Source organism: Duganella sp. GW821-FHT07G03 (genome assembly GCF_059418605.1).
This window is the reverse complement of sequence record NZ_JBWKQE010000022.1, coordinates 54816-109619: the sequence shown is the minus strand read 5'-3', so window position 1 is coordinate 109619 and position 54804 is coordinate 54816. Positions and strand designations below refer to the sequence as shown.

Annotated in this window: 56 protein-coding genes and 1 riboswitch (2 of these 57 running past the window's edge); of the genes, 18 read left to right on the top strand and 38 right to left on the bottom strand. The window is 65.4% G+C overall.

Going from position 1 to position 54804, the window contains the following annotated elements; all coding sequences use genetic code 11:
* Both AC07OK_RS24065 and AC07OK_RS24060 read left to right on the top strand, forming a co-directional pair.
* Positions 1-249, top strand: partial view of a winged helix-turn-helix transcriptional regulator gene (locus tag AC07OK_RS24065; RefSeq protein ID WP_494692655.1) — the 3' portion only. 96 nt of this gene lie to the left of the window's left edge; 249 of the gene's 345 nt are visible here — the last part of the coding sequence; its start codon lies beyond the left edge, outside the window; it ends in the stop codon at positions 247-249.
* Between the two features lie 41 nt (positions 250-290).
* The gene (locus AC07OK_RS24060; RefSeq protein ID WP_020704961.1) at positions 291-845 is read left to right on the top strand and encodes a cob(I)yrinic acid a,c-diamide adenosyltransferase; all 555 of its coding nucleotides are present in this window, start codon (positions 291-293) and stop codon (positions 843-845) included.
* Positions 846-850: 5 nt separating this feature from the next.
* Here the strand turns inward: AC07OK_RS24060 and AC07OK_RS24055 are convergent, their stop codons facing one another.
* Positions 851-1603: a M48 family metalloprotease gene (locus AC07OK_RS24055; RefSeq protein WP_494692654.1), complete on the bottom strand. Its 753-nt coding sequence runs from the start codon at positions 1601-1603 to the stop codon at positions 851-853.
* Positions 1604-1825: 222 nt separating this feature from the next.
* On the opposite strand from AC07OK_RS24055, the gene AC07OK_RS24050 reads away from it, so the two are divergent.
* Positions 1826-2833, top strand: coding sequence for a hypothetical protein (locus AC07OK_RS24050; protein WP_494692653.1), 1008 nt, complete (start codon positions 1826-1828; stop codon positions 2831-2833).
* A gap of 85 nt (positions 2834-2918) precedes the next feature.
* On the opposite strand, the gene dxs is transcribed toward AC07OK_RS24050, so the two are convergent.
* From dxs to AC07OK_RS24035, 3 genes are read right to left on the bottom strand one after another with little or no spacing between them, the layout of a single operon-like run.
* On the bottom strand, positions 2919-4790 hold the full coding sequence (gene dxs, locus AC07OK_RS24045; RefSeq protein ID WP_494692652.1) for a 1-deoxy-D-xylulose-5-phosphate synthase: 1872 nt from the start codon (positions 4788-4790) through the stop codon (positions 2919-2921).
* Complete coding sequence (locus AC07OK_RS24040) at positions 4791-5681, bottom strand: polyprenyl synthetase family protein (protein ID WP_494692651.1); 891 nt, start codon at positions 5679-5681, stop codon at positions 4791-4793.
* Positions 5678-5935: an exodeoxyribonuclease VII small subunit gene (locus tag AC07OK_RS24035; RefSeq protein ID WP_494692650.1), complete on the bottom strand. Its 258-nt coding sequence runs from the start codon at positions 5933-5935 to the stop codon at positions 5678-5680. Before AC07OK_RS24035 ends, AC07OK_RS24040 begins: the two co-directional genes overlap by 4 nt.
* Before the next feature lie 318 nt (positions 5936-6253).
* Between AC07OK_RS24035 and AC07OK_RS24030 the strand changes: the two genes are divergently transcribed.
* The 3 genes from AC07OK_RS24030 to AC07OK_RS24020 are packed head-to-tail and all read left to right on the top strand — an operon-like array spanning position 6254 to position 9150.
* Positions 6254-7354, top strand: a complete 1101-nt coding sequence (locus tag AC07OK_RS24030) for an aromatic ring-hydroxylating oxygenase subunit alpha (protein WP_494692649.1) — start codon at positions 6254-6256, stop codon at positions 7352-7354.
* A 7-nt stretch (positions 7355-7361) separates the two neighbouring features.
* The gene (locus tag AC07OK_RS24025) at positions 7362-8285 is read left to right on the top strand and encodes a DMT family transporter (protein ID WP_494692648.1); all 924 of its coding nucleotides are present in this window, start codon (positions 7362-7364) and stop codon (positions 8283-8285) included.
* 13 nt (positions 8286-8298) lie between these two features.
* A complete protein-coding gene (locus tag AC07OK_RS24020; protein WP_494692647.1) occupies positions 8299-9150 on the top strand; it encodes a sulfurtransferase in 852 nt (283 codons plus the stop codon).
* 149 nt (positions 9151-9299) lie between these two features.
* Here the strand turns inward: AC07OK_RS24020 and AC07OK_RS24015 are convergent, their stop codons facing one another.
* The 5 genes from AC07OK_RS24015 to polA all read right to left on the bottom strand — a co-directional run bounded on the left by AC07OK_RS24015 (position 9300) and on the right by polA (position 14461).
* Positions 9300-9482 carry a hypothetical protein gene (locus AC07OK_RS24015; RefSeq protein WP_494692646.1) on the bottom strand — a complete coding sequence of 61 codons (183 nt, stop codon included), beginning with the start codon at positions 9480-9482 and terminating at the stop codon, positions 9300-9302.
* Positions 9483-9538: 56 nt separating this feature from the next.
* A complete protein-coding gene (locus AC07OK_RS24010; RefSeq protein WP_494692645.1) occupies positions 9539-9820 on the bottom strand; it encodes a hypothetical protein in 282 nt (93 codons plus the stop codon).
* A 61-nt stretch (positions 9821-9881) separates the two neighbouring features.
* Complete coding sequence (locus AC07OK_RS24005) at positions 9882-10631, bottom strand: ZIP family metal transporter (RefSeq protein WP_494692671.1); 750 nt, start codon at positions 10629-10631, stop codon at positions 9882-9884.
* Between the two features lie 137 nt (positions 10632-10768).
* Positions 10769-11653 (bottom strand): dienelactone hydrolase family protein, encoded by an 885-nt coding sequence (locus AC07OK_RS24000; protein WP_494692644.1) that lies wholly within the window; start codon positions 11651-11653, stop codon positions 10769-10771.
* A 36-nt stretch (positions 11654-11689) separates the two neighbouring features.
* The gene (polA, locus tag AC07OK_RS23995) at positions 11690-14461 is read right to left on the bottom strand and encodes a DNA polymerase I (protein WP_494692643.1); all 2772 of its coding nucleotides are present in this window, start codon (positions 14459-14461) and stop codon (positions 11690-11692) included.
* A gap of 247 nt (positions 14462-14708) precedes the next feature.
* On the opposite strand from polA, the gene AC07OK_RS23990 reads away from it, so the two are divergent.
* The 3 genes from AC07OK_RS23990 (at position 14709) to AC07OK_RS23980 (ending at position 16925) form a co-directional block, all read left to right on the top strand.
* On the top strand, positions 14709-15113 hold the full coding sequence (locus tag AC07OK_RS23990; RefSeq protein WP_494692642.1) for a hypothetical protein: 405 nt from the start codon (positions 14709-14711) through the stop codon (positions 15111-15113).
* Between the two features lie 82 nt (positions 15114-15195).
* On the top strand, positions 15196-16155 hold the full coding sequence (locus tag AC07OK_RS23985; RefSeq protein WP_494692641.1) for a homoserine kinase: 960 nt from the start codon (positions 15196-15198) through the stop codon (positions 16153-16155).
* Positions 16152-16925 carry a BPSS1780 family membrane protein gene (locus AC07OK_RS23980; protein ID WP_494692640.1) on the top strand — a complete coding sequence of 258 codons (774 nt, stop codon included), beginning with the start codon at positions 16152-16154 and terminating at the stop codon, positions 16923-16925. The genes AC07OK_RS23985 and AC07OK_RS23980 overlap by 4 nt, the downstream gene beginning before the upstream one ends.
* Positions 16926-16974: 49 nt before the next feature.
* On the opposite strand, the gene AC07OK_RS23975 is transcribed toward AC07OK_RS23980, so the two are convergent.
* The 16 genes from AC07OK_RS23975 to AC07OK_RS23900 form a co-directional block, all read right to left on the bottom strand.
* Positions 16975-19278, bottom strand: a complete 2304-nt coding sequence (locus AC07OK_RS23975) for a UvrD-helicase domain-containing protein (RefSeq protein WP_494692639.1) — start codon at positions 19276-19278, stop codon at positions 16975-16977.
* A gap of 103 nt (positions 19279-19381) precedes the next feature.
* On the bottom strand, positions 19382-21544 hold the full coding sequence (locus AC07OK_RS23970; RefSeq protein ID WP_494692638.1) for a M56 family metallopeptidase: 2163 nt from the start codon (positions 21542-21544) through the stop codon (positions 19382-19384).
* 133 nt (positions 21545-21677) lie between these two features.
* Positions 21678-21860 carry a hypothetical protein gene (locus tag AC07OK_RS23965; protein ID WP_494692637.1) on the bottom strand — a complete coding sequence of 61 codons (183 nt, stop codon included), beginning with the start codon at positions 21858-21860 and terminating at the stop codon, positions 21678-21680.
* Positions 21861-21988: 128 nt separating this feature from the next.
* On the bottom strand, positions 21989-23095 hold the full coding sequence (locus AC07OK_RS23960) for an S-(hydroxymethyl)glutathione dehydrogenase/class III alcohol dehydrogenase (protein ID WP_494692636.1): 1107 nt from the start codon (positions 23093-23095) through the stop codon (positions 21989-21991).
* Positions 23096-23194: 99 nt separating this feature from the next.
* Positions 23195-23650, bottom strand: a complete 456-nt coding sequence (locus AC07OK_RS23955; protein ID WP_494692635.1) for a response regulator — start codon at positions 23648-23650, stop codon at positions 23195-23197.
* A 254-nt stretch (positions 23651-23904) separates the two neighbouring features.
* On the bottom strand, positions 23905-24534 hold the full coding sequence (locus tag AC07OK_RS23950) for an ANTAR domain-containing response regulator (protein WP_217945042.1): 630 nt from the start codon (positions 24532-24534) through the stop codon (positions 23905-23907).
* A gap of 70 nt (positions 24535-24604) precedes the next feature.
* A complete protein-coding gene (thiE, locus tag AC07OK_RS23945) occupies positions 24605-25249 on the bottom strand; it encodes a thiamine phosphate synthase (protein ID WP_494692634.1) in 645 nt (214 codons plus the stop codon).
* 9 nt (positions 25250-25258) lie between these two features.
* Positions 25259-26131: a bifunctional hydroxymethylpyrimidine kinase/phosphomethylpyrimidine kinase gene (thiD, locus tag AC07OK_RS23940; RefSeq protein WP_494692633.1), complete on the bottom strand. Its 873-nt coding sequence runs from the start codon at positions 26129-26131 to the stop codon at positions 25259-25261.
* Positions 26128-26913, bottom strand: coding sequence for a thiazole synthase (locus AC07OK_RS23935; protein WP_494692632.1), 786 nt, complete (start codon positions 26911-26913; stop codon positions 26128-26130). The genes thiD and AC07OK_RS23935 overlap by 4 nt, the downstream gene beginning before the upstream one ends.
* A gap of 23 nt (positions 26914-26936) precedes the next feature.
* Complete coding sequence (thiS, locus tag AC07OK_RS23930; protein WP_494692631.1) at positions 26937-27140, bottom strand: sulfur carrier protein ThiS; 204 nt, start codon at positions 27138-27140, stop codon at positions 26937-26939.
* A gap of 7 nt (positions 27141-27147) precedes the next feature.
* Positions 27148-29064 carry a phosphomethylpyrimidine synthase ThiC gene (gene thiC / locus AC07OK_RS23925; protein ID WP_494692630.1) on the bottom strand — a complete coding sequence of 639 codons (1917 nt, stop codon included), beginning with the start codon at positions 29062-29064 and terminating at the stop codon, positions 27148-27150.
* Positions 29065-29130: 66 nt separating this feature from the next.
* Positions 29131-29234, bottom strand: a riboswitch (TPP riboswitch).
* Positions 29235-29329: 95 nt separating this feature from the next.
* The gene (locus AC07OK_RS23920) at positions 29330-29872 is read right to left on the bottom strand and encodes a hypothetical protein (RefSeq protein ID WP_494692629.1); all 543 of its coding nucleotides are present in this window, start codon (positions 29870-29872) and stop codon (positions 29330-29332) included.
* Between the two features lie 16 nt (positions 29873-29888).
* On the bottom strand, positions 29889-30482 hold the full coding sequence (locus AC07OK_RS23915) for a PAN domain-containing protein (protein ID WP_494692628.1): 594 nt from the start codon (positions 30480-30482) through the stop codon (positions 29889-29891).
* Between the two features lie 26 nt (positions 30483-30508).
* Positions 30509-30850, bottom strand: a complete 342-nt coding sequence (locus tag AC07OK_RS23910; protein ID WP_494692627.1) for a hypothetical protein — start codon at positions 30848-30850, stop codon at positions 30509-30511.
* Positions 30851-30969: 119 nt separating this feature from the next.
* The gene (locus tag AC07OK_RS23905) at positions 30970-32118 is read right to left on the bottom strand and encodes a WG repeat-containing protein (RefSeq protein WP_494692626.1); all 1149 of its coding nucleotides are present in this window, start codon (positions 32116-32118) and stop codon (positions 30970-30972) included.
* Between the two features lie 16 nt (positions 32119-32134).
* A complete protein-coding gene (locus AC07OK_RS23900; protein ID WP_494692625.1) occupies positions 32135-32545 on the bottom strand; it encodes a hypothetical protein in 411 nt (136 codons plus the stop codon).
* A 356-nt stretch (positions 32546-32901) separates the two neighbouring features.
* Between AC07OK_RS23900 and AC07OK_RS23895 the strand changes: the two genes are divergently transcribed.
* The gene (locus tag AC07OK_RS23895; protein ID WP_494692624.1) at positions 32902-34125 is read left to right on the top strand and encodes a DUF4382 domain-containing protein; all 1224 of its coding nucleotides are present in this window, start codon (positions 32902-32904) and stop codon (positions 34123-34125) included.
* 23 nt (positions 34126-34148) lie between these two features.
* Here the strand turns inward: AC07OK_RS23895 and AC07OK_RS23890 are convergent, their stop codons facing one another.
* Positions 34149-35021 carry a sterol desaturase family protein gene (locus tag AC07OK_RS23890; RefSeq protein ID WP_494692623.1) on the bottom strand — a complete coding sequence of 291 codons (873 nt, stop codon included), beginning with the start codon at positions 35019-35021 and terminating at the stop codon, positions 34149-34151.
* Between the two features lie 120 nt (positions 35022-35141).
* Between AC07OK_RS23890 and AC07OK_RS23885 the strand changes: the two genes are divergently transcribed.
* The 3 genes from AC07OK_RS23885 to AC07OK_RS23875 are packed head-to-tail and all read left to right on the top strand — an operon-like array spanning position 35142 to position 36269.
* A complete protein-coding gene (locus tag AC07OK_RS23885) occupies positions 35142-35756 on the top strand; it encodes a TetR/AcrR family transcriptional regulator (RefSeq protein WP_494692622.1) in 615 nt (204 codons plus the stop codon).
* 55 nt (positions 35757-35811) lie between these two features.
* Complete coding sequence (locus tag AC07OK_RS23880; RefSeq protein ID WP_494692621.1) at positions 35812-36042, top strand: type II toxin-antitoxin system HicA family toxin; 231 nt, start codon at positions 35812-35814, stop codon at positions 36040-36042.
* On the top strand, positions 36039-36269 hold the full coding sequence (locus tag AC07OK_RS23875) for a type II toxin-antitoxin system HicB family antitoxin (protein ID WP_020704929.1): 231 nt from the start codon (positions 36039-36041) through the stop codon (positions 36267-36269). Before AC07OK_RS23880 ends, AC07OK_RS23875 begins: the two co-directional genes overlap by 4 nt.
* 11 nt (positions 36270-36280) lie before the next feature.
* On the opposite strand, the gene AC07OK_RS23870 is transcribed toward AC07OK_RS23875, so the two are convergent.
* Together AC07OK_RS23870 and AC07OK_RS23865 are read right to left on the bottom strand one after the other, a co-directional pair.
* Positions 36281-37096 (bottom strand): crotonase/enoyl-CoA hydratase family protein, encoded by an 816-nt coding sequence (locus tag AC07OK_RS23870; RefSeq protein ID WP_494692620.1) that lies wholly within the window; start codon positions 37094-37096, stop codon positions 36281-36283.
* A gap of 76 nt (positions 37097-37172) precedes the next feature.
* Positions 37173-38732, bottom strand: a complete 1560-nt coding sequence (locus tag AC07OK_RS23865) for a M28 family metallopeptidase (protein ID WP_494692619.1) — start codon at positions 38730-38732, stop codon at positions 37173-37175.
* A 201-nt stretch (positions 38733-38933) separates the two neighbouring features.
* Between AC07OK_RS23865 and AC07OK_RS23860 the strand changes: the two genes are divergently transcribed.
* Entirely contained in the window at positions 38934-41729 is a 2796-nt protein-coding gene (locus AC07OK_RS23860) for a valine--tRNA ligase (protein ID WP_494692618.1), read from the top strand.
* Between the two features lie 172 nt (positions 41730-41901).
* On the opposite strand, the gene AC07OK_RS23855 is transcribed toward AC07OK_RS23860, so the two are convergent.
* Positions 41902-42327, bottom strand: a complete 426-nt coding sequence (locus AC07OK_RS23855; protein ID WP_217945060.1) for an Lrp/AsnC family transcriptional regulator — start codon at positions 42325-42327, stop codon at positions 41902-41904.
* A gap of 123 nt (positions 42328-42450) precedes the next feature.
* On the opposite strand from AC07OK_RS23855, the gene AC07OK_RS23850 reads away from it, so the two are divergent.
* Positions 42451-44055, top strand: a complete 1605-nt coding sequence (locus tag AC07OK_RS23850) for a phytoene desaturase family protein (protein WP_494692617.1) — start codon at positions 42451-42453, stop codon at positions 44053-44055.
* On the opposite strand, the gene AC07OK_RS23845 is transcribed toward AC07OK_RS23850, so the two are convergent.
* The 3 genes from AC07OK_RS23845 to AC07OK_RS23835 are packed head-to-tail and all read right to left on the bottom strand — an operon-like array spanning position 44056 to position 46641.
* Positions 44056-45024 carry a threo-3-hydroxy-L-aspartate ammonia-lyase gene (locus tag AC07OK_RS23845; protein ID WP_494692616.1) on the bottom strand — a complete coding sequence of 323 codons (969 nt, stop codon included), beginning with the start codon at positions 45022-45024 and terminating at the stop codon, positions 44056-44058. It lies immediately after the preceding gene.
* A gap of 14 nt (positions 45025-45038) precedes the next feature.
* A complete protein-coding gene (locus AC07OK_RS23840) occupies positions 45039-46025 on the bottom strand; it encodes an ornithine cyclodeaminase family protein (RefSeq protein WP_494692615.1) in 987 nt (328 codons plus the stop codon).
* On the bottom strand, positions 46006-46641 hold the full coding sequence (locus AC07OK_RS23835) for a helix-turn-helix transcriptional regulator (protein WP_494692614.1): 636 nt from the start codon (positions 46639-46641) through the stop codon (positions 46006-46008). The genes AC07OK_RS23840 and AC07OK_RS23835 overlap by 20 nt, the downstream gene beginning before the upstream one ends.
* Before the next feature lie 108 nt (positions 46642-46749).
* Here AC07OK_RS23835 and AC07OK_RS23830 point away from each other — a divergent pair, with 108 nt between their 5' ends.
* Entirely contained in the window at positions 46750-47199 is a 450-nt protein-coding gene (locus AC07OK_RS23830; protein ID WP_494692613.1) for a DUF2147 domain-containing protein, read from the top strand.
* 31 nt (positions 47200-47230) lie between these two features.
* Here AC07OK_RS23830 and AC07OK_RS23825 read toward each other — a convergent pair whose 3' ends face one another.
* Complete coding sequence (locus tag AC07OK_RS23825) at positions 47231-48061, bottom strand: spondin domain-containing protein (RefSeq protein ID WP_494692612.1); 831 nt, start codon at positions 48059-48061, stop codon at positions 47231-47233.
* Positions 48062-48316: 255 nt separating this feature from the next.
* Here AC07OK_RS23825 and AC07OK_RS23820 point away from each other — a divergent pair, with 255 nt between their 5' ends.
* Together AC07OK_RS23820 and AC07OK_RS23815 are read left to right on the top strand one after the other, a co-directional pair.
* A complete protein-coding gene (locus tag AC07OK_RS23820) occupies positions 48317-50095 on the top strand; it encodes an Ig-like domain-containing protein (RefSeq protein ID WP_494692611.1) in 1779 nt (592 codons plus the stop codon).
* A 25-nt stretch (positions 50096-50120) separates the two neighbouring features.
* Entirely contained in the window at positions 50121-51263 is a 1143-nt protein-coding gene (locus AC07OK_RS23815) for an OmpA family protein (RefSeq protein ID WP_494692610.1), read from the top strand.
* A 24-nt stretch (positions 51264-51287) separates the two neighbouring features.
* Here the strand turns inward: AC07OK_RS23815 and AC07OK_RS23810 are convergent, their stop codons facing one another.
* From AC07OK_RS23810 to ruvC, 5 genes are all read right to left on the bottom strand, one after another.
* The gene (locus AC07OK_RS23810) at positions 51288-51755 is read right to left on the bottom strand and encodes a YaiI/YqxD family protein (RefSeq protein WP_494692609.1); all 468 of its coding nucleotides are present in this window, start codon (positions 51753-51755) and stop codon (positions 51288-51290) included.
* Positions 51755-52810, bottom strand: a complete 1056-nt coding sequence (ruvB, locus tag AC07OK_RS23805; RefSeq protein ID WP_494692608.1) for a Holliday junction branch migration DNA helicase RuvB — start codon at positions 52808-52810, stop codon at positions 51755-51757. Before ruvB ends, AC07OK_RS23810 begins: the two co-directional genes overlap by 1 nt.
* A gap of 182 nt (positions 52811-52992) precedes the next feature.
* A complete protein-coding gene (locus AC07OK_RS23800; RefSeq protein WP_494692607.1) occupies positions 52993-53706 on the bottom strand; it encodes a phosphoribosyltransferase in 714 nt (237 codons plus the stop codon).
* A gap of 67 nt (positions 53707-53773) precedes the next feature.
* Positions 53774-54352 carry a Holliday junction branch migration protein RuvA gene (ruvA, locus tag AC07OK_RS23795; RefSeq protein ID WP_070271126.1) on the bottom strand — a complete coding sequence of 193 codons (579 nt, stop codon included), beginning with the start codon at positions 54350-54352 and terminating at the stop codon, positions 53774-53776.
* Positions 54353-54379: 27 nt separating this feature from the next.
* Positions 54380-54804, bottom strand: partial view of a crossover junction endodeoxyribonuclease RuvC gene (gene ruvC, locus AC07OK_RS23790; RefSeq protein WP_494692606.1) — the 3' portion only. It continues 136 nt past the right edge of the window; 425 of the gene's 561 nt are visible here — the last part of the coding sequence; its start codon lies off the right edge, out of view; the stop codon is at positions 54380-54382.

Genomic DNA, 54804 nt, shown 5'->3' with positions numbered 1-54804 from the left:
CACATGCTGGGTACAAGCGCCATGCGTTTTGGCGAACTTCAGCGCAGCATTCCGCCGGTCAGCCAGAAAATGCTGACCCAGCAGCTGCGCGAACTGGAGGCGGATGGCATCGTCCACCGCGAAGTGGTTGCGGAAAAGCCGCTACACATCGAATATTCGCTGACCGGGCTGGGCGCCAGCCTGTGGCCCGTGCTGCAAACGCTGTACGACTGGGGCCAGCAACTGGTGGAGCACAAGGCCGCTGCGTAGTCTACAATCGCATCCTCAACTTTCACGTATCAGGGAGCAGCATGGGCAATCGACTTTCCAAAATCGCCACCCGCACCGGCGACGGCGGCACCACCGGCCTTGGCGACGGCAGCCGCACCGACAAGGACAGCGTGCGCATCCACTCGATCGGCGAAGTCGACGAGCTCAATTCGCACATCGGCCTGCTGCTGTGCGAAGACATGCCAGCCGACCTGCGCGAAGAGCTGGTCACCATCCAGCACGACCTGTTCGACCTGGGCGGCGAATTGTGCATCCCCGGCTACCAGATGATCACCGAGGCGCACGTCGAGCGCCTCGATACGCTGCTGGCCAAGTACAACGCCACGCTGCCGGCGCTGACGGAGTTCATCCTGCCGGCCGGCTCGCGCGCGGCCTCGCAGGCGCACGTGTGCCGCACCGTGTGCCGCCGCGCCGAACGTGCCATCGTCACGCTGGGCAAGACCGAGACCATCCACGAGCATCCGCGCCAGTATGTGAACCGCTTGTCGGACTTGATGTTTGTGCTGTCGCGGGTGTTGAACCGCTTCGGCGGCGGCAGCGACGTGCTGTGGCAGCACGAGCGCAAGCGCGGCTAAGCGGCTTAACGGTCGGACTGGAACAGCAGCGCCATGCCCTTGGCCATGCTCAGGCGCGAGGCGCTGGCCGGATAGGCGCTGGACACCAGCGCCGCCTGGTCGCCGGTCGACAGCTTGCGGTAGAAGCTGACCATGTCGGTCGCCGGCCAGCCGGCGCGGTGGGCCAGCACCATGCCCAGCTGGTCCGCCTCCGATTCCTGCATGCTCGATAGTTTGGACAGGCGGATCTGCACTGACAGGTCGCTCTCCAGCCGTTCCATCACCACCTCCAGAGGCACCGCCGGATAGCGGTTCAGGAATAGCGCTTCCGACAAGGTTTCGCGGTGATGTTCGGCCACCGCGTGGGCGACTTCGTGCCCCAGCAGGGTGGCCAGTTCGCCATCGTTCAACGCCAACTGGCGTACAAACGCGCTACCCACCAGGATTTTCCCGCCTGCCATGCAGATGGCGTCGACTTCGGTGTCGCTGGTGGTATGGAACTCCCACTCCCACCCGGCCACTTCCGGCTTCAGCGCCACGGCGGCGCGTATCAGGCCCGCACCGATGGCTTGCAGCCGCGCCAGCAAGACGCGGTCGTCGTCCAGACGGCCGGCAGCCGCCAGTTCGACCACGCGGTCGATATAGCGGTCTTCCACCGTGCTGGCCACTTCCTCGGCGCTGAAACGCAATTCCTGCGCCCTGCCCGATTCCGGCACCTGCGCTCCCGCCGTTCCGCAAGCGAACAACAAACCGGCAAACAGGGAAGCGGCGGCATTCATGGCGATACAAACAGAATAAACTATTTATACCAATATAGGATGCGCTTTGGGGATAGGCAAGAAAAAACCCGGGGGTCAAGTTGAGGCAGCCAAGAGGCGGTTTCGCGGCTGCGCGAACAGAGGCAGAACGCCACTGGGCTTGCCGTAGAACTTGGCACTCGTCGCAGCCGGCACTACGCATTTAAGAAAGCGCCGGGGAACTTACGAAGCCGGGAAGAGCTGATGTTGCGCGCCACCATCGTTAAGATCCATGCGGATCACATGGCTGTCGCAGCGCGAACTTCGTCTGACACAGGCTGTCAAATTAGTTTGCGTTCTATATCCGCATCCGCCGCCGGCCAACCCATCAGGGGGAATAAGATGAATTTCAGCGTTGAAAGCAGAGCCATTTCAAGCCTCGACAAGCGGCATGACATCTTCATCACCGTTGTTCACCTTCCATGCCGCATCAAGGAAGAAATCCCCGACTTCCTCGCAAGGTGTCTGGATATTCCGAGCAATTTTGCGACGACATATCAACAGTATGTAGCGCTTGCAGACCGAGGTCCAAAGCCACACGGACACAACGGGAGGTATCGACCAAATCACGAAAGGGTACCGCTTTGGCTTGCAACACCTAATGCGTTCATCCATCAGTCCCTCAAAGTGCAACTAGCCATGAAAAGGCCATCTATACTTGTTGACATTGAGCGACAACAAATAACAGTTCAGAATCTTGATCGCCGCAATATTGCTGCCCATTCGTTGGATTATTGGTTGGATGAGGTCAACGGCAGCCAATTTCTGGCAGAAACCAAGATATCAAGATTGAGTGGTGAGTTCTTAGCGGCTTACTCGATGATGCTCGATGAGCTTATCCTTGATGGAGAAGACATTGCGGCGTCAGAGCAATACTTTCAAGACTCACTTCGGCATTACGAGATTGCGTATTCTCACAGCCCTAAAATTGGCAATATCACTTTGCAAGAGATACTTAGAGGTGGAATCGGGGCTGCCTGTTTGCTTCCTCTAAAAACAGGCATATGGGCTGGCCATACGAATCTATTGAGCGGAGACATATTGACTGGCTTCGAAATGGTCGTTGCGGGCGCCGGAATGACAATTTGTGCACTTAGCACGTTGTGGGTCGCAGACCGAATCATGCATGGCATAAAGAATTTTGGCAGTTTGGCAGAGACCAAACAAAGCGCTCAAACCAACTTACCAGACTCCGGTAGTCCGCCGGCTTAGCACAGCGTTAATGTATCTGCCCGGGAAATCCGGAGTTTCTCAAGTCTGACATTCGGACACGAGCTGTCAGACTTGCCCCTAAGGGTTAGCTGTTGTTGACGACCAGGCGCGGCTCGGCGGCGGCGTGGCGTTGCTTGATCGAGGCGGTGATGCCGGCGGCGTCCAGGCCCACGCTGGCCAGCAGCTTGGCCGGGTCGCCGTGGTCGATGAACTTGTCCGGCAGGCCCAGCATCTGCAGTGGCTTGACGATGCCTTCGGCGGCCATCGCTTCGGCCACGGCGGAACCGGCGCCGCCCATGATGGAACCCTCTTCCACCGTCACCAGGTAATCATGTTCGGCGGCCAGCTGCTTCACCAGTTCCACATCCAGCGGTTTGACGAAGCGCATGTTGGCGACCGTGGCGTCCAGCGTCTCGCCGGCGGCCATCGCCGGCGCCACCATCGAACCGAAGGCCAAAATGGCAATCTTCTGGCCCTTGCGCTTGATTTCGCCCTTGCCGATTTCAATCGTGGTCAGCTCCGGCTTGATCGCCGCGCCGGCGCCGGCGCCGCGCGGATAGCGGATCGCCGCCGGTCCCTTGTATTGGTAGCCGGTGGTCAGCATCTGGCGGCATTCGTTTTCGTCCGATGCGGCCATGACCACCATGTTCGGAATGCAGCGCAGGTACGCCATGTCGTAGTTGCCGGCGTGGGTGGCGCCGTCGGCGCCCACCAGGCCCGCGCGGTCCAGCGCGAACGTCACGTCCAGGTTTTGCAGCGCGACGTCGTGGATCAGTTGGTCGTAGCCGCGTTGCAGGAAGGTGGAGTAGATCGCCACCACCGGCTTCAGGCCTTCGCAGGCCAGACCGGCGCCGAAGGTCACGGCGTGCTGCTCGGCGATGCCGACGTCGAAATAGCGGTCCGGGAACTTCTGCTCGAAACCGACCATGCCCGAGCCTTCGCGCATGGCGGGCGTGATGCCGACCAGGCGCTTGTCGGCGGCGGCCATGTCGCACAGCCAGTTGCCGAAGACTTCCGTGTAAGTGACCTTGCCCGACGCCACGGCCGGCTTGAAGCCTTCGGCCGGGTTGAACTTGCCCGGGCCGTGGTACAGCACAGGGTCTGCCTCGGCCAGCTTGTAGCCCTGGCCCTTCTTGGTCACCACGTGCAGGAACTGCGGGCCCTTGAGCTGCTTGATGTTCTGCAGCGTCGGGATCAGCGATTCGAGGTCGTGGCCGTCGATCGGGCCGATGTAGTTGAAGCCGAACTCCTCGAACATGGTGGCCGGAACCACCATGCCCTTGGCGTGTTCTTCCAGCCGCTTGGCCAGCTCCAGCACCGGGCCGGGCAGCACGGACTTGCCGACATTCTTGGCGGCGGCGTAGAACTGTCCCGACATCAAACGCGCCAGGTAGCGGTTCAGCGCACCCACCGGCGGCGAGATCGACATGTCGTTGTCGTTCAGGATCACCAGCAGATTGACGTCTTCCTGCACGCCGGCGTTGTTCAGCGCTTCGAAGGCCATGCCGGCCGTCATCGAGCCGTCGCCGATCACCGCGATCGCGTGGCGGTGCTCGCCCTTGATCTTGGCCGCCTGCGCCATGCCCAGCGCCGCCGAGATCGAGGTCGACGAGTGCGCGGTGCCGAAGGTGTCGTACTCGCTTTCATCGCGCTTCGGGAAGCCGGAGATGCCGTTCAGCTGGCGCAGCGTGTGCATGCGCTCGCGGCGGCCGGTGAGGATCTTGTGCGAATAGGTCTGGTGGCCGACGTCCCACACGATGCGGTCGTGCGGCGTGTTGAACACGTAGTGCAGCGCCACGGTCAGCTCGACCGTGCCCAGGTTGGACGACAGGTGGCCACCGGTCTTGGACACCGAATCGAGCAGGTAGCCGCGCAGTTCATGCGCGAGCGGCGTCAGCTGATGGCGCGCCAGTTTGCGCACATCGGCCGGTGAGTCTATGTTTTCGAGCAATTTCATTTATGCCTTCCGCTGCACGATCAAATCCGCGAGTTCGCGTAACCGCAGAGCTTTTTCTCCAAACGGCGCGAGCGCTGCGTGCGCGTCGAGCCGTAATTGTTGCGCCAACGCGCGCGACGGTTCCAGACCCAGGATCGAGACATAGGTCGGCTTGTTGTCGGCGGCGTCCTTGCCGGCGGTCTTGCCCAGCGTGGCCGAATCGGCCGTGGCGTCGAGCACGTCGTCCACCACCTGGAAGGCCAGGCCGATGGCGCGCGCATAGTCGTTCAGCGCGCTCAGCTCGGCCGGATCGAGATCCTTGCCGGCCAGCGCGCCCAGTACCACGGCGGCGCGCAGCAGCGCGCCGGTTTTGAGCTGGTGCATCTGCTCCAGCTGTTCCAGCGTCAGGCTCAGGCCTACGCTGTCGAGATCGATCGCCTGGCCGCCGCACATGCCGGCCGAGCCGGAGGCGTGCGCCAGCAGACGCAGCATCGCCAGCTGGCGCGCCGGCGGGATCGTATCCGCCTCGGACAGCACCAGGAAGGCCTGCGATTGCAGCGCGTCGCCGACCAGCAGCGCGGTCGCTTCGTCATAGGCCACGTGCACCGTCGGCTTGCCGCGGCGCAGTTCATCGTCGTCCATGCACGGCATGTCGTCGTGCACCAGCGAGTAAGCGTGAATCATTTCCACCGCCGCTGCGGCGCGGCTCAGGATGGCCGCGTCGGCGCCGAACAGCGCGCCGGCGGCGTACACCAGCAGCGGACGCACGCGCTTGCCGCCGCCCAGCAGCGCATAGCGCATCGCCGCGTGCAGCTTGGTCGGCACCACCGTGGCGGCGGGCAGGAAACCGGATAAATCGTTTTCCGACGCCGCCTGCACGGTCTTCATCCAATCGTCGAAGGCGCCGTTCATTGTTCGGCCTCGCCGGCTTCAACGAAAGGCTTGAGCATGTCGCCTTCCAGCACCTTGACCTGGGATTCCACTTTTTCCAGCTGGGCGGCGCAGAACTTCACCAGCTCCGAGCCGCGCGCATAGGCGGCCACCGAGGCTTCCAGCGGCAGTTGGCCTGCCTCCATTTGTGCAACCAGCTGCGCCAGTTCCGCCATCGCTTCTTCAAACGAGACGGGGGCGGCGGCGGTCGCGTCGGCAGTTAATTTCTTAGACATAGTCACTCAGGTTTCAAGGCAAAAACACGTGCCAGCGCAGTGTAGCCCGTTATTTTAGAACAAACCACCTTATCCGGTGGAACTATAGCGGACTAGCCGAGGGCGTAAACTATGGATTTTATCGCAATCGTCCCCATATCCTGCACAAGCATGCGTTTATTGCAATGATATCCACTAAAACGAGCACGACAGTCCGCTGGAACGGGGAGAAACGCGGTATAATCTCCGGTTCTGTCCGAAATACCATTTTCAACAACTTTGAATTCAGGTCTTTACGGATTCTGTCTCTCTTTGGTGCACATATTAAGGGGGGTTGGGATGTCCGATCTGGGTACCCACGCCAAGCTGGCGCGTCCACACGCGCAACTTCCGGTTGACGTCTATTTTGACGAAGCGCTACTGCAGCGGGAAATGCAGCAACTATTTCAGGCCGGCCCGCGCTACATCGGGCATGAGCTGATGGTGCCGAATGCCGGCGACTTCGCGACCCTCGTTTCCGAAAACGAAGGGCGTATGCTGGTGCGCAACGCAAACGGCTTGGAGCTGCTGTCCAACGTCTGCCGCCACCGCCAGGCGCTGATGTTCAACGGCCGCGGCAACGCCAACAACATCGTCTGCCCGCTGCATCGCTGGACCTACGACCTCAAGGGGGAGCTGATCGGCGCGCCGCACTTCCCGGAGACGCCGTGCCTGAACCTGCCGAAGACCAAGCTGCAAAACTGGAACGGCCTGCTGTTCGAGCAGAATGGCTATAACGTCATGGAAAAACTGTCCGAACTCTCGGTCACCAAGGACCTTGATTTCTCCGGCTATATGTTCGACCACGTCGAAGTCCAGACCTGCAACTACAACTGGAAGACTTTCATTGAAGTCTACCTGGAAGACTATCACGTCGAGCCCTTCCATCCCGGCCTGGGCGGCTTCGTCAGCTGCGAAGACCTGCGCTGGGAATTCGGCCGCGACTACAGCGTGCAGACGGTCGGCGTCAACAGGGGCTTGCAAAAGTCCGGCTCCGAGATCTACAAGCGCTGGCAGGAGCAGGTGCTCAAGTTCCGTGGCGGCGAACCGCCGCCGTATGGCGCGATCTGGCTGACGCTGTATCCGAACATCATGGTCGAATGGTATCCGCATGTGCTGATCGTCTCGACGCTGTGGCCGGACGGCCCGCAGCGCACCAAGAACGTGGTCGAGTTCTACTACCCCGAGGAAATCGTGCTGTTCGAGCGCGAGTTCATCGAGGCGGAACGCGCGGCCTACTTTGAAACCTGCGCCGAGGACGACGAGATCGCCTTGCGCATGGATGCCGGCCGCAAGGCGCTGATGCAGCGCGGCACCAGCGATGCCGGTCCCTACCAGTCGCCGATGGAAGACGGCATGCAGCACTTCCACGAATGGTATCGAGCCAATATCGATTTATAGGAAACCGATGCAGTCACTTTGGATGTTGTTCGCCAGTTTCATGTTCGCCGCGATGGGGGTGTGCGTGAAGCTGGCCTCGGAGCAGTTCTCCACATCCGAAATCGTGATGTACCGTGGCGTGGTCGGCGTGACCGTGCTGTTCACCATCATCAAACTTCAAGGCGGTAAATTCACCACCACCATGCCGGGCGCCCACTTGTGGCGCGGGCTGGTCGGCGTGGTGTCGCTGTGGCTGTGGTTCTACGCCATCGCCAAGCTGCCGCTGGCCACCGCCATGACGCTCAACTACATGGCGCCGATCTGGATCGCCGTGTGGCTGTTCGCGCTGGGCTGGTGGCATGCCAAGAACCAGGTCAAGTGGCCGCTGCTGGCGGCGGTCGGCATGAGCTTTGTCGGCGTCACGCTGCTGCTGCAGCCGGCCTTCCATTCGAATCAACTGACGCCGGCGCTGATCGCGCTCAGCTCCAGCGTGCTGTCGGCCATGGCTTACATGCAGGTGCGCAAGCTGGGGCTGGCGGGCGAGCCGGAGAACCGCGTGGTGTTCTATTTCTCGATCATGAACCTGCTGGCCGGCATCGCCGGCAATTTCGCGTTTGCCGGCGACCAGGGCGCGGTGTGGCATCCGATCACCAGCGTGCACGGCGGCTTGCTGTTGCTGGGCATCGGCATCTGCGCCACCAGCGCGCAGATCGCCATGACGCGCGCCTATCGGCTGGGGCAGACGCTGGTGGTGGCCAATCTGCAATACACCGGCATCGTGTTTTCCAGCGTCTGGGGCGTGCTGGTGTTCGGCGACGTGTTCAGCTGGCATAGCTGGGCCGGCATAGCCGTGATACTGGCGTCCGGCGTGGCCACAACGTTTTACAATACGCGTAACACCGAGCGCGGTAAGGCGATAGCCATTACCGATCCAATAGCCAGCGAAGTCTAAGGAACCCCGGAATATGCACACCACCCTGATCAGCGCCACCGAACTGTCCCAGCACCTGACCGACGACAATTGGGTGATACTCGATTGCCGCCATGATCTGATGAATCCCAACGCGGGCCGCGACGGCTTTGCCATCGGCCATATCCAGAACGCGCAGTTTGCCAACATCGATACCGATCTGTCGGGCGCCAAGCGGGGTGTGGACGGCAAGTTCCGTGGCCGCCATCCGCTGCCGGAGCGCGCCGCGCTGATCGAGACCTTGCGCGGCTGGGGCATCGACGACGACACGCAGGTGGTGGCCTATGACGCGCACGGCGGCATGTTCGCGGCGCGCTTGTGGTGGTTGCTGCGCTGGGTAGGCCATCCGGCGGTGGCGGTGCTGGACGGCGGCCTGGCCGCGTGGCAGTCGCAGGGCTTGCCGATGGTGACGCCGGAAGCGCCACGCGCGCGCGGCACGATCCATGAGCAGCCATCGCTGGCGCCGACGGTGTCGCTGGAGGACGTGCTGGCCAACCTGGCCACGCAGGCACGCACCGTGGTCGACGCCCGCGCGGCCGATCGTTATCGCGGCGAGAACGAGACCATCGATCCGGTCGGCGGCCATATTCCCGGCGCCAGGAACCGCTTCTTCAAGGACAACCTGAACGCCGACGGCCGCTTCAAGGACGCCGCGCAATTGAAGGAGGAATTCGCGCCGCTGTTCGCCAGCGCGCCGCAGGCGATCATGCAGTGCGGTTCGGGCGTGACGGCCTGCCACAATCTGCTGGCACTGGAAGTGGCCGGCCTGAGCGGCGCCGCGCTCTACCCCGGCTCCTGGAGCGAATGGTGCGCCGACCCGGCGCGGCCGATGGCGACTGGCGCTTAACGCTTGCGTGTTTGACGTGGCCAGCGCGTCACTCTGAGCTCGTTGTTGGCGACATAGTACTCAATGCGGCGCGGCGATCCTGCGCCGCGATATAAACGATCGACCCGGAGTAAGCTTTTCGCGCACTGGGTAGCCAGCGCACCCGAAGACTACCCGATCCGGCGTTTCCGCTTGCCATGGATGGCGATCAGCTGACGTGCTTCCGCCATGACTTCGGCGTTATCGATACCGGCGTTGTGCTTGAAATACTCGTCGGCTTCCAGGTCCGCCAGAATTCCTTCCTCAACATCATCAAACCCGACTTCCGGCTCCCACATCCTGCGTATAGACATGCGCCATGGTCTGATCGAGCGACGCCTGCGCTTGAGCAGACCAGCTTACAACGAGGCTAGCCGGCTTTCCGTTTGCGCTGGACATTCGATTCCAGTATTCGGCGCGCCTGCTCCATGACTTCTTCGTTCGGAATGGTTCGGCCCGCCTCTATATCGGCTTGGGCTGCGAGATCGGCTTGAATGCTTTCTTCCGTATCGTCGAAACCATACAGCCAGACATCGGGCCAAAGATGCTCCGCGCTAACCTGAGCCAGCGCAGCCAAGCGTTCCAGGCGCGCGCGGTCGGCGGCGGACAATGCCGCCAACGCTTCAGCCTGCTTTTTTTGTCTGGAGTTCATCCCGTCATCATACTCCCGGCGCCGCCTGCTGCAAGCGCGCCGGGTTGAGCGGTCACAAGCGTCAGTGGCCGCGGGTCAGCACCAGCACGATGGCGACGCCGAGCGCGATCAGCAGCACTTGCGGGATGGTTTCGCGCAGCGTGGCGCGGCGCTGCATCTGCGGCATCAGGTCGCTGACGGCGATGTAGATGAAGCCCGACGAGGCGAACACCAGCACATACGGGATCATGCTGCTGGCGCGGTCCAGCGTGTAATAACCCAGCAAGCCGCCGGCGATCGCCAGCAGGCTGCACAGCAAGTTGTAGACATAGGCCCGCGTGCGCGAGAAGCCGGCGTTGAGCAGCACGATGAAATCGCCGATCTCCTGCGGAATCTCGTGGGCGATGATGGCCAGTCCCGTCACCAGCCCCAGCTCGGGATTGGCCAGGAAGGCCGCCGCGATCAGGATGCCGTCGGTGAAGTTGTGCATGCCGTCGCCAACCAGGATCATCCAGCCGGCCTTGCCCGCCTCGCGCTTGTCGTGGCCGTGATGGTGGTGGTGGCCGTCGCCCTCGTGGTGGTGGGAATGGCGCAGGATCGCCAGCTTCTCCAGCAGGAAGAAGGCCAACAGGCCGCCCAGCAGGGTCGCGAACAGGCTGCGCGCGCTGGCCTGCGATTCGAACGCTTCCGGCAAGGCGTGCAGCAGGGAGGTCGACAGCATGATGCCCACCGACAGGCTGACCATGCGCTCCACCACCTTAGACAGCAGCGTAAACGAGAACACCGCGGCAGCGGTGATGCTGACGACGCCGGCAACCGTGGTGGCCAGCAGGATGGAGATGAGTACGGGATCGATGTTATAGCCTCTTGTAGCAGGGACCGCGCCGCTGCGCGCGGGCCGGGGGCGTCATTTTACCGCCCGGCCCGGTTTTATGCTGATCTTTGGCTAAAAACCCGGCAAAACAGCTCTTAGATCACGCCGTTTTGCTTGAACCACGTTTGCAAACGGGCCCAGCCGTCCTTGGCGTCGGCCTCGACGTAGCTGGCGCGGTAGTCGGCGTGGAAGGCGTGGCCGGAGTTCGGATAGACGACAAAGTCCGCCTTATTCGGCCCCTTGGCCAGCGCCGCCTTCATCGCCGCGATCGAGTCCTGGGTGATGCCGGTGTCCTTCAGGCCGTACAGGCCCAGCACCGGCACCGTCAGAGATCCAGCGATATCAATTGGGTGCCTGGGAGTCACCGGAGTGCTGTCGCCCATCAGGCGGCCGTACCAGGCCACGCCGGCCTTGATGCTCGGGTTGTGCGCGGCGTACATCCAGGTGATGCGGCCGCCCCAGCAGAAGCCGGTGATGCCGATCTTGTCGCCGTTGCCGCCGTTGGCCTTGGCCCAGGCCACGGTGGCGTCGAGGTCGGCCATCACTTGCGCGTCCGGGGTCTTGGAGATGATGTCGCGTTGCAGTTCGGCGATCGAGGCGGCCTTTTGCGGATCGCCCTGGCGCACGAACAGGTCCGGCGCCAGCGCCAGGTAGCCCAGCTTGGCGAAACGGCGGGCGACGTCGGCGATGTGCTCGTGCACGCCGAAGATTTCCGACACCACCAGTATCACCGGCAGCTTGGTCTTGCCCTCCGGCTGGGCGCGGTAGACCGGCACTTGCACGCCGTCCACCGAGAGGTTGATGGTGCCGGCGACCAGGCCGGCGGTGTCGGTCTTGATGACGTTCTGCGCCACCACCGGCAGCGCGGCGGCGGCGAAGCCGGTGCCCAGCGCCACCTTCAGGAAGTCGCGGCGGTCGACGCCGTCCGACAAACTGGTTTTGGTCAACAAGCTCTCTGCATCCTGCCTCAAATCATCCATGCGATTCCTCCGATAGTAGTTAGCGGAAGCACATACTCAATGTGCTTCCTCCCAGTTCTTACCCACGCCGACTTCGGCGGTCAGCGGCACCTTCAGCTCCGCCACGCCGGCCATCAGCTTCGGCAGCATTTCCTTGACCAGCGCCAGTTCGGCGTCCGGCACTTCCAGCACCAGTTCATCATGCACTTGCATGATCATCTTGGTCTGCAGCTTATCCTTTTCCAGCCAATCTTGCACAGCCACCATGGCCAGCTTGATCAGGTCGGCCGCCGTGCCCTGCATCGGCGCGTTGATCGCGGCGCGTTCGGCGCCCTGGCGGCGCGGGCCGTTCGGCGAATTGATCTCCGGCAGCCACAGGCGGCGGCCGAACACGGTCTCGACATAGCCGCGCGCCTTGGCCTGCAGGCGGGTGTCGTCCATGTACTGCTTGACGCCCGAGAAGCGCGCGAAGTAGCGGTCGATATAGCTTTGCGCCGCGCCGCGCTCGATGCCCAGGTTGCCGGCCAGGCCGAAGGCGCTCATGCCGTAGATCAGGCCGAAGTTGATGACCTTGGCGTAGCGGCGCTGCTCGCTGCTGACGTCTTCCGGCGACACGCCGAAGATCTCGGCGGCGGTGGCGCGGTGAATGTCGACGCCCTCGGCAAACGCGCGCAGCATGTTCTCGTCTTCCGAGATGTGGGCCATGATGCGCAGCTCGATCTGCGAATAGTCGGCCGAGACGATGTGGCTGCCCGGCGGCGCGATGAAGGCTTCGCGGATGCGGCGGCCTTCCTTGGTGCGGATCGGGATGTTCTGCAGGTTGGGATCGTTGGAGGCCAGACGGCCCGTGACCGCCACCGCCTGCGCGTAGTTGGTGTGCACGCGGCCGGTGTCCTGGTTGATACCCTTTGGCAGCTTGTCGGTGTAGGTCGACTTCAGCTTCGACAGGCTGCGGTATTCCAGCAGCACTTTCGGCAGCGGATAATCCTCGGCCAGCTTTTGCAGCACTTCCTCGTCGGTCGACGGCGCGCCGCTCGGGGTCTTCTTCACCACCGGCAGTTTCAGCTTCTCGAAGAAGATCTCGCCGATCTGCTTCGGCGAGCCGAGGTTGAACGGCTGCTCGGCCAGTTCATGCGCCTTCGCTTCGAGCTCGACGATGCGCGCGCCCAGCTCGGCCGACTGGATGTTGAGCAGCTCGGCGTCGATGTGCACGCCGTTGCGTTCGATCTTTTGCAGCGCCACGGCGGTCGGCAGTTCGATGTTGCGGTAGATGAAGTTCAGTTTGGCGTCGTTCTCGACTTGGCCGATCATGGCCCGGTGCAGGCGCAGCGTGATGTCGGCGTCTTCCGCCGCGTACTCGGTGGCGCGGGCGATCTCCACCTTGTCGAAGGTGATCATGTTGACGCCCTTGCCGCACACGTCCACGAACGGGATGGTGGTGTGGTTCAGGTGGCGCAGCGCCAGGCTGTCCATGTCGTGCGTGCGGTGCGATTCGAACACATACGATTCGAGCAGCGTGTCGTGCTCGATGCCTTGCAGCTTGACGCCGTGGTTGGCGAAGATGTGGCTGTCGTACTTGAGGTTCTGGCCGACCTTCAGTTTGCTGGCGTCCTCCAGCCACGGCTTCAGCCTGGCCAGCACGTGCTCGCGCGACAGCTGCTGCGGCACGCCGGGATATGCGTGCGCGACCGGGATGTAGCAGGCCACGCCCGGCTCCACCGACAGCGAAATGCCGACCATCTGCGCCGTCATCGGCTCGAGCGACGTGGTTTCGGTGTCGACCGCGGTCAGCTTGGCGGCGTCGATCAGGGCGATCCACTGGTCCAGCTGTTCGTCGGTCAGCACGGTTTCGTAGTTGGTGTCGAGCTTGGGCGCTTCGCCGAACATGTCCAGGTTGGCGGAGACGGCGCCGCCGGCCGCCGGCGCGGCGGCCACGGCGGCGGCCTTGCCCACCGGCGCCTGCGGCGTGGTCCCGCCCAGCTCGCGCAGCAAGGTCTTGAAGCCGTACTTGCTGAAGAAGGCCAGCAGCGTTTCCTGGTCTTCGCCGCGCGCCACCAGCGATTCGGCGATGGTGGCCATGTGGGCCGACAGGTCGCAGTCCAGCTTGACGGTGATCAGTTCGCGGCCCTTGGGCAGCCATTCCAGCGCGTTGCGCAGGTTCTCGCCGACCGCGCCGCCGATCTGGGCGGCGTTGGCGATCACGCCATCGAGCGAGTCGTAGGCGCTCAGCCACTTGAGCGCGGTCTTCGGGCCGCACTTGGACACGCCCGGCACGTTGTCGACGGTGTCGCCGATCAGGGTCAGGTAGTCGATGATGCGGTTCGGCGGCACGCCGAACTTGGCCAGCACGCCGGCCTCGTCCATTTTCTCGTTGGTCATGGTGTTGATCAGCATGACCTGTGGATTGACCAGCTGCGCCAGGTCCTTGTCGCCGGTGGACACCACCACGTTCATGCCGGCCTGCGCCGCCTGCAGCGACAGCGTGCCGATCACGTCGTCCGCCTCCACGCCTTCGACCATCAGGATGGGCCAGCCCATGGCCTTGACCGCCTCGTGGATGGGCTCGATCTGCAGGCGCAGGTCGTCCGGCATCGAGGCGCGCGTGGCTTTGTACTCGGGGTACATGTCATCGCGGAAAGTCTTGCCCTTGGCGTCGAACACGCAGGCGATGTAGGCGGCCGGGTAGTCGGCGCGCAGGCGGCGCAACATATTGACCATGCCGTGCATGGCGCCGGTCGGATGGCCGTCCGGGCTGCGCAGGTCGGGCAGCGCGTGGAAGGCGCGATAGAGGTAACTGGAACCGTCAACTAACAGCAGGGTATTTTGCATAGACACTAGATATGGGTGAGGGCGCCGCGCAACAATGGCGGCAAGGCCACGAACGAATGGCGCATTATCGCAGGTTTTGCCGGCGCTTCGCCCGCCAGCCCGGGTCTTTTCAAAATAACAATACCCCGGCGCCACTGTGGGGAAATCGGCTTTTAAAAACAGCGAAGCGTGTCTGTTTGTTACAATGGATCATACATAAAAATTTGACGGTTTTTCACTGCCGTATTTCACCCTAAGGCGATCCATCATGACGCGCACCTCCATTCTTGTGCCTGCCCTCCTCCTGACGCTCGGCGCCCACACGGCGTTTGCCCAGTCGACTCCGAGCCAGGCGCCGCCAAAACTGGAAAAGATCGAGGAAGTGGCCGACGATGCGATCACCGTGACCGCCAAGCCCGCGCCGGAACACAAGATCACCGAAAAGCGCGACAGCAGCGGCCAAGTGGTGGAAGCGACCGTCAAAAGCGGCCCCAGCACCTACACGCTGAAGCCGAACCGCCCGGCCGGCACCGCCTTACCCGGCGATGCGATGGGGGGCGCCAACCGCGGCCCGCAATGGACGGTGATGGAATTCGACATCGGCAAGAAGAAGAAAAAAACCACGGAAGAAGACGGCTCGACGGACACCACCGCGCCCCCTGCCGTGAAATAACGCGCGCGCCCGCCCTGCGCGGGCGTCCCCCGGCGCCCGTCCCGACGGCGGCGCCGCTCACCGAACCTCATCAAGTTTTCTCATGGCAGTGTTTACCCCGGTCAGCCTGAACGACCTTACCCAGTGGATCAAGCAATTCCCCCTCGGCCAGCCCTTGGCGCTCAAAGGCATCGCCAGCGGCATCGAGAACAGCAATTTTTTCCTGACGACGGAAACGGGCGACTACGTCCTGACCATCTTCGAGATGCTGTCCTTCGAGCAACTGCCGTTCTACCTCAAGCTGATGGACCACCTGGCCGATCGCGGCGTGCTGGTGCCGGCGCCGGTCGCCAACGACCAGGGCGAGCTGATCGTCGCCCTGCACGGCAAGCCGGCGGCCATCGTCACCAAGCTGGAAGGCAAGTCGCAAATGGCCCCGCAGCCGGTGCATTGCGCCGCCGTCGGCGCCATGCTGGCGCGCATGCACCTGGCCGCCGTCGACTATCCGCTGCAGCAGCCCAATCTGCGCGGCCTGGACTGGTGGAACGAGACCACGCCGCAAGTGCTGCCCTACCTCGACGACAGTTGCGCCCACCTGTTGCGCGCCGAGATGCACTTCCAGGACGCGTTTGCCGGCTGCGCCACCTACCACCAACTGCAGCGCGGCCCGGTGCACGCCGACCTGTTCCGCAACAACGTGATGTTTGACGGCGAGCGCCTGACCGGCTTCTTCGACTTTTACTTCGCCGGCTGCGACACCTGGCTGTTCGACGTCGCCGTCACCGTCAACGACTGGTGCATCGCCCTCGACACCGGCGTGCTCGACACCGCCCGCGTGCGCGCCCTGCTGGACGCCTACCACGCCGTGCGGCCGTTCACCGACGCCGAACAGACCGCCTGGCAGCCGATGCTGCGGGCGGCGGCGCTGCGTTTCTGGCTGTCGCGCCTGTACGACTTCCACCTGCCGCGCGAGGCGGAGATGCTGACGCCGCACGACCCGAGCCACTTCGAACGCATCCTGCGCGAGCGCATCGCCACGCCGGCGCCGGGATTGCGCGGATGAACAAGCTCCCCGCCAAGGCCGGTTGGCACTGGGTCAAGCAGGCCCTGCAGCTGTTCCGCAAGCAACCGGGCGCGCTGATGGCGTTGTTCTTCTGCTGCATGTTCCTGTCGCTGTTCTCGCTGGTGGTGCCGCTGCTCGGCTCGATCGCGCCGACCTTGCTGGCGCCGATGTTCACCGTCGCCATGCTGCAAGCCTGCGCCGACGTCGACCACGACAAGCGCGCCCTGCCGAACCTGGTGTTCAGCGGCTTCCGCAAGCCGGTGCGCAAACCCTTGCTCGGCCTGGGCGTGTTGTACCTGCTGGTGATGCTGCTCGCGCTGGCGGTGCTGAGCTGGCTGGACGACGGCGTGCTGATCCAGATGGCCGCGCGCCAGATCCCGGTGGACAAGGACTTGCTGGAAAAGTCGAGCAGCGCGCTGTTCGTCGCGTCCGGCATCTACCTGCTGGGCTGGATGCTGACCTGCCTGGCCGCGCCGCTGATCTACTGGCAAAACATGACGCTGGCCAAGGCGCTGTTCTTCAGCGTGGTGGCGGTGTGCCGCGACATCAAGGCCTTCCTGACGGCGGCCGTGGTCCTGTTCCTGATGTTCCAGGTCGGCGGCATCATCCCTAAGCTGCTGTTCGATTCGGCGCAGCTGGAAGTGACGGCCATCTTCACCATCTTCCTGATCATGGTCGTGCTGATGCATTGCACGCTGTACGCCTGCTACCGCCAGATCTTCGGCACGCCGGAGGCCAGCGCGCAGCCGGTGCTGCCGCCGAAACCATAAGAAAAGGCGGCCATGGCCGCCTTTTCTTATGGTACACCTCGCGCCCGCCTCAGCGGCCCAGCCGGTCCAGCTTGGCGATGCTGAGGTCCAGCACCTTCATGCCGTGGCTGCCGAAGTTGATCTGCGCGCGGGCGTTGTTGCCGCTGCCCTCGATGTTGACGATCACCCCCTCGCCGAACTTGCCGTGCGCGACGGACTCGCCGATGCGCCAGCCGGAGCCGGGCGACTTCTGCGCGATCTTCTGCGCGATGGCGTTGTCCGAACCGACCAGCGGCGCCTGGTCCCAGGCCGATTTCTTGTTGCCGGACCAGTGCGACTGCACCTTGGGCGACAGCCACTTCAACGACTCTTCCGGCAGCTCGTCGAAGAAGCGCGACTTCATGTTGTAGCGGGTCTGGCCGTGCAGCATGCGGGTCTGCGCGAAGCACATGTACAGGCGCTGACGCGCGCGCGTGATCGCCACATACATCAGGCGGCGTTCCTCTTCCACTCCGTCGTGCTCGCGCGAGCTGCTCTCGTGCGGGAACAAGCCCTCTTCCAGCCCGGTGATGAAGACGTTGTTGAACTCCAGCCCCTTGGCCGAGTGCACCGTCATCATCTGCACGGCTTGCTGGCCGGCGGTGGCCTGATTGTCGCCCGCCTCCAGCGAGGCGTGCGACAGGAAGGCCGACAGCGGCGACATCACGGTCGGCAACGCAGCGTCGGCGTCGAGGATCTCGAAGCCGTCTTCGTTGACGATCGGCATACCCGCCTGGGCCTGGGCCTGCGGGCCCAAGTGCGCCGGCGCGCCCTGGCCGAAACCTTCCTCAGAGACGAACTGGGTGGCGGCGCTGACCATCTGCTCCAGGTTCTCGATGCGGTCGGCGCCTTCTTTTTCGGTCTGATAGTGGGCCAGCAGGCCGGACGCCTCCAGCACCACGCGCACCAGTTCCGGCAAGGCCATCTGCTGCGTTTCAAAGCGCGCGCCCTCGACCAGCTTGACGAAGCCGCCCAGCGACGAGCCGGCCTTGCCGGTCACATACGGCACCGCCGCGTACAGCGAAATGCGGTGCTGGTCGGCGGCCGCCTGCAAGGCTTCGATCGAGCGCAGGCCGATGCCGCGGGTCGGGAAGTTCACCACCCGCAGGAAGGCAGAATCGTTGTGCGGATTGTCCATCAGCTGCAGGTAGGCGATCGCGTGCTTGACCTCGGCGCGCTGGAAGTAGCGCAGGCCGCCGTACACGTGGTACGGAATGCCGGCCGAGAACAGCGCATGCTCGATCACGCGCGACTGCGCGTTGGAACGGTACAGCACCGCGATCTCACTGCGGGCGGCGCCGTCGGCGATCAGGTTCTTGGTTTCCTCGATGATCCACTGCGCCTCGGCCAAGTCGGAGCTCGCTTCGTACACGCGCACCTGCTCGCCGTGGCCGGCGTCGGTGCGCAGGTTCTTGCCCAGGCGCTTGCTGTTGTTGGCGATCAGCACGTTGGCGGCGTCCAGGATGTGGCCGTGGGAGCGGTAGTTCTGCTCCAGCTTGATCAGGTTCTGGACCTTGAACTCGCGCTCGAAGGCGCTCATGTTGCCGACGTTGGCGCCGCGGAAGGCGTAGATGCTCTGGTCGTCGTCGCCGACCGCGAACAGCGCGCTGCCGCCGTCGCGCTCGCCGTGGCCGGCCAGCAGCTTGAGCCACTTGTATTGCAGGTCATTGGTGTCCTGGAACTCGTCGACCAGGATGTGCTTGAAGCGCTGCTGGTAGTGCTCGCGCAGCGGCTGGTTACGGCTGAGCAGCTCATAGGTGCGCAGCAGCAGCTCGGCGAAATCGACCACGCCTTCGCGCTGGCACTGGTCGTCGTAGAGCTGGTAGAGCTCGCATTTCTTGCGCTCGTCGGCGTTGTAGGGTTCGATCTTGTTGGCGCGCAGGCCCTGGTCCTTGGCGCCGTTGATGAAGTACATCACCTCTTTCGGCGGAAACTTCTCGTCGTCGACGTTGTTGGCCTTGATCAGGCGCTTGATGGCCGACAGCTGGTCCTGGCTGTCGAGGATCTGAAAAGTCTGCGGCAGCGCGGCGTCGCGGTGATGGGTGCGCAGCAGGCGGTTGCACAGGCCGTGGAAGGTGCCGATCCACATGCCGCGTGTATTGATCGGCAACATCGCCGACAGGCGCGTCATCATTTCCTTGGCGGCCTTGTTGGTGAAGGTCACCGCCAGCAGGCCGGACGGCGACACCTGGCCGGTCTGGATCAGCCAGGCGATGCGGGTCGTCAGAACGCGGGTTTTGCCGGAGCCGGCGCCCGCCAGGATCAGGGCGCTTTGTGCCGGCAGGGTCACGGCGGCGAGTTGTTCGTCGTTGAGATTATGAAGAAGATTGTGCATCCCGTGATTATACCGGGGCGGGGGTCAAGTCTGACATTCGGACACGGGCTCTGCTGTAACGCATATTACAGCAGAGCCCGTGTCCGAATGTCAGACCCCAATTTTATGCGGACGGCGCGGGGACGGCTTTGCCGGCCTTGATGGCGTCCTTGATCAGCTCTTTCATGGTGCGCTCGGCTTCGCGGCTGGCCTTGGCCTGCTCTCGGCCGAGCTCGCCCATGGCCTGGCCCAGCTCGGCCATCGGCTTGCCGGCTTCGGACATCTGCTTGCTCAGCACTTGCATCGGCGCTTGCATGGATTGGATTTTTGCCAGTTGCGGCGCCAGTGCGCGCTGGGATTCCGCTATCTTGCTTTGCAACGGCACCATCTCCGCCTGTAACGCGGCCTGGCGTTCGTGGAAGCGGCGCAGCTTTTCCGGGGTCGGGTCGTCGCCCATTTCACGCGCAGCCTGCTCGATGCGGCGGCCCAGCGCTTCCTGCTGGCGCGTGATCCGTTCGATCAGGCGCTGCTGGCGGTCCATGTCCAGCTGGAAGCTGCCTTCGGTATCGCGGCCCAGTTTCTCCATCTGCCGGCCCAGCGCGTCCATGACTTTGCCTTGCGCATCCATTTTCTTGCCTTGCGCATCCATCTTTTCGCCGATGCGGTTGACCGCGACCCAGGCTTCGTCGGCCTTGGCGATGGCCGCCGGGTCCTGGATCAGGTAGGCCTTGTCGCCGTCGCGGAACCAGATGAAGTCGCCCTTGACGGCGCGCCGCGCATTCTCGATCTTGGACAGGTCCTGTCGCGTGGCCGAGACCGTCATCCCTTCCTTGTTGGCGTGTACCAGCGCATAGCCGGAACGCTGGCCGTCGCGGCTGGAGAAGCTGGCGCGCTCCAAGTGGTCGTTTTGCACCCAGGCTGGCGGCGCAGGGGGAGCGGGCGGTGCGGCAGGTGCTGCAGGTGCTGCCGGAGCGGCAAGTGCAGCTGGCGCGGCTGGCGCGGCCGGAGCGGCCGGCATCGCGGGAGCAGCCGCCAACACGCGCGGAGGCTTGGCCGGCTTGGCCGGCTTGGCCGGAGCGGCAGGCGCTGCCAGCTCGGCGACGGCTGCCGGCTCGGCAGGCTCAGCCGGCTCGGCGGGGGCCGCCGGAGCGGCCGGTTCCGGCGGCGCAGGCGGCTGTACCGGCTCTACTTCGGCGGCGTCGGCCATCTGGCTGACCTGGTCCATCTGCGCAGCGGCGGCGACGGCCGGCGGCGGCGGCGCGGCCTGGGCGTAAAACACCGCACCGGCCGCAAACAAACCCATCAGTGGTAGGGCCATTTTCCAGCTGACCGGTTCAACATCGGGACGCAGCAGGCGTTTGATACGAGACATGAGATTTCCTCCGTGAGCCGCGTGGGCTAGTTGTGTGGTGTCGAACTGAAACCGATCCAGTTCCGACAAGGCCTGCGCCAGCCTCTGGGGCTGGCCGAGCATGTCCACCGCGAGGTCGTCGGCGATTTGTTCGCGCTCGATCCGTATCCTGCGTGACAGCGCCCAAACACTAGGGTGATAGAACAGCACGATCTCAATCGCGCTTTGAATCAGGTTGACCAGGTAGTCGTGCCGCTTGATGTGCGCCAGCTCGTGCGCCAGCAGGGCTTCCAGCAGATCGGGCGGCATGCCGCTGACCAACGCCGTCGGCACCAACACGATGGGCCGCCAGCAGCCGGCCGTGATCGGACTGTCCAGTAGATCGGCCACGCCCAGCCGCACATGACGTTCGATGTCGAAGCGGCGCGCCAGCTCGGACAGGCGCCGCTGCCAGTAATGATTGACGGTGTATTCGCCGGCGCGGGTGCGCTCGGCCACCCACTTCAGGCCCAGCGCCAGGCGCAGCGACATCAGCGCCGCGCCGGCCAGCCACAGGCCGACCACCCACGGCAACTGGCGCCGCAGCACCGCTTCAAACGAGGAGAAGGCGCCGTCGCCCAGCAGGCCGGGCGCGGCGGCGGCGGCCTGGCCTGCTGCGTCCGCCACGCCGGCGCCCTGCCCGGCCAGCACGCTCAACAGGGTGAAGGAACCGGCGCCGTGGTCGGCATCGGCCAGCTGGGCCAGGATGCCGGCCAGCGGCAGCGCCGCGCACAACAACATGCCGGCGCAGGCCACGGCGTAGCGGGTCTGCGGACGGGCGCCGCGCAGCGCATGCATCGCCAGCGCGACGGCCCAGCCGATCAACAGGCCTTGCCAGATGAAGTGCAGCAGCGCCCAGCCGACGGCGGGCACCAGGGCGGCCAGGACGCCGTTCATGCGCGTCCTGCCTGCCGTGAAATCTTTTGATCGCGTATCGCTTCCATTCCGCACTCCCCAGTTGATGGATGTAGAATAAATTATCTAGATGACGATGTCTAGAACTTTTTTTCTACATGCATGCTAGCGGGTTTTAGTGGGCGCGTTTGGCGCTGATGGTGACGACTGGCATCTTGACGCCATCCACCACCACCATCTTGATCGAGCCGGCGTCGATGGCCGGGGTGGCGCGCACCTGGGCGCTGGCGTAGCCGGTGGCGCACAGGATGACTGCGCTGGCGACGAAGATGATTTCCATGTTTTTCAGTACGTTCATGATGTTTCTCCTTCAGTGGTGGGCCTTGCTTCCATGACTCCACTGTAGACAAACACGCCGCCGAACGCGCGCGGATTGCGACGGAATGCAGCTTGACCGGAGCCAGCTGCATTCCGCCGCGACAGGCGTCAATAGATCACGACGGAGCGGATCGATTCACCGCTTTTCATCAGATCGAAACCTTCGTTGATGCGTTCCAGCGGCAGGCGATGGGTGATCAGGTCGTCGATATTGAGCTTGCCTTCCATATACCAGTCGACGATCTTCGGCACGTCGGTGCGGCCGCGCGCGCCGCCGAAAGCGGAACCCTTCCACACCCGCCCCGTGACCAACTGGAACGGACGGGTGGAGATCTCCTGCCCCGCCGCCGCCACGCCGATGATGATGGACTGGCCCCAGCCCTTGTGGCAGCACTCCAGCGCCTGGCGCATGGTGGTGGTGTTGCCGATGCACTCGAAGCTGTAGTCGGCGCCGCCGTCGGTCAGCTGGACGATGGCGTCGACCACGTTCTCCACTTCCTTCGGATTGATGAAGTGGGTCATGCCGAACTTGCGCGCCATTTCCTGGCGCGCCGGGTTGATGTCGACCCCGATGATCTTGTCGGCACCCACCATCTTGGCCGCCTGGATCACGTTCAGGCCGATGCCGCCCAGGCCGAACACCACCACATTCGCGCCCGCCTCGACCTTGGCCGTGAACAGCACCGCGCCGACGCCGGTGGTGACGCCGCAACCGATGTAGCACACCTTGTCGAACGGCGCGTCTTCGCGGATCTTGGCCAGCGCGATCTCCGGCACCACGATGTAGTTGGAGAAGGTCGAGGTGCCCATGTAGTGGTAGATCGGCTTGCCGGCTATGGAGAAGCGGCTGGTGGCGTCCGGCATCAGGCCGCGGCCCTGGGTAGCCCGGATCGACTGGCACAGATTGGTCTTCTGCGACAGGCAGAACTTGCACTGGCGGCATTCCGGCGTGTACAGCGGGATGACGTGGTCGTCCTTCCTGAGCGACTTGACGCCGGGGCCGACGTCGACCACCACGCCGGCGCCCTCATGGCCGAGGATGGCCGGGAAGATGCCTTCCGGATCGGCGCCGGACAAGGTGTAGTAGTCGGTGTGGCAGATGCCGGTGGCCTTGATCTCGACCAGCACCTCGCCTTCGCGCGGGCCGCCCAGTTCCACTTCCTCGATCGTCAGCGGTTTGCCCGCCTGCCATGCAATAGCTGCTTTGGTTTTCATTGTTCGTCCTGTGGCTGCGTTGTTCGGGGCACCGGAACGGGGGGCCGTTCCGGTGGTCCGCCATGATAGCAAGCCGGGGACGATCTGTGGCGCGTGCGACTACTGCGGTTCGACCGGCATCGCCGAACCGATGCCCAGCAGGTCGGACACGGTGCGCCACAGCTGGCGCGGCGAGGTCCACGGCTTGGGCAGGAAGGCGCTGCCGGCCGTGTGGCGCTCGGGATGGCGCGCCGAATACACCAGCACGCGGGCGTCGCTCTGGAGCTGGTACAGCAGCGGCAGCAGGTTGGCGCCGTCGCCGTCGGGCAGGTCGGGGTCCATCACCACCAGCGCGAACTGCTGGTGTCGCAGCAGGTCCAGCGCATCGGCCAGGGTGGAGGCGTGGGTGACCCGGGTCTCCGGCACCAGCAGCGTGGACAGCACCAGCGCCGCGTCGAAGTCCTTGTCGATATGCAGCACACGGGGCGCTTCCGCGAAAATCGAAAAGCCGATCGCGGCGCCGCCGTCCTGCTCGCTGAACGGCCGATAGTTGTCCTGGGAATATTCGTTCGTCATAAGTGTCTCCGCACACAAAAACCAAGGGATCGCGGCGCCGGCAGCACGGGGCTGGCAGGACGACGCAGGGGTCGGCGGAGTTGGGCCGAAGGGATACGGACGGCCGCAGGGAACAGGCGGCTGGGGAGGCGGCAGGCGCAGGTTGGAGGACCCGCCGCACTACAAAGCGAGCAGGACAGGCCTGCTGCTCATAGACACAGTCTACATGATGAGTACCGCAAAGCAAGAAAATACCGCAAAAAAAACGCCGGCGTTTACTTTTTCAGACGCTGGTTGAAGGCCACGTGCAAGCTGTTCAAGGTTTCCTCGGCGGCCAGCAGCTGGTCGGCCACCTCGTTGACCTTGCGGCGGTTGGAGCGGGCATGGTCGCGCAGCACTTCGAAGGCGGTGTTGCGGTCGGTCTGGAACTTGCACATCAGCAGGCCGACGGCCAGGCTGGTCTCGCGGCCGGCGGCCAGCGCGGCGTTCAGATTGAGCTCGGTGCGGCGCAGCTGACGGATTTCGTCGGCACGCGCCAGGCCGGCGGCAAAGGCCGGCATCAGGTGTTTTTCGTCGACTGGCTTGACCAGGAAGCCGACCGCGCCATACGAGGCGGCCTGCTTGCCGGCGTCGGCGTCGCCGCGGCCGGACAGGAACATGAAGGGCACCGAGCTGGTGGCGTGCAATTGCTTGGCCAGCTCCAGCCCGTTCATGCCGGGCATGTGGATGTCGAGCAGGGCCAGGTCCGGTTCGCGCTGGGCGATCTGCTCCAGCGCCTGTTCGGCCGACGAGGCCTTGAGGATGTCGTAGCCGGCGTGGCCCAGCACCTCGCCCAGGAAATCGAGCAGCAGTGGGTCATCGTCGACGATCAGAATCAGACGCTTCGGGCTGGAAGGGACATTCATGTGGCGGCAACCTTAGGCTTAAGCTAACCCGCCAATTATAAGGCGGAAAACCGCCCGTCATGCCAGCCTTTTATCGGCCCGTATTTTTGTCGGCGTAAAGCCGCAGGAACGCGGCCACGGCGGCGGCCACATCGTCGGCCTGGTAGACGCTGCTGATGGCCGCCACCATGGAGGCGCCGCGCGCGGCCAGCGGCGCGGCGTTGTCCGGCGTCATGCCGCCGATCACCACGGTCGGCACCGCGATCACCGCGCGCGCCTGGTCGAGGATCTCCATCTTGGTAGTGACTGCGTATTGCTTCACGCGCGACGGGTAGAAGCCGCCGAAGGCCACGTAGCTGGCGCCGGCCGCCTGCGCCGCCAGCGCGCGCGGCAGGTCGCCATAGCAGGAGGCGCCGATGATCTTGTCCGCCCCCAGCCGGGCGCGCACCTGCGCCACGTCGGCATCGGTGCCGCCGAGGTGGACGCCGTCGGCGCCGAGCTGCTCGCACAGCTCGACGTAATCATTGACGATGAAGGGCACGCCGTAGCGCCGGCACAACGCCAGCAAGGCGCCGGCTTGATCCAGCCGCTGTTGCGGGCCGGCTTCCTTGTGGCGGTACTGCAGCATCGCCACGCCCGGCCGCGCGCCTTGGGCGGCGGCCAGCGCCTGTTCGCTCAGCGCCAGCATCCGGCTGGTGTCGTCCCAGTTGGGGGTAACCAAATAAAGTCCTTGCATGGTGTGCTCTCAAATCAAAGGTAGGCGCTGCGGGATGCGCTGTCCGGCGGCCACCGTGTAGGCGCCGCGCAGCGCGCGATAGCAATACTGTTGCGCCAGTTCCAGCGCGCGTTCCATCGACATGCCCAATGCCAGCTGACCGGCGATGGCCGACGCCAGCGTGCAGCCGCTGCCGTGGAATTCGCCGGCCAGGCGCGGCCAGTTCCAGTGGCGCGCCTCTTGCGGCGGCTCGCTGTCGGACAGGCGTGGCGCCGGCGTGGCGCCGGGGCCGAACCAGCGGTTGACCACTTCGTCGCCACCATCATGGCCGCCGGTGATCAGCACATGGCGGCAGCCGCGCGCGCGCAAGGCCTGCGCCTGCGCGGACGGCTCGGCGGCGCCGGTCAGCGCCAGCGCTTCCGGGCCGTTGGGGGTGATCACCGTCACCAGCGGCAGCAGCGGCGCCAGCGCGTGCACCGCGTCGTCGCGCGACAGCAGGTCGCCGTGGCCGCTGGCCAGCACCGGGTCCAGCACCACCGGCAGCTCCGGCTGGCGCGCGCGCAGGCGGGCGATGATCTCGGCGATCGCCAGCGCGTTGGCGGCGCTGCCGGGGATGCCGATCTTCACCGCGCGCACCGTCACCTTGTCGACCAGCGCCCGCGCCTGGCGCAGCACCATGGCGCCGTCGACCGGCTGCACGCCGTAGACGCGGTCGTTGTCCTGCACCGTCAGCGCGGTGGCCACGGTGAGCGCGTGCGCGCCCTGCCCGGCCACCGCCTGCAGGTCGGCGGCGATGCCGGCGCCGCCGGACGGATCGAGTCCGGCGAACACCAGCACGCACGGCCGCGCCACCAGTTGCGCCATCAGCTGCGCCGCCACTTGCGAGGACAGACGCTCGCTCATGCCAGCCGGCCCGCCATCGGCGACGACGGCGAGGCGGCGAACTTGCGGGCGATGCGGCCGGCCAGGTAAGCCTCGCGGCCGGCCTGCACGGCCAGCTTCATGGCGCGCGCCATGCGCACCGGATCGCGCGCGCCGGCGATGGCCGTGTTCATCAGCACGCCGTCGCAGCCCAGCTCCATGGCGATGGCGGCGTCCGAGGCCGTGCCGACGCCGGCGTCGACCAGCACCGGCACCTTGGCCTGCTCGATGATCAGCGACAGGTTCCACGGGTTGAGGATGCCCATGCCCGAGCCGATCAGCGAGGCCAGCGGCATCACCGCCACGCAGCCGATGTCCTCCAGCAGCTTGGCCTGGATCGGATCGTCGCTGCAGTAGACCATGACGTCGAAGCCGTCCCTGACCAGCGCCTCGGCGGCGATCAGGGTTTCCGGCATGTGGGGGAACAGCGTCTTCTCGTCGCCCAGCACTTCCAGCTTGACCAGCTTGTGGCCGTTGAGCAGTTCACGCGCCATTTGCAGCGTGTAGACCGCGTCCTTGGCGGTGTAGCAGCCGGCCGTGTTGGGCAGGATGGTGTACTGCGACGGCGGCAACACGTCCAGCAGGCTGGGCGCCTTCGGGTCCTGGCCGATGTTGACGCGGCGGATCGCCACGGTGATGATTTCCGCTTCGGCGGCGTCGGTCGCCTCGCGGGTTTGCGGCAGGTCCTTGTACTTGCCGCTGCCGACCAGCAGCCGCGATTTGTAGCGCTTGCCTGCGATGGTGAGCACGTCTTGATTGTCCATGATGCTTCCTTATCCCATTAAAATTAGCCGCCGCCGATGGCGCGCACGATGTCGACCTGGTCCTGCGGCTGCAGCTCGCGCTGCGGCCACTGCTGGCGCGGCACCACGGCGCGGTTGACCGCCAGCGCCAGCGCCTGCCCGCTCAGCGACAGCGCATCGATCAACTGAGCTAGCGTCTGCCGCGACGGCACCTGGTGGGGGGCGCCGTTCAATTCGATGTCGATCATGCCGGCCTCACAGCTTGCGATACAGCTCGGCGCCGTTCTTGATGAACTCCACCGCCTTGACCTGCATGCCCTGCTGCAGCGCCGCGCCGTCCGACACGCCGTTGGCCTTGGCGTATTCGCGCACTTCCTGGGTGATCTTCATCGAGCAGAAATGCGGGCCGCACATCGAACAGAAGTGCGCCACCTTGGCCGAATCCTTGGGCAGGGTCTCGTCGTGGAATTCGCGCGCCTTGTCCGGATCGAGGCCGATGTTGAACTGGTCGTCCCAGCGGAATTCGAAGCGCGCCTTCGACAGCGCGTTGTCGCGGATCTGCGCGCCCGGATGGCCCTTGGCCAGGTCGGCCGCGTGGGCGGCGATCTTGTAGGTGATGATGCCGTCCTTGACGTCGTTCTTGTCGGGCAGGCCCAGATGCTCCTTGGGCGTGACGTAGCACAGCATGGCGGTGCCGTACCAGCCGATCTGCGCGGCGCCGATGCCGGAGGTGATGTGGTCGTAGCCGGGCGCGATGTCGGTGGTCAACGGGCCCAAGGTGTAGAACGGCGCTTCGTGGCACTGTTCCAGTTGCAGGTCCATGTTTTCCTTGATCAGCTGCATCGGCACGTGGCCCGGGCCTTCGATCATCACCTGCACGTCGTGCTTCCAGGCGATCTGGGTCAGCTCGCCCAGCGTCTTCAGCTCGCCCAGCTGGGCTTCGTCGTTGGCGTCGTAGATCGAGCCGGGACGCAAGCCGTCGCCCAAGGAGAACGAGACGTCGTAGGCCTTCATGATTGCGCAGATCTCTTCGAAGTGCGTGTACAGGAACGATTCCTTATGGTGCGCCAGGCACCACTTGGCCATGATCGAGCCGCCGCGCGAAACGATGCCGGTCAGGCGCTTGGCCGTCATCGGCACGTAGCGCAGCAGCACGCCGGCGTGGATGGTGAAGTAGTCGACGCCCTGCTCGGCCTGCTCGATCAGCGTGTCGCGGAAGATCTCCCAGGTCAGGTCCTCGGCCTTGCCGTTGACCTTCTCCAGCGCCTGGTAGATCGGCACGGTGCCGATCGGGACCGGGCTGTTGCGGATGATCCATTCGCGGGTTTCGTGGATGTGCTTGCCGGTCGACAGGTCCATGACGTTGTCGCCGCCCCAGCGGATGGCCCAGGTCATCTTCTCGACTTCCTCGCCGATCGACGAGGTGACGGCGGAGTTGCCGATGTTGGCGTTAATTTTGACCAGGAAATTGCGGCCGATGATCATCGGTTCGATTTCCGGGTGGTTGATGTTGGCCGGGATGATGGCGCGACCACGGGCGATTTCCTCGCGCACGAATTCGGGCGTGATGGTGGCCGGGATGCTGGCGCCGAACGACTGGCCAGGATGCTGGCGGCCCATCAGGTCGGCCAGGCGCTGGCCCATCGGGCCGGAGTTCTTCAGGTCTTCCATGTACTCCTGGCGGCGCAGGTTCTCGCGGATGGCGACGAACTCCATCTCGGGCGTGACGATGCCCTGGCGCGCGTAGTGCATCTGCGTGACGTTCTTGCCAGCCTGGGCGCGGCGCGGCTTGCGGTGCAGGTTGAAGCGCAGCTCGGCCAGCGCCGGGTCCGCCAGGCGGGCCTGGCCGTATTCGGAGGTCGGACCGTCCAGCTCCTCGGTGTCGTCGCGCTCCAGTATCCACGGCAGGCGCGGCGTCGCGGCCAGGCCGGAGCGGATGTCGATCACCGCGTCCGGGTCGGTGTACGGGCCGGAGGTGTCGTAGACGTAGATAGCCGGATTGGCTTCGAAGCCAAAGGACGCCGGCGTGTCGGACTGGGTGATTTGGCGCATCGGCACGCGGATGTCGGGACGGCTGCCTTCGACGTAGACTTTGCGGGAATTCGGTAAGGGCTTGATGGCTGCCTCGTCCACCGTGGCGGTGGCGGAGAGGAATTTAAGGTTGGCGTTCATTTGGCTCCTTGGTTAGCTACAGGAGCCAGCAAAGGAGGTTGGACGGCGCCGGTCCACAGGGTGTGGCGGCATTGTCCTAAGCTTCCCTTCGCTGGCATTATCCAGATCAGGTTCGGAGGGTATTTCTCACCCGCGCATCGCAATGATGCGCAGGACCCCTAGCGTGTGCCGCCTTGCGGCAGCGGGCTGATTATACGCCGCGCCGCGCCGCGCGGACAATGTCCGCGCAAAAAAAACCGCCATACCCGATATAAAGCCACGCGGGCTAGCCGGATGCGGGCGGGGCGCCGCGCGCCAAGCGCGGCACGGCGTAGAGCAACAACGCCAGCGCCGCCAGCGGCATGCCCACTTCCAGCTGATAACCCGGCAGGAAATGCGCGCGCCACAACAGCCAGGCCAAGGCGGCCGCGCTGCCCAGACACAGCAAGGGCTCGGCCCGCGCCGCGCGGACGCCCGCCGCAGGCGCCGCCGCCACGGCCAGTTGCAGCACGGCCGGCCAGAAGAACACGAGCAAGCCGGCCAGGCTGTAGGGATCGCCCCAGGAAAACGCCTCGTAAGGGCTAAATTCCAGCCGCCCGGGCAGCGTCGGAGGCGCCGGCGATCCGGTGGGCGGCGCAACGGCGGCCGGGGCCGGGGCCCGGACCGTCGCCAGCGCCGCGGCGGCCGGCGCGGACGCCGCACGCGCCACGCCGGGCGGCTTGCCCTGCGTGCTGCAGCTATACAGCGGCAGGAAGAAACAAGCTGCCAGGATCAACGCGGCCAGGCGTTTCAAGCCCGCCAGCGAACGGGGCGCGACGACGAAGTTCATGATATTCCCCTCGCGCTCAGTCGGACGATTTGACGCCGGAAACGCAGCAGTCGTTATTGCTCGCTTGTGGCACCGTGCGTTTCAACCAGCAGCGCGAGACCCGTCCCTGCACGCCCGGCCTGACCCAGCTGAAACTGCGGCACTGGGCATCCTGTTCGCAGCGCGCGGCGCAGCTGCCGGCGTCACCGCCGCCGGGCTCGCTCCAGGCATCGTTGTAGTCGCCGCCGTAACGGTTAACCCCGGACTGCAAGTTCTGGATCGAGCCGCCGCCACCACCACCGCCCGGCCCCCCATCCGTACCCACGCCCCCGCCATGACAGCGCCCCAGCTTGACCACCTTGTCCGGCATATCGTCAAAGAAGGGGCTGAACAGACGCTGAAACTGGTCGGCGTCGTGATGATTGGCGGCGACGCGCACCCGCACGTACTCGGGCTGGCGATCATAGCGCGCCGGGCTGGGCGAGATCACGTACTGGATATTGCAGGGATCACTCCACGGCAGGTTGGGATTCATGCGGTTGGCCCACACCCCCCACGGTTCGGCACCTTGGGCGGCGCACAGGCAAGGCAGCACCAGCAGCGCGGCCAACATCGATAGCGGCTTTTTCATCACAGTCTCCGGGCATGGTGGGTGGGTTAGGGATGCAGCAGGCTGACGGTGGTTTCCGTGATGTCGACGCCATGCCGGAAATTGTAATAAATGTCCGAGCATTCGCCCGGCAGCGGCCGGCCGTTGCGGTCGCCGCACCAGCGGATTTCCGCCACCCAGTTGGCGCCGAATTTGAGGGCGGCGGTGCGCGGGCCGTTGATCGTGTGCAGGGCCTGGCTGGTGGCCCAGTACACCGCGGTCTTGCCGGCCGGGTCGGGGCCGTCGCGGAACGAGATCAAGCCCTGGTACAACGAGACGGGCTCGACCGCTTGAACCATGGGCGCGGCGCTGGCGGCCACGAACAGACACAGGGCAAGTTGCAGTTTCATGCTGGACTCCTTTGGGTGGGTGCTTCGACGGGGGATGCCTGCTTAACGCCCACAATTTCTTATCAGTTGACAATAATCAGTGCCATTGAGAAATACTATGAAGAGGCCGGTCAGGCGCGTCACCGCACCGGCGCCAGGCCGTCGGCGAAGTCGCCGGCCTCCATGTAACGAGGTGGAATGACGAACCGTCCGTCGCGGTCGAGATAGCCCCACAGCACGCCGCAGCGGGCGGCCGCCAGGCCATCGGCGTAGGGACGCACGGCGCTGACGCGCTGCCCGCCGCCGCAGGTGACGGAAGCGGCGGCGCCCCCGGGGGATACGGCCGACGCGCTGGACGCGGACGGCGGCGCCGGCGGCCCGCCGGACGGCGGCGCCACCACGCGCTGGCCGAGCCGGTCGATCTGCTGCCAGCCGCCGTCGACGCGCACCATCGCCTGCCCCGCCGCAAACGGCGTGGCTCGCTCGAAGCGGCGCGGCAGTTTCAACCGTCCCTGCCGATCGACATAACCCCAGCGCGCCACCTGCAAGGTGCGCAGCAGGTCCGCCGCCAGCACGGCGCGCGTGCCCTTCCCGCCCTTTGCCGTGGCGCGCAGCGTACGCTCGAAGCGGTCATGGTCCATCCAGTCTAGCGCGTCGGTCAACGGCAGCGTGGCGAGCTTGATGTCGGTGGCGCCGAGCCGGCGGCCCAGTTGCCGCCATGCGGCCAGCAAGGCCTCGTAATGCGCTTCGAACTCGCCGTGCGGCGCCGCTGGCACGTCCGGCGCCGCCTGCCGCCACTCCGGCAGACAGGCGCCGCACCAGCCCTGGATCAAGCGCATCAACGCCAGGCCGTCAGCGCGCTGGTCCAACGCCGCCAGGCGGCCGCCGTCCGTCACCTGCCACGGCAGCATGAAGGCGCAGCGACTGTCCGAGCGCAGCCTCAGCGGCGGCTGGTCCGCGATCCAGATGCGCAACTCGACCGCCAGATACAGCGGCGTCTGCGCGGCGCCGGCCGAATCGGCATCGCAGCGCCGCACGCCGAACGCAGGCTGCGCGCCGCCGACCAGCCCGGCCAGCACGGCGCCTGGCTCGGACGGCAACACGACGGCGTCGGCCGCGCGCCGTAGAAAATAGACTTGCTCGGTTTCCGCGGCGCTGGCGCTGTCCTGCCGCGTCACGGTCAATTGCAGCGCTTCGATCGCTTCGGGCCGCACCGAAAACCCCGGTTGCGCGCCGGCCGGCGCGCACCAGCACAGCGCGCACAAGCAGCCGAACGAGAAGAGGCGCACGGCGAACAGGCCGGGACTAGCGCGACGGCGCAGTCTGGTAAATGGTCGCCGCCCAGGGGCCGGCCGGCTTGCCGGCGCAGGCATAAGTGCCCTCGGCGCTGCCGACGCGGATGGTGCCGGTATAGGTGCAGCCGCCGGCCGCCGAGCCGCCGGCGCGGACGATCTGGACCTGGTTGCCGACGATGGAAATAACGATGCTCGGTTCCTGCAACTGCTGGCCGTTGGGATTGCGGAAAGTGCCGCTGAAATTGGGACCGGATTGCTGCACCCAATCCCAGGTCCAGCCGCAACACTCGCCACCGTGCCAGTGATGTCCGCGCAGCGCTTCCACCGCGGTGGGCAAGTTCTCCTGGGCCCGGGCGACGCCCGCCAAGCTTGCCGCCAGCACTGCCGCCGCTACTGCGCATACCATAGTCGATCGGGTCATCTTCGCCTCCGAGGTGATATCAACCGGATAGCCGCGCCGCGCGGCCTGCCTGTATCCCAGTCTAGTGCCGGCGCCGGCGCGACGCAACGGCGCGCTGCATCGATGGCCGCGGCCAGCCTGGCGCCCGGCGGAAACCGGCCACGCTGTCGCCCTGGCACAACGGCCGGCGGATAGCGGATCGCTAGCAAGCTCGCCGCTGCCCGCCATGACACGAGCTGGTGTGTAACAAATGTAAAAGCCGCGCACTATGTGCGGCATCCAACATAGAAGTTTCCAAACAGAACGCACAATATCCCCACAGCGACACCCACGTCGCCACAACAAGCGCCGCAGGCGCGACTCTCGGGAGATTGACCATGAAACCAGCACACCCATCCCTCTACCTGGCCGCCGTGGCGGCCTTCACCGCGGCCGGCCTGAGCGCCTGTGGCGGCGGTGGCGGCGGCAGCGGCGACAGCACGCCGGTCAGCACCCTGGGCACGTTGTCGGTGTCGATGACGGACGCGCCGTCGTGCGGTTTCGACGCCGTCAACGTCACCGTCAGCAAGGTGCGCGTCCACCAGAGCAGCACCGCCAGCGACACCGACGCCGGCTGGACCGACATCACGCTGGCCCCGGCCCGCAAGATCAACCTGCTCAACCTGACCAACGGCGCGCTGGAGGCGCTGGGACAAACCTCGCTGGGCGCCGGCCATTACACGCAGCTGCGGCTGGTGCTCGACCCCAACACCGGCGCCGGCCTGGCCAACTCCGTGGTCGTCAGCGGCGGCAGCGCCGAAGTCTCGCTGGACACCCCGAGCGCGGTGCAGAGCGGCATCAAGCTGGTGAACGCCTTCGACGTCGCCGCCGGCCAGCGGGTCGACCTGGTGCTGGACTTCGACGCCTGCAAATCCATCGTCACCAAGGGCAACGGCAAGTACGCGCTGAAGCCGGTGGTGAAGGTGATCCCGACCACGCTGAACGGCATCGGCGGCTTTGTCTCGACCGCGCTGCTGGGCAAGCACGTGATGGTGTCGGCGCAGCAGAACGGCGCCATCGTCAGCGCCACCGCGCCCAACGCCACCACCGGCGAATTCGCGCTGACCCGCCTGCCGCTGGGCAACTACGACGTGGTGGTCACGGCCGACAGCAGCGCCGCCGCCGTGGTCGGCGCGGTGCCGGTCACCAGCACCTCGGCCATGGTCGCCGTCAGCACCGCCGCCGCGCCGATCGCGCTGCCGGCCGGCGTCACCGGCAGCATCGCCGGCGCCGTCACGTTGACGCCGGCCAGCAGCACCGCCACCGCCTATGTCGCGGCCAAGCAGAGCTTCGTGGCCGGGCCGACGGTGACCATCAAGTACCAGGGCGCCGACCTGGCCAGCGGCAGCTACACACTGGCCGGCCTGCCGGTCGGCGCGCCGCAGTACGCGGTGTACAGCGCCACGCTGCCGCTGCAATTCGCCAACGCCGCCACGGTGCTGCCGGGTGCTGGCAAATACATGGTCGAGGCCAGCGCCGAGGGCTACACCACGGCCAGCCTGCCGCTGGTCGATATCTCGCTGCTCAACCAGAGCAACGTCAACTTCAACCTGAAGCCGTAAGCGCGCCATGCCGGCTTGCCCTGCTACTTGAAGGGCAAGCCCAGCAGCCTGCCCCACTGGCGGTCGCCGGGATACCGCGCGCGGTCGTCGACGCCGAGCTGGCGCGGCGCGGCGGCCGGCAGGCGGTAGCTGCCGAACAGCTGGTCCCAGACCGAGACGGTGGCGCCGTAGTTCCCCGCCTCGTCGCGGTCCGCGCTGTGGTGGAAACGATGCAGCTCGGTGCCGACCAGCAAGCGGTTGAACCATCCGGCCCTGGCATCGACATTGAAGTGCGATACCAGGCCCTGAAAACCGCCGAACACCGACGCGGCGAACACGGCCGCCGGCGAGAAGCCGAACAGGATGGCCGGCAGCATCAACAGCACGCGCACGTAGGCGCTGTTGATCGGATGTCCCACCACATGCATGAACACATAGACCTCGCCGGGCAGGTGGTGGATCGCGTGGGTCTTCCACAACCAGCGCGCCAGCGGGCCGCGTCCCTCGTGGCTGTAGCGGTGCACCCAGTACCACAGGAAGTCCGACAGCAGCACCGCGCACACCGCTTCGGCTTGCCAGGGCAGCGTGCTGTGATGCAGCGGCAGTCCGGCATGACGGCCGGCCAGCCAGGTCACGGCGTAGGTGGTGGCGGCGATGGTCGCGCCGTTGACGACCAGCATCGGCAGGTCGCGCGTGAGAAACGAGGACCTGGTCATATTCCATTCGCGGCGCATCGGCAGGATGCGTTCGAGCACCACCATGGTCGCGATCATGGCCAGCAGATAGGCCGGATAAGCCTGGCCGAGCGGACCGAGCCGGCCACCGACCGAGGCGTGGATGAAGGCCAGCGTGGCGGCCAGCGCGAGCGGGTAGAACAGGTAGCGCGGCCAGCGCGCGGCAACACGGGAATCGGACATGGACTACACTCCTGAAGTGGACAGGTGTCCATGATCGTCCCCGGCCGCCGTTGGCGACAGCGCGAGTGCCGGGGCGATGTCCGTTAGCAGACATCCATCCGATTTATGTCCAGGAACGCCATGACCGACAGCAAACCAGAACCGGACCGCCGCGTCCTCAAGACCAAGGCCGCGCTGCGCGATGCGATGCTGGCCCTGATGGCGCCGCGCGGCTGGGACCAGATGACCATCCAGGAGATTTGCGAGCGCGCCAACGTCGGCCGCTCGACCTTTTACATGCACTACCAGAGCAAGGACGATCTGCTGTCGGAAGGGCTGAACGACCTGCGCGACATGATCGCGGCGCAGACGGCGCAAGCGCGGCACGCCGGCTGCCACTTCCTGCCCGGCCTGCTGGACCACATGGCGCAGCAGCGCGACGTGTTCCGCGCCGCCATCGGCCGCCGCGGTGGCCACGGCGTCGCGCGCCGCTTCAGGCAGATGGTGTTGCAGCTGGTGGAAATCGAACTGGAACGGCGGCGGCACCCTGCGGCTGCGCGTCCGTGGGTGGCGCGCTTCGTGGCCGGCGGCATCGTCGAGGCGATGACGTGGTGGGTGGACGCGGCCGAGCCACCGCCGATCGCCGCCATGCAGCGCGAGCTCGACGCGCTGGCCCAGGCCGCGCTGGGCGGCAGCGTCCCCAGCTTAGACCCCTCTGCGCTACGGCAAACCGAGCTTCCGGAAAATCGGTTCTGATAAGGTAAATCCAAGCGCTGTGCTGAGCTTGACCTACCCAATCGAGAGCAATACCATGAATACTGCGGAAAAGCTGTTTACCGCCATGACTGCGCATCCTCAGAACTGGCATTTGCGCGACCTGCAAACTGTAGCCAAGCGGCACGGCATCTGCTGGAGACAAACGGGCAGTCACTGCACATTTAGCCGACCGGACGGTACTACCCTTCCCGTTCCGGCACATCGAACCATTAAGCCTGTTTATGTGCGCCAGTTTGTGGCGTTTGTGAAAGGGAACTCGTTATGAACAACCTGGATGATTACCCTTATGAAATCCGGCCACTGACGCCGGACGAAGGCGGAGGTTTTCTGATCAGCTATCCAGATTTTTCAATCTGCATTTCCGATGGCGAAACGGTCGAGGAGGCAATCGTCAACGGACGCGATGCGTTAATCGCGACCATTACCGCTCTGCAACTCGAGAACCTGCCCGTTCCGGCCCCACACAGCCGGAAGAACCGGAAGGCCGGTTAAGGCCGGCGGAGTTAGTCCTTGAACGTCGGCGGCCGCTTGCTCATGCCAGACATCATGGCTTCCTGCAGGTCGGCCGACATCAGCATGGCCGCGTTCCAGGTGGCGTTGTAGTTGAGGCCGTCCGCCACCGAGTGGTCGCGCGCGTAGGTGATCATCTCCTTCACGCCGCGGATCGCCAGCGGCGCCTTGGCCGCGATGTCGGCGGCGATCGCGCGCACGCCGGCGCTCAGCGCCTCCGGCGTGTCGAATACGCGGTTGACCAGGCGGATTTCCTTGGCTTCGGCGGCGTCGACCTTGCGCGCCGTATAGGCCAGCTCGCGCGCCATGCCGTCGCCGATCAGCTTGGGCAGGCGCTGCAGGGTGCCGACGTCGGCGGTCATGCCGATGTCGATTTCCTTGATGGTGAACCAGGCGTCGGCCGAGCAGTAGCGCATGTCGGCGCAGCAGATCAGGTCGATGCCGCCGCCGACGCAGGCGCCGTGCACGGCCGCCAGCACCGGCTTGCGGCAGCGCTCCAGGCTGGTCAGCGTGTCCTGCAGGTCGAGGATCACGCGGCGCAGGTTCTCGCGCGTGCGGCCGTCGCAGTCGTCGCGGATCTGCGGGCCCAGGCCCATCATCATCTGCAGGTCGATGCCGGCGGTGAAGGCCTTGCCCTCGCCTTCCAGCACCGCCACGCGGATTTCGGGCGTGGCGTCGATGTGCTGGAAAGCGCTGCGGATGTCGTGCCACATCGCCAGGTTCATGGCGTTCAATTTCTCTGGACGGTTCAGACGCACGGTGGCGATATGGTCGGCAACGCCGAGGGTCAAGGTTTCAAAGCTGGGCATCCGGGTCTCCTGTTGTGTATTGCTCAAGAATACTTCAGAAGGGGCGGCCGCAACAAGCCGGCCGCCCCTTCGCCGTTTATTGCGGCGGGTAGGTCACGGTCAGCGTGTAGCTGGACGCCGCGTAGCCGTTGAGCAGCACGTAGGCGTTGCCGTTGGCGGCGTAGGACACGCTGCAGCTTTCGGTGCTGGTCGGGCCGTCGGACTTGCAGTCGTAGCTGGTGGTGCTGGCCGCGCCGGCCTTGCGCACATACAGGTCGGTGTCGCCGCTGCCGCTGAGCGTGGCCTTGAAGCTGCCGTTGGCCGCCACCGCATACGGACCGTAGGCGCGGGTCTGGCCGCGGGTCAGCGTGCCGGTGACGGTTTCGGTGTGGTCGGCCGGCGGCGTCACGCCGGCGCCGTCGCTGCCCAGCTCGACCGCGTAGGCCAGCGCCATGCGCGCGAACTTGAGCGCGTGCTCGGCCTGGCTGCCGGTGTTGGCGTAGGTGTCATTAGCGGTGTGGATGTAGGGATCGTCTTCGCCCATGGCCGCCTCGAACGGCATCGACGACCAGTAGCCGGCCGAGGTCCACGACGCGTGGTCGGAACAGGCGTAGCCGCACTGGTCGTAGCCGATCTTCAGGGTCGGCAGGTAGGTCGTGATCAGGTTGGCGACGAAGGTGTTCTGCGCGCTGTCGGTGTAGTCGGTGAACAGGTAGATGTCGTCGGCCGAGCCCTGGTAGTTGGTCATGTCGAGCTGCATCACGCCGACCACGTTGACGTTGTTGGCCTTGTGGTTCTGGGCGATGTCCTGCGAGCCGCGCAGACCCACTTCCTCGGCGGCGTAGCCGATCATCTTGATGGTGCGGCGCGGCTTGTAGCCGCTGGCGATCATCACCCGCAGCACCTCGGTCATGCTGGCGATGCCGGAGGCGTCGTCGTCGGCGCCGGGGGCCCTGGTGGTCTCGCTGGTGCCGGACTGGTTGATCGAGTCGAGGTGGCCGCCCAGCACCACCACTTCGTTCGGGTTGTCGCTGCCGGTGATGGTCAGGATCACCGACTTCTGCGGCCACGAGGCGTGCGTGTACTGGGTCACGGCGATGTCGCTGCGGCCTGCCGCCATCGTGCTCCAGCGCTGCTTGAGCCAGTTCGACGCGTTGACGCCGTTGTTGGTGGTGTAGTAGCGGTTGGCGTAGGACGACATGTCGACGATGGTCTGGCCGATATTGCTGGCCTGCATCTGCGTCAGCATCGGGTTGACCACGCTTTGCTGGTCGATCACGTAAGACGGCCGCGCGGCCGCCAGCTGCGCGGTCCGGGCCTGGCCCTGGGTCTTGGCCGGGGTCAGCGCGGCGATGCCGGCCGCCTCGCTGGCGTGGAACATGAAGCCGCCGCAGCGGCGCAGCTTGCGGTGGACGGCGGCCGACAGCGCCAGCATCTGCTGCTCGTCGACTTCGACCAGGTGCAGTTTCTCCCGGCCGGCCGAGGCCGCGAAGCTGGCCCGGCTTTCGCGCGCCTGCACCTGGGGCGCGACTTTCTGCAATTGCGCATAGGCGGCGTCGCCGACGCTGATCCAGACCTTGTCGGACTGTGCCAGCGCGGAAGCCGAGGCGCCGGCGAATAAGCCGGCGATCAGCACAGCAATGATGCGAGTTGTCATTTCCGCCTCCATGTCTAAAAAACATTATTGGGACAGTCAACGGTATGCTGTTCGCGGGGGCGAGTCAAAAAACTTGCGTAATTCGACATCCGGACGGGAAATGTCCAGAGTTTAACAAGCCGCTAATGTGGGCGTGGCTTGCCGCGTCATCTATAATGTTCGTTTCTCCAAACGCTTTTTATAAAATAAGTCTGCCAAATCATGGAATTAGCCAAGTCTTTCGAGCCTGCCGACATTGAACAATTCTGGCGTACCGAGTGGGAACAGCGCGGTTACTACACCGCCACCCTCGACGCCGGCAAACCTTCTTTCAGCACCCAGCTGCCGCCGCCGAACGTGACCGGCACCCTGCACATGGGCCATGCCTTCAACCAGACCATCATGGACGGCCTGACCCGCTACCATCGCATGCTGGGGCATAACACCGCCTGGATTCCGGGCACCGACCACGCCGGCATCGCCACCCAGATCGTGGTGGAGCGCCAGCTGGACGCGCAGAAAATCTCGCGCCACGACCTCGGCCGCGAAGCGTTCGTCAAGAAAGTCTGGGAGTGGAAAGAGAAATCCGGCTCCACCATCACCGGCCAGATGCGCCGCCTGGGCACCTCGCCGGACTGGCAGCGCGAATACTTCACGATGGACGAGCCGCGCTCGAAAGTGGTCACCGACGTCTTCGTGCGCCTGCACGAGCAGGGCCTGATCTACCGCGGCAAGCGCCTGGTCAACTGGGATCCGGTGCTGGGCACCGCCGTCTCCGACCTGGAAGTGGTGTCGGAAGAGGAAGATGGTTCGATGTGGTACATCAAGTACCTGCTGGCCGATGGCAGCGGCTCGCTGACCGTCGCCACCACCCGTCCTGAAACCATGCTGGGCGACGTCGCTGTGGCGGTGGATCCGACCGACGAGCGCTACCTGCCGCTGGTCGGCAAGATGCTCAAGCTGCCGCTGACGGAGCGCGAAATCCCGATCATCGCCGACGAATACGTCGACAAGGAATTCGGCACCGGCTGCGTCAAGATCACCCCTGCGCACGACCTGAACGACTACGCGGTCGGCCAGCGCCACAAGCTGCCGATGCTGACCATCATGACCTTGGAAGCCAAGATCAACGACGAGGCGCCGGAAGCCTACCGCGGCATGGACCGTTTCGTGGCGCGCAAGCAGATCGTCGCCGACCTCGACGCGCTGGGCCTGCTGGAACAAGTCAAGCCGCACAAACTGATGGTGCCGCGCGGCGACCGCACCGGCGTCATCATCGAGCCGATGCTGACCGACCAGTGGTTCGTCGCCATGAGCAAGCCGGCGCCGGAAGGCACTTTCTTCCCGGGCAAATCGATCGCCGAAACCGCGCTGGACAAGGTCGCCAGCGGCGAGATCAAGTTCGTGCCGGAAAACTGGAGCACCACCTACAACCAGTGGCTCAACAACATCCAGGACTGGTGCATCTCGCGCCAGCTGTGGTGGGGCCACCAGATCCCGGCCTGGTACGACGACGCCGGCAACATCTTCGTCGCCAAGACCGAAGCCGAAGCGATCGCGCAGGCGGCCGCCAAGGGCAGCACCGGCCCGCTGCGCCGCGACAACGACGTGCTCGACACGTGGTTCTCGTCCGCGCTGGTGCCGTTCTCCACGCTGGGCTGGCCGGAGGAAACGCCCGACATGAAGGCCTTCCTGCCGTCGTCGGTGCTGGTGACCGGTTTCGACATCATCTTCTTCTGGGTGGCGCGCATGGTCATGATGACCGCGCACTTCACCGGCAAAGTGCCGTTCAAGACGGTGTACGTGCACGGCCTGGTGCGCGATTCGACCGGCCAGAAGATGTCCAAGTCCAAGGGCAACACGCTGGACCCGATCGACCTGATCGACGGCATCGGCATCGATGCGCTGGTGGAAAAACGCACCACCGGCCTGATGAACCCGAAAGCGGCCGAGAAGATCGCCAAGGCCACCCGCAAGGAATTCCCTGAAGGGATCGCCGCATACGGCACCGATGCGGTGCGCTTCACGATGGCGTCCTACGCCTCGCTGGGCCGCAACATCAACTTCGACCTGGGCCGCGCCGAAGGCTATCGCAACTTCTGCAACAAGCTGTGGAACGCCACCCGCTTCGTGCTGATGAACACCGAAGACAAGGATTGCAGCGCCAGCGTGGCCGACCTGTCGAACGCCGACAAGTGGATCATCTCGCTGCTGCAGAAGGCCGAGCTGGACGTGGCCAAGGGCTTCGAAGACTACCGCTTCGACAACATCGCCTCGACCATCTACAAGTTCGTCTGGGACGAGTACTGCGACTGGTATCTGGAAGTAGCCAAGGTCCAGGTACAGAGCGGCACCGAAGGCCAGCAACGCGCCACCCGCCACACCTTGCTGCGCGTGCTGGAAGTGGTGCTGCGCCTGGCGCATCCGATCATCCCGTTCGTCACCGAAGCGCTGTGGCAGGCCGTCGCGCCGCTGGCCGGCAAGACGGGCGCCTCGATCATGATGCAGCCCTACCCGATCGCCAACACCGCCGCCATCGACGAATCGGCCGAGGCCTGGATGCAGCAGTTGAAGGCGCTGACCGACGCCACCCGCAACCTGCGCGGCGAAATGCAGCTGGCGCCGTCGCTGCGCGTGCCGCTGATCGTCGAGCCGACCAATGCGGCCGACAAGGCGGCGATGGAAGTGTTCGCGCCATACATCCAGTCGCTGGGCAAGCTGGCCGAAGTGCAGATCGTCGACGCGCTGCCGGAATCGCCGGCCGCCGTGTCGATCGTCGGCACGACCAAGCTGATGCTGAAGGTGGAGATCGATGTGAAGGCCGAGCGCGAGCGCCTGGCCAAGGAGATCGCCCGCGTTGAAGGCGAGATCAACAAGGCCAACGGCAAGCTGTCGAACGAAAGCTTCGTCGCCCGCGCGCCGGCCGAGGTGGTGGCGCAGGAGAAGGAACGCGTCGCCAACTTCTCGGCCACGCTGGACAAGATGCGCGAGCAGTTCGCCAAGCTGCCGGCTGCCTGATCTAGCCAGCCGCCTAAATAGAAGCGGGGTCAGTTCCGGCATCGTAGAAGCGGGGGGGGGGGGGGGGGGGGGGGGGGGGGGGGGGGGGGGGGGGGGGGGGGGGGGGGGGTAGGTANNNNATCGTGCCACGCGTGGCACGATGCCGGAACTGACCCCGCTTTTCCTTTTCTTTCTAGCGGTCGATGCGGGTCGTCATCAGGATCGAGGTGGCGGTGCGCTCCACGCCGTCGAGCGCGCCGATGCGGTCGACCACGCCGTCCAGCTCCTCCACCGAGCCGGCCTCCACGCCGGCGATGAAATCGTAGATCCCGTTCACCGAATGCAGCGTGCGCACATGCGCGAGCTTGCGCAAAGCGCTTTCGATACCAGGCGTCAGTTTGGGCGTGGCGGTGATCATCACCAGCGCCCGCACCAGTCCGGCGCGATAGTCGGCGCTGGTGCGCACCGTGTAGCCGATCACCACGCCGGAGCGCTGCAGCCGGTCAATCCGGCTTTGCACCGTCGTGCGCGACAGGCCGAGCTTGCGCGCCAGCTCGCTGGTGGTGGCGCGCGCGTTCTCGCGCAGCAGGGCCAGCAGTTGCTGATCGATATCGTCCATGTTTTCCTTTTGCCGAAATATTCGTCATTTTGCTCAGTATATTCCCGCAATTCGTCGGCTTGTGCAATGCAATTTGCCGAAGCCATCCGCACAATGAGGCTACTGAATTCAAGGAGAGTATCGATGCGCGACGTGATCATTATCGGCGGCGGCCACAACGGCCTGGTGTGTGCCCACTATCTGGCCAGGGCCGGCTTGAAAGTCACGGTGCTGGAGCAGCGCGGCGTGGTCGGCGGCGCGGCGGTGACCGAGGAATTCCATCCGGGCTTCCGCAATTCCGTGGCTGCGTATACCGTCTCGCTGCTCAACCCCAAGGTGATCCGCGACCTGGAGCTGGTCAAGCACGGCCTGAAGATCGTCGAACGCCCGTTGTCGAACTTCCTGCCGCTGGACGACGGCCGCTATCTGAAAGTCGGTCCCGGCAAGACCGCCGCTGAAGTCGCCAAGTTTTCCCAGCGCGACGCGGACCGCCTGCAAGCCTATGGCGAACATCTGGAAGTGGCCGCCGAGCTGCTGCGCGACACCGTGCTGCAAACGCCGCCCAACCTGGTCCAGGGCAACTGGCTCAGCGCCCTGCCCGAACTGATCAAGGCCGGCGGCCTGGGCAACCGCATGCGCAAGCTTTCGCTGGCCACCCAGCGTGAACTGCTCGACCTGTTCACCAAATCGGCCGGCGATTATCTGGACGGCTGGTTCGAGAGTGCGCCGATCAAGGCCGCCTTCGGCTTCGACAGCATCGTCGGCAACTACGCCAGTCCGTACACGCCCGGTTCCGCCTACGTGCTGCTGCACCATGTGTTCGGCGAGGTGAACGGCAAGAAAGGCGCGTGGGGCCACGCCATCGGCGGCATGGGCGCCATCACGCAGGCGATGGCCAGGGCGGCCGAGGCGCGCGGGGTCGAGATCCGCACCGGCTGCGGCGTGAAGGAAGTGTTACTGGATAAGGGCCGCGCCGTGGGCGTGGTCACCGCGCAGGGTGAGCGGCTCGATGCGCGGGTGGTGGTGTCCAACCTCAATCCGCGCCTGCTGTACACGTCTTTGGTCGATCCGGCCGCCTTGCCCGCCGATTTCCTGCGCCGCATGGAAGGCTGGCGCTGCGGCTCCGGCACCTTCCGCATGAACGTGGCCTTATCGGAGCTGCCGGACTTCAGCTGCCTGCCCGGCAAAACGATGGCGGAACATCACGGCAGCGGCATCATCATCGCCCCCAGCCTCGACTACATGGAGCGGGCCTACCACGACGCCCGCGCGCTGGGCTGGGCGCGCAAGCCCATCATCGAAGTGCTGATTCCGTCCACGCTGGACCCGACCCTGGCGCCGCCCGGCCAGCACGTGGCCAGCCTGTTCTGCCAGCACGTGGCGCCGCAGTTGCCCGACGGCGCCAGCTGGGACCAGCACCGCGACACCGTCGCCGACTTGATGATCGACACCGTCAACCACTACGCGCCCAACTTCAAGCAGTCCGTACTGGGCCGGCAGATCATGAGTCCGCTCGACCTGGAGCGCACCTTCGGCCTGGTCGGCGGCGACATCTTCCACGGCGCGCTGGGGCTGGACCAGCTGTTCTCGGCGCGGCCGATGCTGGGCCACGCCGATTATCGCGGCCCGATCGCCGGCCTGTACACCTGCGGCGCCGGCACCCACCCCGGCGGCGGCGTGACCGGCGCGCCGGGACACAACGCCGCGCACGAGATCCTGCGCGACTTCAAGCAGAAAAAATATGCGTAGTTAATGCGCCAGCAAGGCGGCGTAACGGTCGATGTCGACGTTGCCGCCGCTGATGATCACGCCGATCCGCTGGCCTTGCAGCTGGTCCTTCATCGCCCGTGCGGCGGCGAAGCCCAGGCAGCCGGTCGGCTCCACCACCATCTTCATGCGCGCCGCGATGAAGCGCATTTCGTGGCGCAGCTGCTCGTCGCTGACGGTCAGGATATCGTCCACATCGCGCTGGATGATGGGGAAGGTCAGCTTGCCCAGGTGCTGGGTCTGGGCGCCGTCGGCGATGGTCTTCGGCGTTTCGATATGCACGATGCTGCCGCTGCGGAACGATTGCTGGCCGTCGTTGCCCGCTTCCGGCTCCACACCATAGATCCTGGTCGACGGCGAGATCGCGCGCGACGCCAGCGCCGAGCCGCTCAGCAAGCCGCCGCCGCCCAGGCAGACAAACAGCGCGTCCAGGTGGCCCACCGTCTCCAGCAATTCCTTGGCCGCCGTGCCCTGCCCGGCGATCACGTCCGGATGGTCGTAGGGCGGGATCAGGGTCAGGCCGTGCTTCTGGGCCAGGTCGCGGCCGATCTGTTCGCGGTCTTCGGTGTAGCGGTCGTAGCTCACCACTTGCGCGCCGTAGCCGCGCGTGGCGGCGACCTTGGAGGCTGGCGCGTCGAGCGGCATGATGATGGTGGCCGGAATGTCCAGCAGCTTGGCCGCCAGAGCGATCGCCTGCGCATGGTTCCCCGACGAGAACGCCACCACGCCGGCGCGGCGCTGCTCGGGCGTGAAGCGCGCCAGGGCGTTGTAGCCGCCGCGGAACTTGAACGCGCCCATGCGCTGCATGTTCTCGCATTTGAAGAACACCTCGGCGCCCAGCTCTTCGTTGGCGGTGCGCGAGGTGGCCACCGGCGTGTGGTGGGCGTGGCCGGCGATGCGTTCCGACGCGGCCAGCACGTCGGCGTAGCTTGGGAGGTTCAGTTCGTTCATGGTTGTCCTTGTCGTTACCAGGGCCAGGCGATATGGGTGCCCGTGCCAGTTGCCAAAGCGCGCCGTTGCAGCATGCGCGCCACCGAAAGATCTTGCAGGGCCAGGCCCGTCATGTCGAAGAGGGTGATGGCGTCCGCCGCGATGCCGTGGCGCGCCGGCGCGTCGGCCGCCAGCAGCGCGCCCAATTCCTGCACCGGCGTTTGCGGCGCCCATTGCAGCTCGCCGATGCTGAGCGCCTGCGCCAGGTCGTCGACCCAGGTGTGGGCCAGCGCCAGCATGCCTTCCGGCAGTTCGCGTTTGCCGCGCGTGTCGCTGCCGACGCAGTTCAAATGGGTGCCGGCACGCACGGCCTGCGCCGAGAACAGCGCGCCGCGTCCGGTGGTGGCGGTGATGACGATGTCGCTCGCGGCCACCGCCGCGTCGGCGCCGGCGCCGGGCGCGATGTCGCAGCGCTGCGCGAAGCGCGCTTCAAACTGCGGATCGCGGCGGCCGTCGGAGGTCAGGTAGCGCACGCGCCGCAGGCCGGGCAACACGCGCAGCGCGTACTCGACATGCGCCGCGCCCTGCACGCCGGTGCCGAACACGCACAGGCCCTCGCTGTCCGGCCGCGCCAGCGCCAGCAGGCCCAGGGCACCGGCGGCGGCGGTGCGCGCGGTGGTGACGGCGTTGCCGTCGATCAGGCATTGCGGCCGTCCGCTGGCCGGGTCGAACAGTATGATGGTGGCCTGGTGGCCGTCGGCGCCGTGCTGGCGGTTGCCGGGCCAGAAGCCGGCCGCCTTCATGCCCAGCAAGTCCTGCGTCATCACGCCGCCGGACTTGATGCCGAACACCCCGGCCGGCAGCGCCTCGCGCACCAGCGGGAAGATACGTCCGTCGCCGCTGGCGTGCAGCCGGAAGGACTCGCGCACGGCGGCCAGCACCTCGTCCGGCTGCAACAGCGCGGCGGCCTGGTCGCGGTCCAGTAGCAACAGCTGGGCGGCGTTATTGGACATCGCGGGCATCGTTGTACACCGTGGCGCGCGAGACGTTCAAATAATTGGCGACGATATCCATGGCGCGCCGCACATCGCCCAGGCCGGACTCCTTCAGTTCGCGCATCAGCGCCTTGCGTTCCTCGGCCTTGAGCGCGCGCGGCGTGGTGGCCAGGCGCGCGGCGAACTGGTCGATGCGGGCGCGGATGGCGTCGGCGCCGGCCGGCTCCAGCGTCTCGCGCACGGCGGCATCGTTGTCGACCGCGCTAAACTGGGTCAGCAAGACGTTCAGGCTGCGGAACACCGTCAGGTCGACGTTCATGCACAGCGCGGCGACGTACTGGCCGGCGCTGTCCTTGATGCCGATCGAGGTGCTCTTGGCGCGGCGGCCGTCGGCGAAGGTGTTGGGGTAGTTGGCGATCACCTGGGCAACGCCGGGATCGGCGGCACGCGCCAGGCCCAGCTCGGTGGCCGGCGCGCCGATGACGCGGCCGGACAGGTTGTTGTGGATCGCCAGGATGGCGTGTTCGGGATCGGTCAGATCGTGCAGCACCACTTCGCAGAACGGCGCCAGGGTCTGGCCCAGGCCGTCGGCGACCTGGCGCAGCTGTTCCAGCAGGTTGTGCTGTTCGGGAGTTTTTTTCATTTACACATATTATCTTGTTTTAGATTATTTGTGTAAAAACCACGGAAATAGTACGACCGGTCATTTTTTTGCTACACTCTTTGAACAAAAAATAACCTGGAGACTCACATGCGTACTTTGAAATTCCTGGGCCTGGCGGTTGCTGCCTTCCTGTCGATCGCCCCCGCCTTCGCCGACGACACCTCGCCGATCGGCCTGTGGAAAAATATCGACGACAAGACCGGCAAGCCGAAAGCGCTGATCCGCGTCACCGAAACCAACGGCGTGCTGCAGGGCCAGATCGAGAAACTGTTCCGCGAACCCGGCGAAGACCAGGCGCCCAGCTGCGAAAAGTGCAAGGATGCGCGCAAGGGCAAGCCGGTGATCGGCATGGTCATCATGACCAACCTGAAGAAGGACGGCGACGAATACAACGGCGGCCAGATCCTCGACCCGGACGACGGCGAAACCTACAAGTGCAAGCTGCACCTGACCGACGGCGGCAAGAAGCTGAGCATGCGCGGCTACATCGGCGTGCCGATGCTGGGCCGTTCGCAGGTGTGGGTGCGCCAGGAATAAGCGCCCGCCCTATTCCCGGCGCTGCCCCCGCTTAAGCGCCGGCGCCTTGACGGCGACGGGCGACCAAGCCCAGCAAGCCGAGGCCGGCGAACAGCATCGCATACGTTTCCGGCTCCGGCACCGCCGTGACCGCGATATCCAGGCGACCGATAGACTGCTGGGTATTGAAGTTCAGCGCGGTCCAGTCGAAGTTGGCCGGCACGTAGTGGCCGTCGTCGACAAAACTCAGGTAGGGATTGCCGGTCGCGACATGCACCACGCCATGCTCGTCGATCCCCTGGTTCGGCCCCTTCTGGCCGCCGCCGATGCCGTAGGCGCCGTTGGCCAGCGAGTAGGCAAAGTTGTTCTGCTCGGTGCCAGCGTCGTACACATGGCCGGCGCCGCCCAGCGCCAGCGACAGCTGCCCGCCTGCCGCCAGCGACGACAGGTCGATCGCCTTGGCGTTGTCATTGCCGATAAAGAAATCGTTGCTGAGCACGACCATCGCGGCGTAGCTCAGGTAACGGTTGGCGCCGTTCAGGTCGACGTTGTGCAGCGTGAACGTGCTGCTGGCGCCGGGGAAACGCGGACCGTTCGGCAGCGTGGTCTGGCGGCCGCCGGCGACCTGGCTGGCGAAGTTGGACGTCAGCACGCCGGCATTGCCGTCCTCGGCGGCGCGCTCGATCGCCACCGACGCCGCGCTGCCCACATCGAAACTATCGAAGCTGCCGTTATGCAGCCCCAGCCACAACGGCGCGACGCCGACACCGCCGGCCGGCGCGGTATTGGTGAAGGTGAAGGTGACGTCGGCCGCCTGGGCGGCGCAGGCGGACAGGCTGACACATGCGGCCAGCACGGCCTTGGCAAGAGTGTAAGGTTTCATCTGAGGTCTTCCTTGGTGAGGTGAACAGGATGCCGCGCCGATGCGCGGCTCGTGTTGGTCACATGACATCGCCCCCGCCTTACAAACATTTCACTTTTATATTTTTTGTATCCGTTGTAAGGATGCCGCAGCGGCCTCGACTAAGAGCGCTAGCGCACATACCGGCGCCGTCGTGCATGAGACCGTGAAACACTTGCCTATCGCACATAGCGAAGGCTGCCAGTTGGCCCACTGTTTCAGCACAAAGGAAGCATCATGAAATTCCTGCAAAGATCCACCCAGACCCTGATCTGTTCCATCGGCCTGCTTGCCGCCGCCCTGCTGGCAGGATGCGGCGGCGGCGACCAGGGGCGCGATCCCATCCTCGGCCTGCCGGCCGCCACGCTGGTGTCGCTGGCGGTGACGCCGCCGGCGCCCAGCATCGCCCTCGGCACCACCCAGCAGTTCAGCGCCAGCGCCACCTATAGCGACGGCTCCACCCAGGCCGTCACCGCCGCCTGGAGCTCCGCCACCCCGGCCGTGGCCAGCATCGCCGCAGCCACCGGCCTGGCCACCAGCGCCGGCGTCGGCAGTTCCGTCATCAGCGCCGCCTTCAACGGCAAGACCGCCTCGGCCACGCTGACCGTCACCCCGCCCGTGCTGCTGTCGATCGCCGTCGCGCCGCAAGCGCCGACCGTGCGGATCGCCGCCTCGCGCCAGCTGGTCGTGGTCGGCACTTATTCGGACGCCAGCACCCAGGACCTGACCGCCAGCTCGACCTTTGCCTCGGCCACGCCGGCCAGCGCCACCGTCAACGCCGGCGGCCTGGTCACCGGCGTCGCGCTCGGCACGTCGGTGGTCACCGCCACCAACAACGGCAAGAACGCCAGCACCACCGTCACCGTGCCCGCCGCCACGCTCGCCAGCATCGCCGTCACGCCGCAAGCGCCGACCGTGCAGATCGCCGCCGCGCGCCAGCTGGCCGTCATCGGCACCTATACCGACGCCAGCACCCAGGACCTGACCGCCGGTTCGACCTTCGTGTCGGCCACCCCGGCCAGCGCCACCGTCAACGCCGGCGGCCTGGTCACCGGCGTCGCGCTGGGCACCTCGGTGGTCACCGCCACCAGCAACGGCATGAGCGCCAGCACCACCGTCACCGTGCCGGGCGCCACGCTCACCAGCATCGCCGTCACGCCGGCCACCTCGACCGTGCTGGTCGGCGGCCAGCAGCAATTCATCGCCACCGCCACCTATTCGGATAACAGCACCGCCCTGGTCACCGGCAGCGCCGCCTGGACTGCAGCCACCCCGACCATCGCCACCATCGCCAGCACCGGCATGGCCACCGGCGTCGCCGCCGGCACCACCAACGTCACCGCCACCGTCGGCGCCAAATCGGGCAGCGCCGCGCTGACCGTGACCGCTGTCGTCACGCCACCGGTGACGCCGGTCGCCCAGCCGGTCCCGCTGGGCAGCGCCGCCAGCTTCGCTGTCCTGGCCGGCACCTCGCTGACCAACAACGCCGGCGGCACCACGCTGATCACCGGCGATGTGGGCTCGCCGTCGCAAACCACCGATCCAACCCTGGTGGCCGGCTTCACCAACTACAAATCCGGCGCCATCCTGGCCGGCGCCCTGGCCGACCTGCAAGTGGCCATCAGCAACGCCAACGGCCGCACTTGCGACGTCAGCTTTGCCGGCGACATCGATCTCGGCGGCCAGACCTTCGCCCCGGGCGTCTACTGCTACGCCGGCGCCATCAACATCACCGGCACCGTGACCTTGAGCGGTCCCGGCGTGTACATCTTCCGCACCGCGCTGACGCTGAACTCGACCGCCAATTCGATCGTCGCCCTGAGCAACGGCGCCACCGCGGCCAATGTCAACTGGCTGCCGGTCGGCCCGACCACGCTGGGCGCCAACAGCGTCTTCAAGGGCAACATCCTGGGCCAGTCGGCGGCGATCACGGTGGGCGACAACACCACGCTGCTCAATGGCCGCACGCTGACCGCCGCCGCCGTCACGCTGCGCAACAACCAGATCGCCAAATAAACGCTCACCTCTCAGGGACCTCATCATGACCATCGCTAAAAAAATCGGAACACTGAGCGCGCTGACGTGCGCCATGCTTGCCATGCAGCTCGCGCAAGCGGACGAACCCTTCGTCAACCCGGACTGGGCCAACAGCGCCTGGTACCTGGGCGCGGGCGTCGGCCGCTCGCGCGCCAACATCGACCAGCAGCGGCTGACCACCAGCCTGCAAGCGAACGGCGCCAGCGTCACCGCCTTCAACACGGACGAGCGCGACACCGGCTACAAGCTGTTTGTCGGCAAGCAGCTGAACCGCTACCTGGCTGTCGAGCTGGGTTACTTCGACCTGGGCAAATTCGGCTTCAACGCCACCACCTCCGGCAACGGCGTGCTCAACGGCGAGGCCGGCTTCCGCGGCGCCAACCTGGACTTGCTGGCGCAGCTGCCCCTGAGCGAGCGGCTGTCGCTGCTGGGCCGGGTCGGCGCCAACTACGCCAAGACCAGCACGCATTTCAGCGGCAACCGCCTGGCGGCGGTCACCGGTCCCGATCAGAGCGAGCACAAGTTCAACCCCAAGGCCGGCGTCGGCCTGGAGTACAAGCTGAACGAAGCCCTGGCGCTGCGCGGCGAGGTGGAGCGCTACCGCGTCAACGACGCGGTCGGCAATCGCGGCAATGTCGACCTGCTGTCGGTCAGCCTGGTCTACAAGCTGGGCCGGCCGGCGCACAGCGCGCCGGTGTATGTGCCGCCGCCGGCGGCCGAACCGGCGCCGCCGCCGCCTGCCGTAACGCCGTTGCCGCCGCCGCCGAAAGCGCCGCAGCCGACGTCGGAGAAAGTCTCGTTCGCCGCCGAAGCGCTGTTTGATTTCGACAAGTCGGCCGTCAAGCCGGACGGCAAGGCCGCGCTGGACGACCTGCTGACCAAGCTGCAAGGCATGGACACCGAGGTGATGGTCACCGTCGGCCATACCGACTCGGTCGGCGCGAGCGACTACAACCAGAAGCTGTCGCTGCGCCGCGCCGAAGCGGTCAAGGCCTATCTGGTGAGCAAGGGCGTGGACGCGTCGCGCATCTACACCGAGGGCAAGGGCGAGACCCAGCCGCTGGCCGACAACCGCACGGCCGATGGCCGCGCCAAGAACCGCCGTGTGACGGTGGAGGTGGTCGGCACCCGCAGCGTGGCGAAGTAACTACCTGGGAATCAAGCGCGCAGCTCAGCCGCGGTTGGCGAGCTCGCGCTGGATCTTGCTGATGTGGCGGTCGAGGCTGTTGGCGAAGTTCTGCCGGTCGCCCTGGTTGAAGGCGGCCGGGCCGCCGGTATCGACGCCGCTGCCGCGCAGCTCGTCCATGAAGGCGCGCATGGTCAGCATCTGCGCGATATTGTCGTTGGTGTAGAACTCGCCGCGCGGGTTGAGCGCGTAGCCGCCCTTCTTCAACACGTCCGACGCCAGCGGGATGTCGCCGGTGACGACCAGGTCGCCGGGTGCCAGCAGGCGCACGATTTCCTGGTCGGCCACGTCGGCGCCGGACGGCACTTGCACCGAACGGATGTGGCGCGACGGCGGCACCCGCAGCAACTGGTTGGCCACCAGCGTGACCTGCAGCGGCACGCGGTCGGCCACGCGGTAGAGGATGTCCTTGATGACCGCCGGACAGGCGTCGGCGTCGACCCAGATCTGCATCACAGGTCCCACAATTCGCCGTTGGGACTGGTGCGCGGCGGCGTCACGCCGAAGTGCTGGTAGGCGGCCGGCGTGGCGACGCGGCCGCGCGGCGTGCGCTGCAAAAAGCCTTGCTGGATCAGATAGGGTTCCAGCACGTCCTCGATGGTGTCGGCCGCTTCGCCGATGGCCGCCGCCAGGTTGCCGATGCCGACCGGGCCGCCGCCGAACTTGAACAACACCGCTTCGAGCAGCTTGCGGTCCATGACGTCGAAGCCGACGGTGTCGACGTCGAGCATGACCAGCGCGGCGTCGGCGGTGGCTTTGGTGATGTCGCCGTTGCTCTTGACTTCGGCGTAGTCGCGCACGCGGCGCAGCAGGCGGTTGGCGATGCGCGGCGTGCCGCGCGCGCGGCGGGCGATTTCCACCGCGCCGTCGGGGGCGATGTTGGCCTTCAACAGCGCGGCGCTGCGGGTGACGATCTTGGTCAGTTCCTCGGTGTTGTAAAACTCCAGCCGGGCGACGATGCCGAAGCGGTCGCGCAGCGGGTTGGTCAGCATGCCGGCGCGGGTGGTGGCGCCAACCAGCGTGAACGGCTGCAGGTCCAGCTTGACGGAGCGCGCGGCCGGGCCCTCGCCGATCATGATGTCGATCTGGTAGTCTTCCAGCGCCGGATACAGGATCTCCTCGACCACCGGCGACAGGCGGTGGATCTCGTCGATGAACAGGACGTCGTTCGCTTCCAGGTTGGTCAGGATGGCGGCCAGGTCGCCCGGACGCTCCAGCACCGGGCCGGAGGTCTGGCGCAGGTTGACGCCCATCTCGCGTGCGATGATGTTGGCCAGGGTGGTCTTGCCCAGGCCGGGCGGGCCGAACAGCAGCGTGTGGTCCAGCGCCTCCTTGCGGTTGCGGGCGGCGGCGATGAAGATCTCCAGCTGGTCGCGGATCTTGGACTGGCCGACATATTCATCGAGATGCTTGGGGCGCAAGGCGCGCTCGATCGCCTCCTCATTCGGCGACGACGGCGCCGCGTCGATGATGCGTTGTTCGGTGAAGCTGTCGGTCTGGATGCTCATCAATACTCAATCACTTGTTCTTGTCATTCAACTGAGGCTGTGCAGCGTTTAATATCCGGCGCACATAATCCCCTATCATTTCGTTCCCGGCAAGAAGCTGTTCCTGCTCGGCTTGGCTCAGCATACGGACTTTTCCCGTCAGCTCAGGCAGACTGTCCAACCGTACAACCAAAGGTTCAACTTTACCTTCCTCGACCAGCTTCCTCCAAGCGTTCAATGACTCTTTCGCTTGTTGCAGTCTGGATGAGATATCGGGCTTCTGAAGCGGTGAGGCAGTCGAAGCCGAAGCCAAAATGCTGTCGCCACCAGAATTCGATTGTTCCATGCTTCCCCCTTAACTCAGCGAGCTGATAGCCAGTCGGGGCCAGCGTTGCCGAATATGCCTTTCCGGTCAGAACGCTCGCACCCAGGACTTGGCTGCCCTGCGCCAGAATATGACCTCGCAGATTGGCCAGTGTTCCACCCTGACCAATAAAGTCATCGATCAACACATAGTGTAGGCCAGATTCCACGCGCCCCTTGAAAATAGGTTGATGCGCCAGGCGAACAAACCCGCTCGCGCCAGTATGCCCTACAACGTTGGTCTGAAAAACACGTCCTTCGACATCCCATCGCAATAGGTGCCCAAGTACTTCGGCCATCACCCTGGGGATCGCATTCATACCTGCGGATTCTTCGGCTAGCACGGGAAGCAAGATCGGCGCATGAAGGCCAAACTCCCTGCTCATGCAATTTACCGTCTCATGCGAAAGCGAATCCAATACGAGATTGACCGACGCGATAACGTCGCCCGTCTTGGCCTGCTGATAGTTGAAATGCTGTTTGACGTGTTGTTCTGATGCTTGGATCAAAACGTCTGGAAAATCACTCCACAGAAAACGTGTCGGCTGGTCCATATCGGCGGCTCCGCTTGGCTCGTTGGTCGAGCATAGGCGGGGCCGCCGGCGATTCGATTGAGGCGGATCAGCCTTTGGAGAGCGCCTTCAGCGCCTGCTTGATGCCGTCCGAGACGCCGCTGCCGGCGGGGACGGTCTTCAATGCCAGCAAGGCTTCCTTGTCGGAATAACCCAGCGCCAGCAACGCGTTCAGGATATCGGATTGCGAGTCCGGCACGGCGTGCGCGCCGCCGGCGCCGATATCCGCGCCCAGCTTGCCCTTCAGTTCCAGCAGCAGTCGCTCGGCGGTTTTCTTGCCGATGCCGGGCACCTTGACCAGGCGGCCCGACTCCTGCAACGTCACCGCCTGCGCCAGGTCGGCGATCGACATGCCCGACAGGATGGACAGCGCGGTGCGCGCGCCGACGCCGGTGATCTTGATCAGTTGGCGGAACACCGCCCGTTCCTCGGCATTGCCGAAGCCGAACAGCAGGTGCGCATCCTCGCGGATCGCCTGGTGCGTGAACAGCACCACTTTTTCGCCCACGCCGGGCAGGTTGTAGAAGGTGCTCATCGGCACATCGACCTCGTAGCCGACGCCGCCGCAGTCAACCAGCAGTTGCGGCGGATTTTTTTCAAGCAGAATACCGGAGAGACGACCGATCATCGTGTGATTGCCTTTAAAGAGGAAGGGTTAGCCGACCAGGCGGCCGTTTTTCATGCGCAGGCCGGCCAGCGGACCGCGCGCGGCCGTGGTCGTGCCCTTGCCGGCGCCGGCGATCAGGGTCAGCGTCTCGCGGCTGTGGGCATGGCAGATGGCGACGCCGAGCGCATCGGCGGCATCGCTGCCGGGCAGGCCGGGCAGCGACAGCAGCCGCGCCACCATGTCCTGCACCTGCGCCTTGACCGCGCGCCCGGTGCCCACTACCGCCTGCTTGACCTGCGTCGGCGAATACTCGGCCACGCTCAGGTCGGCCGACACCAGCGCGCAAATGGCCGCGCCGCGCGCCTGGCCCAGCAGCAAGGTCGATTGAGGATTGACGTTGACGAACACCTGCTCGATGGCGGCGTAGTCGGGTTGGTAGGTGCGGGCCACCTCGGCCACGCCGTCCAGGATCA

What these genes read in the sequence shown, in the direction of transcription:
- AC07OK_RS24060 (WP_020704961.1), top strand. Translation starts at nt 291, where the DNA reads ATGGGCAATCGACTTTCCAAAATCGCCACCCGCACCGGCGACGGCGGC.
- AC07OK_RS24055 (WP_494692654.1), bottom strand. Translation starts at nt 1,603, where the DNA reads ATGAATGCCGCCGCTTCCCTGTTTGCCGGTTTGTTGTTCGCTTGCGGA.
- AC07OK_RS24050 (WP_494692653.1), top strand. Translation starts at nt 1,826, where the DNA reads ATGTTGCGCGCCACCATCGTTAAGATCCATGCGGATCACATGGCTGTC.
- dxs (WP_494692652.1), bottom strand. Translation starts at nt 4,790, where the DNA reads ATGAAATTGCTCGAAAACATAGACTCACCGGCCGATGTGCGCAAACTG.
- AC07OK_RS24040 (WP_494692651.1), bottom strand. Translation starts at nt 5,681, where the DNA reads ATGAACGGCGCCTTCGACGATTGGATGAAGACCGTGCAGGCGGCGTCG.
- AC07OK_RS24035 (WP_494692650.1), bottom strand. Translation starts at nt 5,935, where the DNA reads ATGTCTAAGAAATTAACTGCCGACGCGACCGCCGCCGCCCCCGTCTCG.
- AC07OK_RS24030 (WP_494692649.1), top strand. Translation starts at nt 6,254, where the DNA reads ATGTCCGATCTGGGTACCCACGCCAAGCTGGCGCGTCCACACGCGCAA.
- AC07OK_RS24025 (WP_494692648.1), top strand. Translation starts at nt 7,362, where the DNA reads ATGCAGTCACTTTGGATGTTGTTCGCCAGTTTCATGTTCGCCGCGATG.
- AC07OK_RS24020 (WP_494692647.1), top strand. Translation starts at nt 8,299, where the DNA reads ATGCACACCACCCTGATCAGCGCCACCGAACTGTCCCAGCACCTGACC.
- AC07OK_RS24015 (WP_494692646.1), bottom strand. Translation starts at nt 9,482, where the DNA reads ATGTCTATACGCAGGATGTGGGAGCCGGAAGTCGGGTTTGATGATGTT.
- AC07OK_RS24010 (WP_494692645.1), bottom strand. Translation starts at nt 9,820, where the DNA reads ATGAACTCCAGACAAAAAAAGCAGGCTGAAGCGTTGGCGGCATTGTCC.
- AC07OK_RS24000 (WP_494692644.1), bottom strand. Translation starts at nt 11,653, where the DNA reads ATGGATGATTTGAGGCAGGATGCAGAGAGCTTGTTGACCAAAACCAGT.
- polA (WP_494692643.1), bottom strand. Translation starts at nt 14,461, where the DNA reads ATGCAAAATACCCTGCTGTTAGTTGACGGTTCCAGTTACCTCTATCGC.
- AC07OK_RS23990 (WP_494692642.1), top strand. Translation starts at nt 14,709, where the DNA reads ATGACGCGCACCTCCATTCTTGTGCCTGCCCTCCTCCTGACGCTCGGC.
- AC07OK_RS23985 (WP_494692641.1), top strand. Translation starts at nt 15,196, where the DNA reads ATGGCAGTGTTTACCCCGGTCAGCCTGAACGACCTTACCCAGTGGATC.
- AC07OK_RS23980 (WP_494692640.1), top strand. Translation starts at nt 16,152, where the DNA reads ATGAACAAGCTCCCCGCCAAGGCCGGTTGGCACTGGGTCAAGCAGGCC.
- AC07OK_RS23975 (WP_494692639.1), bottom strand. Translation starts at nt 19,278, where the DNA reads ATGCACAATCTTCTTCATAATCTCAACGACGAACAACTCGCCGCCGTG.
- AC07OK_RS23970 (WP_494692638.1), bottom strand. Translation starts at nt 21,544, where the DNA reads ATGAACGGCGTCCTGGCCGCCCTGGTGCCCGCCGTCGGCTGGGCGCTG.
- AC07OK_RS23965 (WP_494692637.1), bottom strand. Translation starts at nt 21,860, where the DNA reads ATGAACGTACTGAAAAACATGGAAATCATCTTCGTCGCCAGCGCAGTC.
- AC07OK_RS23960 (WP_494692636.1), bottom strand. Translation starts at nt 23,095, where the DNA reads ATGAAAACCAAAGCAGCTATTGCATGGCAGGCGGGCAAACCGCTGACG.
- AC07OK_RS23955 (WP_494692635.1), bottom strand. Translation starts at nt 23,650, where the DNA reads ATGACGAACGAATATTCCCAGGACAACTATCGGCCGTTCAGCGAGCAG.
- AC07OK_RS23950 (WP_217945042.1), bottom strand. Translation starts at nt 24,534, where the DNA reads ATGAATGTCCCTTCCAGCCCGAAGCGTCTGATTCTGATCGTCGACGAT.
- thiE (WP_494692634.1), bottom strand. Translation starts at nt 25,249, where the DNA reads ATGCAAGGACTTTATTTGGTTACCCCCAACTGGGACGACACCAGCCGG.
- thiD (WP_494692633.1), bottom strand. Translation starts at nt 26,131, where the DNA reads ATGAGCGAGCGTCTGTCCTCGCAAGTGGCGGCGCAGCTGATGGCGCAA.
- AC07OK_RS23935 (WP_494692632.1), bottom strand. Translation starts at nt 26,913, where the DNA reads ATGGACAATCAAGACGTGCTCACCATCGCAGGCAAGCGCTACAAATCG.
- thiS (WP_494692631.1), bottom strand. Translation starts at nt 27,140, where the DNA reads ATGATCGACATCGAATTGAACGGCGCCCCCCACCAGGTGCCGTCGCGG.
- thiC (WP_494692630.1), bottom strand. Translation starts at nt 29,064, where the DNA reads ATGAACGCCAACCTTAAATTCCTCTCCGCCACCGCCACGGTGGACGAG.
- AC07OK_RS23920 (WP_494692629.1), bottom strand. Translation starts at nt 29,872, where the DNA reads ATGAACTTCGTCGTCGCGCCCCGTTCGCTGGCGGGCTTGAAACGCCTG.
- AC07OK_RS23915 (WP_494692628.1), bottom strand. Translation starts at nt 30,482, where the DNA reads ATGAAAAAGCCGCTATCGATGTTGGCCGCGCTGCTGGTGCTGCCTTGC.
- AC07OK_RS23910 (WP_494692627.1), bottom strand. Translation starts at nt 30,850, where the DNA reads ATGAAACTGCAACTTGCCCTGTGTCTGTTCGTGGCCGCCAGCGCCGCG.
- AC07OK_RS23900 (WP_494692625.1), bottom strand. Translation starts at nt 32,545, where the DNA reads ATGACCCGATCGACTATGGTATGCGCAGTAGCGGCGGCAGTGCTGGCG.
- AC07OK_RS23895 (WP_494692624.1), top strand. Translation starts at nt 32,902, where the DNA reads ATGAAACCAGCACACCCATCCCTCTACCTGGCCGCCGTGGCGGCCTTC.
- AC07OK_RS23890 (WP_494692623.1), bottom strand. Translation starts at nt 35,021, where the DNA reads ATGTCCGATTCCCGTGTTGCCGCGCGCTGGCCGCGCTACCTGTTCTAC.
- AC07OK_RS23885 (WP_494692622.1), top strand. Translation starts at nt 35,142, where the DNA reads ATGACCGACAGCAAACCAGAACCGGACCGCCGCGTCCTCAAGACCAAG.
- AC07OK_RS23880 (WP_494692621.1), top strand. Translation starts at nt 35,812, where the DNA reads ATGAATACTGCGGAAAAGCTGTTTACCGCCATGACTGCGCATCCTCAG.
- AC07OK_RS23875 (WP_020704929.1), top strand. Translation starts at nt 36,039, where the DNA reads ATGAACAACCTGGATGATTACCCTTATGAAATCCGGCCACTGACGCCG.
- AC07OK_RS23870 (WP_494692620.1), bottom strand. Translation starts at nt 37,096, where the DNA reads ATGCCCAGCTTTGAAACCTTGACCCTCGGCGTTGCCGACCATATCGCC.
- AC07OK_RS23865 (WP_494692619.1), bottom strand. Translation starts at nt 38,732, where the DNA reads ATGACAACTCGCATCATTGCTGTGCTGATCGCCGGCTTATTCGCCGGC.
- AC07OK_RS23860 (WP_494692618.1), top strand. Translation starts at nt 38,934, where the DNA reads ATGGAATTAGCCAAGTCTTTCGAGCCTGCCGACATTGAACAATTCTGG.
- AC07OK_RS23855 (WP_217945060.1), bottom strand. Translation starts at nt 42,327, where the DNA reads ATGGACGATATCGATCAGCAACTGCTGGCCCTGCTGCGCGAGAACGCG.
- AC07OK_RS23850 (WP_494692617.1), top strand. Translation starts at nt 42,451, where the DNA reads ATGCGCGACGTGATCATTATCGGCGGCGGCCACAACGGCCTGGTGTGT.
- AC07OK_RS23845 (WP_494692616.1), bottom strand. Translation starts at nt 45,024, where the DNA reads ATGAACGAACTGAACCTCCCAAGCTACGCCGACGTGCTGGCCGCGTCG.
- AC07OK_RS23840 (WP_494692615.1), bottom strand. Translation starts at nt 46,025, where the DNA reads ATGCCCGCGATGTCCAATAACGCCGCCCAGCTGTTGCTACTGGACCGC.
- AC07OK_RS23835 (WP_494692614.1), bottom strand. Translation starts at nt 46,641, where the DNA reads ATGAAAAAAACTCCCGAACAGCACAACCTGCTGGAACAGCTGCGCCAG.
- AC07OK_RS23830 (WP_494692613.1), top strand. Translation starts at nt 46,750, where the DNA reads ATGCGTACTTTGAAATTCCTGGGCCTGGCGGTTGCTGCCTTCCTGTCG.
- AC07OK_RS23825 (WP_494692612.1), bottom strand. Translation starts at nt 48,061, where the DNA reads ATGAAACCTTACACTCTTGCCAAGGCCGTGCTGGCCGCATGTGTCAGC.
- AC07OK_RS23820 (WP_494692611.1), top strand. Translation starts at nt 48,317, where the DNA reads ATGAAATTCCTGCAAAGATCCACCCAGACCCTGATCTGTTCCATCGGC.
- AC07OK_RS23815 (WP_494692610.1), top strand. Translation starts at nt 50,121, where the DNA reads ATGACCATCGCTAAAAAAATCGGAACACTGAGCGCGCTGACGTGCGCC.
- AC07OK_RS23810 (WP_494692609.1), bottom strand. Translation starts at nt 51,755, where the DNA reads ATGCAGATCTGGGTCGACGCCGACGCCTGTCCGGCGGTCATCAAGGAC.
- ruvB (WP_494692608.1), bottom strand. Translation starts at nt 52,810, where the DNA reads ATGAGCATCCAGACCGACAGCTTCACCGAACAACGCATCATCGACGCG.
- AC07OK_RS23800 (WP_494692607.1), bottom strand. Translation starts at nt 53,706, where the DNA reads ATGGACCAGCCGACACGTTTTCTGTGGAGTGATTTTCCAGACGTTTTG.
- ruvA (WP_070271126.1), bottom strand. Translation starts at nt 54,352, where the DNA reads ATGATCGGTCGTCTCTCCGGTATTCTGCTTGAAAAAAATCCGCCGCAA.